Consider the following 57,671-nt stretch of genomic DNA (forward strand, 5'->3'; position numbering starts at 1 on the left):
AACCTGCGCCTGCCGGTCATCGGTTGCGAGACGGACATCATAGCGGGGATGCCGGGCAGTAAAGTCGTGCAGGCGCGGAATAAGCCAGCGCATGGCAAAGGTGCTGAGGCAGGCCACGTCGAGAATGTCGCTGTCTCCCCGCCCGATCACGCGCAGTGCATCCTCGATCTGATCGAAAGCCCCCGTCAGGGCAGCGCCGAAAACGCGGCCCTCTGCGGTAAGCTGAGGGCGGTTGCGCGCGCCCTCGAACAACGGCACGCCAACGAAATCCTCCAGATGGCTGACATGGCGGCTGACCGCCCCATGCGTCACACCCAGCTCGTCGGCGGCGCGCGAGATCTGGCCGTGGCGCGCGGCGGCCTCGAACGCCCGTAGCGCGGCGACAGGCAATGTCTTTCTGCTTCTCATGTGAGTATTGATCACGATGAACGGGCCAGAATGTCAATAAATAGACGGACGGATCGGTGATAGAGGGGGTCGAACCGACAGGAAGAGGTGAGCCATGCCATTCGTCAGAACAGCCGTCCCCAAAGGGACAGAGACATCGCGCAAACAACAGATCGTGCAGGGAATTCATGATGCACTGGTCGAGGGCATCGGCATGCCCAAGGACGAACTCTTCAATCTCGTGACCGAATATGGCGACGGGGAATTCTTCTACGACCGCGGCTTCAACGGCATCGCCCGCTCCGACGATCTGATCGTCGTGGAAATCACAATGCGCCGGGGGCGAAGCGATGCCATGAAGCGCGATCTCTATGCCGCCATAACGCGAAACCTCGAAGGGCGCGCGGCGGTGTCGCCCAGGGACGTCTTCATTTTCATGCACGAGAACGACTATTCGGACTGGAGCGTCGGCAACGGTGTCTTCGCGATGGCGATCGCCCAGCAGCGCGGGAGTGATAGCTGAGGGTGCCAATCCCGACATATCCTGCGGCGTGTCTTTCTGGAAAGACCCTGAGGAATGCGTGCCAATTACCTCCGGACAGGGCCAGTTGCCGCCTTGCCCGGACACCCTGAGCAACCGACACGGCCAGCCGGCTACGATCGGCGTTTGCCCATATTTCACCCAGACTGGCAACTAAACCGTGACAAATGAAATCGTGAGCAACATCTGCGCTGCCGCCTTGCACAGCGCTTGCCTGATGGCGACGACAGGCGGCATGCTCTGATCTCGTCTTGAGGATTGCAGCCAATGGATATCATCACACTTCTTTCCTTTACGGCAGCCTTCTTCGTCTTCGCGGCCAGTCCGGGGCCGGACAACATGACCATCATCGCGCGCACGATCTCGCACGGGGCCACGTCGGGTCTGGCCTATGGGGCCGGAACCGTGGTGGGGATCCTGGTATTTCTCGTGCTCGCCGCACTCGGTCTGTCTGTCGTCGCTGCTGAAATGGGAGCCCTGATGACCGTGCTGCGCTATGCTGGCGCGGCGTGGCTGATCTGGATGGGCATCAAGCTCTGGACCGCAGCGCCGGTTGCGCCAGAACTGCAGACGAGTCAGGCGCCGCGCGGGTTGTGGGGCGTATTTGCGACCGGCGTTCTCCTGAACCTCGGCAACCCGAAGATGCCGCTTTTCTATGTCGCGCTGCTGCCCAATGTCGTCGGCACATCGCTGACATGGTCACAGGTCGGAGAACTGGCGGGCGTCATTCTTGTCGTCGAGGTTCTGGTCATCGGCGGGCATGTTCTGCTCGCCAGCCGTGCAGGGCGGCTTTTGCGAACCCCGACCATCGTGCGCCGGGTCAATCGTGTGGCAGGCGGTATGATGGTCGGCGCCGGGGTGGCCGTTGTCGCAACCCGATGAGCCTTTTTCGAGCATAAGGCTCTCACCGGGAAAATACGAGCACCTTGACGCGAATCCGGGCGAAAAGTGCCTTCACGACCTTTGTCCTTGTCCCAACGCGCGGTATTTGCTGAGGCCTTGTCTGCTTGATGATCTCACGATCCCCCTCCGCCTGACCAGATGCGGTTCCTTTTCACGTTGCATTATGCCGGTCGCCTTCTGATCCCAAGAATCCGCTGTCCAAAGCCAGTGTATAGCGGCGATCTTCCATGCGAACGACCGGACACCCGCATCAGTTGCGCGGAGAGAAGGCGCAGTATTGCTGGAGCTGGTTCCGGCGCGTCGGTCAGCGGCGACGCGTGTTGAACCCGCAATTCTTGACAGTCTTGCGCAGAAACTGCGCCATGCTTGGCCAGGTGGCCCGGATCCCCACAGAGCCCTTGTCACGTTCTTTCTCGGAGACAGTTGATGTCGATCCGCAGAGCAAGGTCCCTTCGTCAGATGACACACCACTGCGCGCTCAAAGTCGTTCAGTAGGTCAGACCAGCTAAAGAAACAGGTTAGCCAATGCCTTGCTCCTCCTAACGGCCTGTCGGAGAGCCCACGGTGAGCGCATCATCAAGAACGTCAATAAGGGCGGCGAGGCATCTCAACTGTGCAAGACCAGAAAGCCAAACGCCCGCACTCAGCGCGCTAGTGTGCTGCCATGCCCACCGGTCCAAGATGTGTATGCTTTCTCCACATACTGTCGCCACGCCCGAAAGCCGTTACTTCCGGGCGCTGTTGAGCCCTAGCAGTAGGCAACTCTTGCTCTAGGATTTGCATTTTGGAACCGTTAGCGTGGCCAGAACCAAAGTCGTAAGGAACCTCAGCATTGTTTCGGATCACCGCGCGAACCGTCCTTGAGCTTGGATCGGAGCTGATAAGCTCTGACATTATCGCGTTTTACGAGTTGATCAAGAATGGCTTCGATGCCGGAACAAAGAACGGCGTGGAAGTCCGGTTCGACATCATTTTGACCAAAGCAATAGGTCAACGGCTGGCGAGAGAAGCCGGGAAAATCGACCAGGCGGCGGAGAACTCCGCGCAGCTATTGAAAGAACTGAAGGCCATAGTCGATGGCGAGATACTGGAAAGCGCGTCGAAAGAAGCACTCACAAGTTTCCGCGCACTGATCGACGCGGCAGCCACGCCGGCTGCACTGGTTGACGCGCTCACCGACGGGATGAGGCAATTCAATACTATCACGATCAAGGACACCGGCTCGGGTATGTCGGCTCTGGACCTAGAAGACAACTTCCTAGTCATCGGTACTGGGTCACGAAAAAAGGCAATCGACGCAGCTCTCGCATCGGGCACCGACAAGGCACCCTACCTGGGAGAGAAAGGCATCGGTCGCTTATCCGCCATGCGACTAGGAGAACAACTCCACGTCGAGACCGCAAAGATCTCGGACACGCATTTCAATCTTCTCGAAATCGACTGGAGAATATTCAACACGGTCGACGCCATGCTGGACGAGATAGATGTGAAGCCATCCCTCGGCGAACTCAAACCATTCCCAGATTGGTCTGGTACGACCATAGTCATAAGTGACCTTACTGAGAACTGGTTTAAGGATCGTGTTTTCGAAATGGGAGATCGCGAATTCTCCCGGCTCACGGACCCATTCGAGGACCCTGGTGTCAGACCGAGGATTGCCGTGTTCTGGAATGGTGATCGCGTCCCAGTTGCCAGCATGTCCAGAAGCTTGCTAGAGGCTGCGCACGCTCACGTGAGTGGAAAGTACTCGATCAATGAGGGTGAGCCCTCACTGAAGATTACAACCGACATCGCTGACCTCGGCTTTCCACATCCGAGAGAAGTTCGAACGATAGTTCTGGACCGCGCCGACCTTGAAGGCGCAATCATTGGCAAAGATGATCACATCGACGATCGAGCACTCATCGACGTAGGTCCGTTTGAGTTCGAAGCTCATTGGTTCAACCGCCGCCGGCTGCCCCTTAAGGATGCTGTCGGAGAGAAACTTGCTATACGAGACGAGCAGGAAAAGTGGTCTGGCAACCTCCTATTCCGCGATCTCTTCCGCGTGTTTCCCTACGGTGAGGAAGAGGATGACTGGCTCGAGCTTGATCGCCGAGCTCTTCGTCGATCTGGTTACCTTTTGAACCGCACCCAGTTCGTGGGTCGAACTCAGATCTCACGGATTACAAACCCGGCACTTTTAGATCAGACCAACAGAGAGGGGCTCAGGGTTACGCCAGAACAACGTGTTTTGCTGCTGATCATGCGGTTTGCCGTCCAGGATCAGCTCGGACAAGCCATTGGCGAAGTTGAGAAGCAGTATAAAGCCCAAAAGATAGACTTGGGGGATGCCCAAAAACAGGTCACACGAATGGAGGATCGAGCTAAGACAGCCCTCACACGCATTCGACGATTCAGCCCGCCCGATGCAGAGGAGGCGATTGCTGACATCCAGCAAACGTTGGCCGAATTTTCCCAATTCGCAGCGCAGGCCCGAGAGCGGATAGCCCAAGTCGAACAGGAAGGGCGGCAGATGGTGGAAATGGCTGGGATCGGGTTGATGGTCGAGGTAGTTGCCCACGAACTTGCACGCTCGACAGAGAGTGCCCTGCGCGCTCTAGAAAAATTGAAAGACGCGGATGTGCCAGATCGACTCAGGGGACAGATAGCAACCCTTCGCGCCGAGATGAAGAGCATCAACAAGCGAGTCCGCGTGCTTGATCCAATGAGTGTTTCCGGCCGTCAGAGAACGGAGTTGTTTAGTCTCAACCAGCTAGTCAACGATACAATCGCCGCCCATGCTTCTCAGTTCGAGCGGCATAGGATTACACCGATCATTCATCTCCCCGAGAAGACGGTCCGCATACGGGCAGTGAAGGGAATGATCGTTCAAATCCTTGAGAACCTGATCTCCAATTCAGTTTATTGGCTGGACATTCGCGGGAAGCGTGAAAATTTTAAGCCGGAGATACGGATCAGCGTTGGAAGTAGCCCACCGACATTGGTCTTCGAAGACAACGGTCGTGGTGTGGCAGTCGAAAACCAAGAAGCGGTCTTCAAGATGTTCTTTTCGTTGCGTGACTCCAAACGACGGCGAGGTCTCGGACTTTTCATCGCCCGAGATGCCGCAGAGCATCACGGAGGCACTCTCAACCTCGATGACTATCGCGACCCGCAGACGGGTCGACTGCACCGTTTCACTCTGGAACTTCCTGAAGGGCTCCAACAATGAGCCTTAGGACGCTGCTTGAGCAACGAAATCTCCGGCGCGTACTGATCGTCGATGATGCATGCGATCCGACGCCGACTGCTAGTGATATCGGCGTCGGCAATGAGCAATGGGCAATTTTTGGCGATGACTGGGCACCTCATCGCGAGGCGATTGAGGCCGCCTATGGCAGCTCCTTGGAAGGCAGACGTCTAGATGAGCTGAAAGAACAGGACGCTTTCGTCGATGCCTTGTGGTCTCTCCGGCGCGAATTGCGGGATCTGCTTGATCCCCTCTTTACAGCCTATCGGACGACCCAGCAGGCCGACATCCACTACGTGGAACTAGCCAAGGCTGAGTTAGAGGCCTTGGGGCTTGAGGTCATCCTAGCGGGGCGCAACTTCGCCGAAGCTTTTCGCAATGCCGACATCGTCTTGATCGATCTGTTTTTGGGTACGGCTCAGGACGCAAGCGCCGTTGCGACGTCAAAGAAAGGGCTACGCGATGCATTGGAGCAGCGTGGCATGCCTCATCCACTCGTTATCTTGATGTCGCGAAGTATTGAGCTGACTGACCGACGCGACGAGTTCCGCGACGAAGTTGGTCTCCTGGAGAGCGGGTTCCGCATTCTGAGAAAGGAAGAGCTGGAGACTGCTGGACGGCTCGAAATCCAGCTTCAGCGGATTGCGACCCATGTCGAAGATACGCATAGACTCGGCGCATTCATCGACGCGCTAGAGACCGGTCTCGCGCAAGCCGCCAAACGCACACTTGGTCAGTTCCGTCGCCTAAAGCTTTCAGACATCGGCCAGATCCAGCAACTGCTCCTCGAATTCGAAGGCGAACCCACAGGCAGCTACCTTGTCGACGTTTTCGATCGCGTACTAGCTCACGAGATTGAGAGCGAGACAGGCATCATCGATACTGCAACGACCTTGAATGCCTTCAAGGTTAATGATTATCCCGCGCCATTTGTCGCTGGTTCGGTTGAACTTCAGGACATGGTCTGTAAGACGTTGACCCAGAGTGCCGAACGGCTGCGGCTACCGGCCTCCGAAGGGCGGGTATCATTTGGAGATATCCTGCGACTGCAACCTCCAGTCGATGCTGCGACAGCTAGGCAGGAGCTTCTCGTCGATTTGGATGAGACCAAGGTGCTCGTCGTACTGACCCCAGCTTGTGATCTGGTTCGTAGCGGAGCGCCTCGCGTTCTGCTGCTTGTCGGTGAGCTTTGTGAATTCAGTATTGGGGACTGGAGCTACAAGAGCGATCTCCGGACATCTGCAATTGAAATTGACGGCCAACGACGTTGGATCCGCTGGGATGAAAAACACGTAGAAACTGTATCCTGGGCTCAACTTGACAGAGCTTTCGATAACGACACTCTAACGACAGTCGCGCGTCTTAGAGAAGCACATGCCCTCGAAATCCAGCAGAAAGTTTTGGCTGGCCTTGGGCGAGTGGGGATGGTCGCACGATTGCCGGCGACGTTCGAAGTCACCATTGTGGCCTACTATATCGACCTCGAAGGGCGCCCCGTGGAACTTCAAGTTGATGGCTTCACTGACGGCGCTGTCTGTTGGGTCGGACGTGATGGCCCGGGCAACCAAGCGCTGAGGCTTGCGCTCACGGAACGGGCCGTTGATGATCTGCAGGCGGCTCTTAGGAGCGTCGGGGACGAAAACGTCATGGAAGGTGCTCGTGGCGTCTATCGATTAGCAGCTAAGTCCGCTGAGTTTGCGGATCTCCTAATGAAAGGCATCCCGCTTAAAACCGCCGATCCAAATTGGAAACCCATACGCATTCGCGATGGTGACACCGTGAAGGATTTTGGAGTTATTGCGTGGAACAATGCAGATCCTAACCAAATATGGGATCGTAAGAAAATGCCAATTGGTCAGGCGGGTGTTCTCCTTCATCTAATGGACCGGGAAGATACTCAGGGGCTTCAAGAGGCTGTCTCGCACGGCCTTGTTGAGCCAGCTTCTAAATGAGGTGTAGCCGAAAAATATGGGATTTATCTCTCGAACGAGACGGCATCTCTTGCAGCAAAGTTGGGCTATTTGAGACAGGAGGCACAGCTTGCGAAGGCCTCTGGAATCAGATTAGCCGCAATCCGATGATGGAAGCTTCTGCAACTCGAAAGTGCTTAGATATAAGAAACTCAAGCCATGAAATCCTGCCGAGACGAGTTGATGAAATGAGCGAACAACAGGGCGAGAAACCTGTCTATCTTGATGGATTTGCCACACTTCCGCTCGCACCAGCGGCGCGAACGGCAATGCTCGCTGTATGGGATCAGCCTGGGAATGCTGGATCTCCCAATGGATCGGGTGAGCGAGCGGCGCAGATCGTCGCGGCTGGCCGCGCGGCAGTTGCCGACCTGATCGGCGCCACACCCGGCGAAATCACCTTCACGTCGGGCGCGACCGAGGCCAACAACCTTGCAATGATGGGCGTGGCCCGCGCAATCCGCCAAATCGAACCAAATAGACGCAAGATCTTGATCTCTGCAATTGAGCATAAGGCCGTGATTGAGCCAGCTCGCGAGCTTGAACGCGAGGGCTTCATCGTCGAAACTATTCCGGTCACATCGTCTGGTGTGATTGATCTTGATGCGCTGAAACGTATGTCAAAAGACGACTTGGCGCTTGCCTCTGCCATGCTAATTAACAATGAGCTAGGCACGATTCAGCCCATCGGCGAAGCATGCGAAATCGTCCATGCGGTCGGCGGACGTATGCATACTGATGCAGCTCAGGCCGTTGGTAAGGTGCACCTAGACGTTGCCGATCTTGATATCGATTACCTGAGTCTGTCTGGCCATAAGGCCTACGGACCAATGGGGATAGGTGCGCTCTATGTGGCTGCGGGCGCCCTAAAACCAAACGCCCAACTGTTTGGGGGCGGTCAGCAAAGCGGGTTGCGCCCCGGAACAGAGCCGGTCGCGCTGATTGCGGGCTTTGGTGCTGCGGCCTTGGTCGCGAAGAGCGCCTTGGCAGATGGATCTGCGCATGGCGCAGAGCTACTAACCGTCCTTCTCGACGAACTCCGCAAGAACCAAGTCAGGTTCCTGATCCCCAGCAGCCACGCTCCGCGAGTGCCCGGCGGGATCGCCCTGTTGCTCCCTGGCACTGACGGCGATGCTCTCTGCGCTCGCCTTGCGTCGAAGGTTTCGATTTCTACCGGGTCGGCTTGCACATCCGGCCAGATCAGAACTTCTCATGTTCTTGAATCTATTGGACTTTCAGAGCATGATGCACGTTCGGTCGTTCGAATTTTCTGCAACCGCTACAACACTGTTGATGAGGTTCGATTGGCTGCGCGCCTGATAGCAGATGCGGTTCGGAGAAGTTCCCTTGCTACTGGAGGACGTCACCAGTAGACTTGCGGCATGACGCAAGGTGGACTGAAATTTGATTCCAAGGTGCAGTTTGCAGGGCACGAAACGTTCCCTCTTCGGCTGCTATGGCTTAAGAAAGCCTACGATGCGATCGGCGACGAGGCGCACATAGGGGTATTCCAAGAGCAGGAAGCTATTACACGCTTCGGTGTTGGTCGCAATATGGCCGCCTCAATGCGGTATTGGGCGAATACATCTGGTTTTTTTGAAGAGGCTGAGCGGATAATTCGCCCGACACCAATCGGCCGCGCGATTTTGCGAGATGGGGGGCTCGATCCTTTTTTGGAGCAGATGTCGACTATCTGGCTGGTTCATTGGCACATTGCAAGTCTGCAAACGAGAGCCACAACGACCTTCTATGCCTTTAACGTCCTGAATGCGATCGATTTTGAACCCGCGACGTTACTCGATGAAATCTTCGGATTGGCTAAGGCACAAGGCTGGCGCGCGACCCGTGGGACACTGAAGCGCGATATCGAAGTGTTCCTGAGGAGCTATGTCCGCAAGGGTGCTATAGTGAGTGAAGATGCCGCAGAGCCGTTACTTGCTGAGCTCTCTATCATCCGCGAGGCCCGTTTGGGTGGATGGTACGAGTTTGTTCGCGGCCCAAAGCCAACACTTCACGATGCGATCTTTACATATGCCCTAGGCAGCTTCTGGGAACGTAGCGGGGGATCGACCACACTTACCGCCGAGCAGATCTGCTATGCCCCCGGTTCACCGGGTCGCGTCTTCAAGCTCGACGAAGACAGCGTTGTCACTCGTTTGATGAGGCTTGACGATGTGACAAATGGCGCCTGGCAGTGGGTTGATACTGCAGGCCTTCGGCAGATTCAGCGAACTGCAGATATAGACACAGCAAAGTTGATCCGCACGGCGTATCGGGTTACTCCCTCGAGGAGAGCTGCTCCATGACTATGCTCTCAATGAAAGTGGCGATAGACAGGCGTTTTGCACGCTCAGCACGCTTGGATGCCGACCTTAATGGAACACCGCCCCTCGTTGGCTATGTGCTGCAAGGAACAGCCGCAAAGGCACTAACCGTCCTTGCGGAGAGCCAGATTGAGAGCCAGCAGGGGGCGTTTACTTGGACCGGCCCCTATGGCGGGGGCAAATCCAGCGCTGCACTGCTGCTCGCAAATCTTGTTGCCGGGCATCGACAGAATATGAAAGTCGCCAAGCAGATCGCAGGCTCCGCGCTGAGCGATCTGTACGCGAAGGCGTTTCCGAAGCGTGGAGGTGAATGGCGAGTCGTCGCTGTGACCGGCGGCAGGGTCCGATTGCGCGATGCTATCGCCGATGCCAGTGCAAGAACCTTCGATTGGGATGCAGAGCAGCTAGCAAATGCAAGGACAACGGACAGCGCATTGATAGATGCACTGCTACCAAATGAGCCGCAACAGGTGAGCGGAACCCTAGTCATCCTGGATGAGCTCGGGAAGATGCTGGAACACGAGGCGCTAGAAGGTGGTGATGTCCAACTGCTCCAAGATCTGGCCGAACGGGCGTCCCGTAGTAACGGGCGCTTGGTTGTTATCGGCATCCTTCATCAATCCTTCGAGCAATATGCAGCCCGTGCTGCTCGTGACGCTCGACAAGAGTGGGCCAAGGTCCAAGGACGATATCAGGATATTGCATTCCTAAGTGGCGCCGATGAGACGGTTGCGCTTCTTGGGCGCGCAATCGCAAGTGATCCACCGCCATCCGCCTTAGAGCGGGCCCGGATCGTTGCGGAAGCCGTATCGAAACGGCGCCCCACCGAAGCAGGTATTCTGGCCGCTGCCTTGGCCGATACATGGCCCCTAAACCCTGTGACCGCTCTGCTCCTCGGTCCAGTGTCACGTGCGCGCTTCGCACAAAACGAGCGAAGCGTTTTTGGATTCCTGAGTTCAGCTGAACCCTCGGGCTTCCAACAGTTTCTTGCCGAAACCAAAGTGGGTAAGGGAACATACGATCCCTCAGTTCTTTGGGATTACCTAGCGTCCAATTTCGGGATGACATTGGCCAGTGGCCCCGATGGCAGTCGCTTCAGTCTCGCTTTCGAGGCGATCGAACGCGCAGGCGCTAAAGGCGGAGGCCTTCATGTCGCCCTCACCAAGTCGGCAGCGGTTATTGAGTTCTTCCGCAACGGATCTGGCGTTGCATTGGCTGATGACTTTATCGCTGCAGCACTTCCAACGGCGGGCAACCTCGAGCTAGCCGCCGCCATCAAGGACTTGCTGGACTGGGCTATCCTCATCCGTCAACCTCGTTTGGGTGGCTACGCTCTTTTCGCCGGAAGTGACTTTGATCTGGACGACGCCGTTGGGCGTGCAATTACCCCAATCGACAATCGACAGCTTGAAAGTATCCCTCACCGAGCAGGCTTCGGCTTTGCGACAGCCAAGCGCCACTACTTCGTAACTGGAACGCTACGCAACTTCGAAATTGTCCTTCAGGTTGCAGGCACGGGCGATACGGCCAAAGTGCTGTCTGAAACCCTGCTCTCCCGCAAGGAACACGGCAGCGGCGTTCTTGCACTCATGCTGGGTGATGGCACTCTAACATCCCACGAACTGGATGACTTGGCTAAAAGCACGGCCAAACTGCTCAACGGCAAGAATCGCGCCGTAGCCATTGGAGCCGCTGCCGACAGCCTTGCCTTGCGCACGATCGCGTCGGAGTTACTGGCTGTGGAGCGCGTGATCCGCGATCATCCACAGCTAGAGGGAGATCGTATTGCACGTCGTGAAGTTGCGGCGCGCCACTCTCTTTGTGTTGACGAATTACATCGCAGTCTCGAAGCAGCACTCGAGACTGCGCGCTGGATTCTGGCGCCCGCACCTGAGAAATCCTGGCAAGAACCTCTTGCAGTAGTTGCAAGTGCATTGGCTGATGCAGCATACCCGTCAGCTCCGATCCTCAAGAGCGAACTCCTCCAGCGGGACAAGCCGTCATCGAATGCCAACGCCGCATTGCGCGATCTCGCGTATGCGATGGTTAACCGACCCGCAGAGGAAAACCTCGGCATAACAGGATATCCTGCCGAGCTCGGCTTGTACCTCACAGTCCTAAAACCATTCGGTCTTCACCGTGTGAGAGCAGGTGGAGAATTCACTTTTGGTGACCCGGATCTAAGCGAAGCAGGGCAATCATTACAGGCTGCCTGGAGCCTTCTCGATGATGTTGGAGCAAATGGCTTAGACGCCGTTTTTAGCCAGTGGTCCCTACCACCCTTTGGAATCAAAGCCGGCGTAATGCCGCTTCTTGCCCTTGCTTATATGATGTCCAGACGCGAAAGCGTCGCGGTCTACATCGATGGTGTATATCAAACTGCGATCAATGAGGTGGTCGTAGATAAGCTGCTTCAGAGACCCTCTGAGTTCCGTTTGCGGCGCGTGGACAGGTCCGTTCGCGAAACCGCGTTTCTCAGCGGCTTGGGTGAGCGCCTCGGTGTTGCCTGGAGCGAGGGCTCGCTCCCGGTAGCAGCTGCACTGTTTCAACGATTTGAAGCGCTCCCCGCCTACTCCACACGCACTAACAATATTGACGCGATCGCACTGAAGATCCGTGCGATCGTAACAAAGGCCTCAGATCCTGAAGCACTTTTGTTCGACGATCTGCCTCAGGCGTTCGGAAACCGGCTGACAGCGGAGCTGATCTATGACGGTCTCCTTGCCTGTGAGGCCAGCTATCCAGACCTCCTTGAGGAGCTGCGTCAAGCTCTCGCCAAGGCCCTCGGCGTTGATGCCGGCACATTCGACGGGATTTCTGACCGCGTAACGACGATAAAAGGGCTTACCAGTGACTATGGGTTTGAGGCATTCGGCGATCGCGCCGCCGCCATCGAACGAGGCACCGGTGACCTAGAGAGCTTGGTAAGCGTGCTGCTGCACCGCCCAGCCAAAAGCTGGTCCGACAGGGATCGTGAACAAGCCCTTACAGAAATTGCGCGGTTCGGGAGGCGTTTCCGTGAGTTAGAGGCACTTGCGGTGGTCCGCGATAGACAGTCTCATACCGAAGCGCTCGCCTTGGTCGTTGGGCTGGATCCAAAGACACCGCCGCTCATGCGCAGCTTCGTCTTGAGCGATAGAGAAAAGAATGCCGCGGCCACTCTCGCAGAGAGAGTGGTTTCTGGCCTTCGGGCTGACAATAGATCTGGCCGGCTAAGGCTAGCGGCGCTTGCTCGCGCGGTCGCTATGCTCGCCGCCGAGGGCGATGATGAGGTGGACGCAACATGAGCACGGAGCGGCATATCCTTGGAATCTCTGGCGGGCGCGATAGCGCGGCGCTCGCAATCTATATGCGGCAATACAGACCCGAAGTGCAGCTCGAGTACTTTTTTACCGATACAGGGAAAGAGTTGCCTGAGGTCTATAGGTTCCTGGACAAATTGGAAGGTTTCTTGGGCCGTCCGATTGAGCGGTTGAACCCAGATCGTGATTTCGACTTCTGGCTCAAGGAGTATGGAAACTTCCTTCCCTCGCCGCGCACACGCTGGTGTACGCGTCAACTCAAACTTCGCCCCCTCGAGCATTGGTTGCGCAAAGACCTCGACGGCGGCATAGTCGTGCATTCTTATGTAGCGATCAGGGCAGACGAACCGAGCCGTGAGGGCTATCAAGCGACCCACCCCAATATGCGAGTGCACCTCCCGCTGCGGGACGCCGGCATAGATCGGCCCGGAGTTCTTGAAATTCTTAAGCACTCCGATGTTGGAGAACCTGATTACTATCAATGGCGGTCGCGCTCGGGTTGCACCTTCTGCTTTTTCCAGCAGAAGATCGAATGGGTCAGGCTCTTCGAAGAGCACCCAGATCGGTTCAAGGAAGCTGTCGATTACGAAAAGACAGCGCTAGACGAAGGGTCACCGTTTACGTGGAGCCAAGGGGAAAGCCTCACAGATCTGATCCAGCCCAAAAGGGTTGAACAGATTAAAAGCGACTACCAGAAGCGTCGTGAACGCCTGCTTCGGAATCGTAAAGTTAATCCTCTCTCTGCGAACACAGGAACAACGGTCGACGATATCTATGGTGTCGACGAGGGCTCAAGCAGTTGCGTGATCTGTCATAAATAGAGAATCGGCTAAGTGCGGCCGGCGCCAGGTTTGAGACGGACAACAAAACTCGCCGGAGCAATCTCATAACGATCACCGAGAAAGCTGGTCATCCATTCTCGGACTATTAACCACTGTTGCTCTGCGTCCAGGTCCCGGGCGACTGGCATCTGGTGGATGATGTCGGCGCCGTCAGCGTCCCGCAAATCATCAGCAGCCGCTGCAAGTATCCGTTGCACCGCCGGCATCCGCTCGAATGACGCGGCGACAGCTTGGCGGAAAGCCACCTCCTGTAGACCGGACGGGATACCGAGCGCATCGATGTCGCTGAGCGCCGCCTCCAGGACAGATGCGGCCAAGCGGTCACGTGTCTGCGGCATATAGGCTTGGAACAGGCGCGAAGGCGCTGCGAGCTGCGGCAGCCACAGCACGGCCGGGGCTGTTGTGGTGGCGTCTGAGACGAGGTTTAATTCGGGCACATGGAGTTCCTCTACGAGCCTGCGCATCCGGTCTCGCTCCTCGAGAGCCGCGGGCCGAGCTTCTGCAAGCTGTTCGAGAAATTGGCGGACAGCTTCGTCAGTCGACGCTAGCGTAGTAAGCAATTCGAGGTTTGGTTTGTCCGACCAGCCGAGTGCGGCACCGGTCAAATTTGCGGACCCTATAAGCGCAGCGTGATCCGCGACATAGATCTTGGCATGCAGGCGATCAAGAAGTTCAAGCCGCGCCCCATGCCTCGCAGCCACAACATCGAAAACTTCGAGATCGCTCACGCCAACCGCGATCTCAGCAGGAAGCCACCGCGTCACCACGCGGACCGTTACGTGCGAAGGTATCGTCTGCAGAAGGCGTCTCAGCACCCCCGCCTTGATAAAGGGAGCACAGATCAAGACGCCTCGCGTCGCGGCTGCGAGGTGTTCAACCAGTCGGTCTCCATCGCGACGCATCAGACGTCCTCGGCGCTAACGGGCTCAAGAAAGTCCCGCGCCAACTTTCCCCATGCCTCACGCACCCGCTCGTAGCGCGAGAGGTTGGGTGGATCTTCTCGTTCCATGCGTGCCCACGCCGCGAACATAACCCGGACGGCTCGACTGGCTTTTAGGAGCCTATCCTGCAGCTCGGTGCTCGAAAGGCTATCGAGGTCATCGTCCGCAGAGACGGTGTCGAAGATCATCTCGAACCCTGGATGGCGCCGGTTGAATACGACTTCCGTCGTGTGACCCCGAGCGACCACTGTAAAAAGTTCGCCTGAACTGCCCAGCGTCTTGTCGATAAACAGAATCTTAAGGTCACCCGACACTACGCGCGCGACGATCTCCTCCGCCGCCTGCTCGTCAATCCCATCTTCCTTGAGATCTTCAGAAATGTCCTCGACATCCTCAGGCGTTGGGGGTGTATCGCCGTCAGGGATTGGGTTGGTCTTGTCCCGCTCCTTCCACTTCTCGTTCGTATCCTCGGTCGGATCACCATCGCCGTGCCGCTTGCCGGGACGGCGGGAACCTTTCCCCTGCACCTTGATCGTCTCACGAAGCGCGCGAAGATTGCGTTTGATTGCCTCGGAGAGGTGTAGGAGAACCCCCTTAGGGTCGCCCTCTTCACGGAGACGCTCTATAACTTCGGGAAGTGTCTCTTCACCCTCCGCGAGTTCCCTCCAATCAAGGGCGGAAAGTTCGTTGAAGACAGTTGCTGCCTGCTTGTTATTGGTGACGCCAAAAATCTCATCCAGATCGGCAGGGAATTCAACCTCGCAACCCCACCATCGGTCGCGAGGATCGTATTGGATGGTCCAGGAGCGATCAAGCATCAGCTCCCGCCCTGCTCGCATGACAGATACGCCGATGTTTTCGGCGGCATCCTTGCCATACTTTGTATCGCCGCGGTTGGAGCTGCCAGCCAGTTCGAGCGTAGTCGGCTTGGCAACTGAATAGGACGTACGAACCTCGAATACCTCGCCGTTCACCTCGACGCTGATGGGTTCATCCCGCACATGCTCGAACATTGGCTCAGTATTGTAGGGAGCGGGCAGTGTAGGCGCCGGAAGGAGATACATCGGATCGTTGATGGTGACCGGGTTCTTCTCAAGAGCCAAGTCCTCGCCGCCTACGAGATTAATGCTCAGACTCTTGTCGTTGATGAAACGGCGATGGATCCGGCCGAGCAGCCAGCCAGTGTTGCGCAAGGTCGCTCTAGCGCCTTTCCAAGTCATGCGATCCGCGCCAAGCTTCGACCAAACGACGAGCGTTCCGCTGGTACCAAGCCCTTCTGCACGCCTACGCCATTCTTCGGGCACAGAGGAAGGTCGAGGTAGTGGCACATCTCTCAGCTTGCGCTGACGGATCTCATCGACGTCCAAATACGAATGCAACGCGTTATCCGGGCCATTTTGCCAGGTCCAGATATCTACTCGTGCAGCCTGAGAGATTGAGGCATTGGGAAGACCCATGCCGAATCGACCAATGCCGCTACGGTCATTGAGACGAGTGCCGTTGCCGAACTGCAGCGCCTTGCGGAGCACTATTCCGGTCATTCCGTCGCCGTCATCGAGAACTGCGATCTTGGCAAGTCGCTTTAGATGACGCTGATTGATTTGCTGCACCGTCTCGACACAGATGATCTCAACTGACTTGGCATTGGCCTGAACCGAGTTGTCGATCAGTTCGGCCAGTGCATAAGCGGTATTCTTGTAGCCGTTGTCACGCATCGCCTGGATGGCGAGGTCGGGCGGGATAAAGGAAGCATCTTCCTGATCCGTTTCGGTTTCAGTGTTCATTCCAAACATCTTCCCAGTTGAAGAAAGCTTCTGCGACGTCCCCGAATCCTGGATAGTTCGGATCATGGACCGTCAGAATCTCGCAGGTTGCGTTGCCCCCAGCCTTGATGCCTCGCGTTGCGCGGCCGACCATCTGACTAAACAGCACCAGGGACTTGGTTGGGCGAGCTATAATGGCCGCACTCGTTCTTGGTGCATCGAAGCCGGTGGTCAGCACACCGAAGTTGCAGACCACGATCGGCCTCGCTGCAGGCGATTTGAACGTCTTAAGGATTGCCGATCGGCGTGCAGCCGGCGTCCCGCCGGTCACGACGAGGCTTTCAATCTCATAGGCACTGAGAGCGGCTGCCAGATCCTCGGCATGACCCACCGAAGCCGCAAACAGAATGATCCGTTGATGCCCCCGGTTGATCAACTGCCGAACTCCCTCAATGACAGCGAGGTTGCGCCCCGTGTCCATCGCTAGCTTCTCGAGTATATCGTCCGAATAGTCGTCCAGCCGGGCAAGCCGTTTCAGCGCCTCAGGCGACGGCGATGTTTCCGGCTGGTATTCAATCCTCGAAAACTCGGGCCTCGCCAAATATCCTTCCGTAAGCAGGTATTCTACAGGATTATCATAGCCATCGACTTCAAGCACCACCTTGGATCCACCAAAGAATCTAGCTAGTTCCTTGTCCTCAGCGATGTCGTTCCAAGAGCGCCCTGGAGTCGCCGAAAGGCCGAGTACCGCGTCCGCTTGACCTGCGTCTGCGAGGCCTTCAATGACAGCGCGGTAGGTCGGCGCAATAGCCTGATGCGCTTCGTCCATCACTATGAGCCGAGTCCTCGCACTCAACCGTAGGAATCCTGTGCTATCGCGGGATCGCCAGGCATGCAGCTTTGCGAGACCGCCGACGACGACTCCGTCAGTCAAGTCGCCGGGCGCGTCGTTGTAGTCTCCCCAGAACCGATGCAGTACAAGGGGACGGTTGCCGAGAGCTGCCCAGGCGGTTTCGAACGTCTCGGCCGCCTGCTCAAGGAGCTCGCGACTGCTGGCCAGCCAAGCCACCACGCAAGGCTCCGATTCATTCAGAATGCGCGCAATATAATGCATCGCCGTTCGTGTTTTACCGGCACCCGTTGGCATGTGGATGAGTGTGCGTCCATAACCGGACCCGATCTTACCGTAAGTCCTTCGCACCACCGACCGCTGGTGGGCAAACAGCCCAAACTGGGTCCCAATGGATTGCCGCGGCAATTCTCTTGCCGCGTTAGCAAGCTCCTCCGGCTCAAGACCGAAAAAACCCGAGACGATGGGCCAAACGGCGGACGATGTCAGGTGGTCAGATAAATCCCTCTCAACGACCAAACCTTCTTTGGCCACACGGTGTTCGAGCTCGTCGATTTTCCCGGGATCAAGGTTACGAAGTAGTGTCTTCCTAAGATCTGGCGAAGAAAAGACCAGACGCGGCCTGTTCCGGATCATGCGCAACGCTGCCCTCTTGAGGGCGGTCCGGTCAGACTGTGTTCCGATCGGAAGCAGGGGCAGAACACGCGTTCCAACAACGATCTGGAGGTCCCGAATGGTAAGGCGATCAAGGACGGCATCAAGCATTTGCCCAGGACTACCGCCAGCATATCCACGCTTGATGTCAAAGCTCACTGGTATCTTGTCCTAGCTCTGTGCCCGATGGGAGGATTGGGTACTTAAGGGAAAGGAATTTGGTTCTAGCCGGAAATTAGGTTGTTCGGTGACAGCATATTGCTATCGCATCCTCGCGACCGCGTGAAGTCTCAGGATTGCTGGCTACGAATCTCTGCAACATCGGTCAAAGGACGACCTTGGCGAAGTCGCGCACGAAACATGCAACAGGTGCACCGTGGCCCCTTAGACGCTGATCGATGTTTCGAGCAGCAGGGCCTTCGGGAGCTAACGATCAGCTTCCCTCGCGGGGACACTTCGTTCATGTTGCTAAGGAAACACCACTATTTTTGCCGCACGTATAGATGAGGAACGTAGGGAAAGCATGGCCGAGCCAAGCCTGAAGGATAGCGTTGCGCGGATATCAAGGGATACCATCTCCGCCTTGACTGCCGTGGGATCCGCTGCGCGAGCCCAGCTCGCCGAACGCAGCACCTCTGGTGCGGACGCGTTTGCGAACATCAATACCTTTACGTCCGGCGGAGCGGTGAAGTCTCTCGGCGATATCGATGAAGCCCGCGCGCGCAGCCTTGTCTCACTTGCAAGGGAACCTGCCATCGCTCGTATCGTGGTCGAACTCGAAGACGGGGAGACAGCGACTTACTACATTTGCCGAAACACTGCGGAAAGCTTCGGCAACGCAGCGTTCAGACTAGCCGGCCGCAACACTCCCGCTGGCCGCTTGGCGTCGCTGAATGTCGGCGACGATTTTGAGCTCCAGCTGCCCAAAGGTGAAGTTACCGTCACCGTGCTTGAGAAAGGGATCCTTCATCCACAGTTTACTGACACGTTTTGGGATTCACAGAATTCGGTTCTATACACAGAATCTTACGGCCCGATCACCGTGCCGTCGATGCAAAAGCTGCTGATCGAACCAAGCCAGGCATCGCTAACCGAGGAAGACCTTCTCGCCCATATTTTGGCTGAAGCGCAGCAAACCGATGATATCATCGAAGGCATCAGGCGCACCGTCATCACCAAAATGGGGCTGCGAGACCAACCCATTCTTGACCGTTACCAGGACGAAATTTTCCGCCTTCCACTGCAAAAGCAGCTCCTGATTATTGGGCCGCCGGGGACAGGCAAGACAACCACGCTAATCCGAAGGCTTGGCCAAAAGCTGGATCAGGCCTATTTCGAAGACGACGAGCGGCGTCTCGCCTCCTCAGCTGAGGCCGAGAGCGGAATGCCACATAAAGATAGTTGGCTCATGTTCACGCCAACTGACCTACTGAAGCAATATCTGAAAGAGGCATTTGCGAGAGAGGGCATCGCGGCACCTGACCAGAAGATATCAACCTGGGACCGGTATCGTCTGGAGCTTGCCCGCAATCATTTCCGCATCCTGAAATCCAGTGCGGGCGGCGGTGCTTACGTGCAGCAACGTGACGCAAAGATTCTCCTTCCGGAGACGATAACCGGGCAGACTGACTGGTTTCTTGACTTCAACGAATGGCAGCTTGCGGAGTTCTGGTCCGAGCTCGCCGCCGCCGCCGAGACACTGAAAAAATCCAAGCGCGCGGATGTCGCTCGTATCGGCAATGAAGCTGAAGCCCTTCTCGGCCGTCTACGGCGGCTTACCACTGCCAGCGCTCTGCTGGAACTTGTCCGCTTCATTGGATCGGTCCAAGAGCCTCTGTCTAGCCTGCGAGCCGAGTCTGACGAACGCATCCGCCGTCACATCAATTTTCGGCTCAACCATGACCGCGGGCTGCTGACGGACTTCGCGCGCTTTCTCGATACGCTCACCCCAGAAGAGGACCTTGAGGAAGGCGACGGCGAAGACGATGAAGACGTTACACCGGCTCAGACGCCAGTCGCAAAGGCCTTGGCGGCATTTACCTCCAACATAAGGAGTCAGGCCATTGCTGCCGCCTCCGGCCGGACAGCCCCGCGAGGCGGCCGGGCAGCCCGCATCGCTACTTGGATCGGCGACAGAACCATGGAGCGCACCGAACTAAGACAGCTTGGCGACAGCCTTCAACTCCAAGCAGCACTGCGGCGTTTCACAAATCCCATCAGGCGGTATGTCAACGGCCTCCCAGCTCGCTACCGACGTTTCCGTCGGGCGCGCATCACGGAGGCACGGTGGTACGATACTGCTGTCATGTCTGCTGCGGATGCCCATCCGCTTGAGGTCGATCTAATGCTGGCAGGTACACTCGACGTCCTGGCAGAAATCGTGACGGAACCGGCACTCGGCCGATTGCCGGACAGCGGGGCGCTCGAACCTGTGCGCCAATATCGCACACTCGTCCGTAATCAGATCATGGTCGACGAAGCAACAGATTTCTCACCGCTCCAGCTTTGCAGCATGGCGGCTCTATCCAATCCGACCATTCGTTCGTTCTTTGCCTGTGGTGACTTCAACCAACGCATTACCCAATGGGGCAGCCGGTCGAACGAAGACATGAGCTGGGCGGTTCCCGGCATCGACGTGCGGCCTATCGAAGTGACTTACCGCCACAGCAGGCAGCTCAGCCACCTCGCTTCGGAAATCGTTCGCCTCTGCTCCGGCCAAACGGTTCATGTGACTCTGCCCAAAGACATCAAGAGCGACGGCGTCGATCCCGTGCTTGCCACGAACCTCGTAGGCCACGATGCCATCGCCGACTGGTTGGCAGAGCGATTAGTCGAAGTCGAAGGTCTCACATCGCCTCTGCCCTCGGTCGCCGTTCTGGTGAATAGCGAGCGAGAAGTCGGACCGCTTACCGAGGCGCTACGTAAGCGTGTCGAAGCACACAACATGAATGTCGTCCCGTGCTACGAAGGTCAATTTGCGGGACAAAACAATGATATCCGGGTCTTCGACGTCCAGCACATCAAAGGCTTAGAGTTTGAGGCCGTATTCTTTGTCGGCGTGGACGACCTAGCCGAGCAGTATCCCGATCTATTCGATAAGTATCTCTATGTCGGAACGACCCGCGCGGCCACATATCTTGGGTTAACCTGTCATGGCGCCACCTTGCCGGAAAAGATCGAGAAAACTATGCCACTTTTCAAAAAGGCGTTCGCTTTCTGAGCCCAGCAGTGTCAAGCACCGCAGCCATCTGATCAGGGTCTGGCGGTAATAGAGATCTAGTGTTGATCACAATTCCCACAAAGCGATTGCACATCGAAATGAAATTTACTCTAATGGAGGCCACCAGACCACTCGGGCGCGATCCAATTGCGCTAGAACATTGTTCGTCCGCGCAAGAGGGTTCTCCTCAGCATAGTATGCCCCTTGTCTCGCGCCCGGATGCGCACAACAAATACTGGAAGGAACAGCCGGAAGATTTCGGGTCGCTGCACGGAAGCTACTTTGTGCCTCCCCTCCGAAGAGTAGAAAAACTGGCGGCCTCCGTCGCAAAGCCAGTCGTTCAATCAGTCTCAGCGTCACTGGTCGCCATAAAGCTTGATGCGCCCTTTGGACTCGTCCGCGTAGACGCTCGCGCGCTCGCGCATCGTGATCACCACGGACATCCGTGAAGGTCCAAGCGGCATTCAGGAATAGCACTCCTTGTTCAGCTGCCAGTGTATCGAAATACCCCGCTATAGCTCTCTGATTGGGGAGGCGTTCCCTGACCTGCTGACGTATCAGATTCCAGCCAGCAGCATTCTGGTCTACTTGTAAATCTGGTTCTACGATGGCGACGGCCGATTGGAACAGTTTCCTAATACTATCCGCGAAGCCACGGGTATACGCAGCGCCATCCTCGAATGCCCGCCCAGTGGCCCGCTCATGCTCGGGATATGGGTCCTGCCCAATCACGACGACGCGGGTCCGGGCGGGTGAAATGCGGCTGAAAGCACGAAAAAGATGCCGTCCGCCTTCTTGAACCAAGGAAGGATAGGACGGGGAGAATTCGCCGTCTTGAACCCGGGCAAGCAAAGGTGATTCAATTTGTGGATCTACACCGGCAAATACTGGACGCCAGGCCCTCGGCACGGCCGCCGCCCATCCCTCGGCCAAGGGGACGCATATGCGCTTGTAAAGTCATTCCTATCTCCGTTCGTCTCTCCGCGGATCCACTGGGCGTAGTAAATGACTAGCGGAGTGATTATTTCGATTGCCTCGACCGCATCTTCCAGGACCTTCCCGACACGGAGAGACCACATCCTTAACTTCTCTATGTCATGGTATTTGCATACATAGCAGCAAGGTGTGGATGTTTAAATGCTGTAGGAGCGTCGAGTAGCGTGAGGGCGATTGCTCAACGCTGTCAGCCGGCTTCAATGCGATAGCCGCGTCGTTGCTTTACGGAGACCAGCTTCGTCAGAGCCGCCCGAGCCTCCTCCGCATGATCGAAGGTCTCAAGCATCACGCGCCCCGGCCCGCCGATGCGTCCCCAACGCCGCACCACCGAAACCCCGCCAAACAGGGTGGGCAGAATTTCAGCCGCATAAAAGCGGCGCATGTTGCGCTCAGGGTCGATCCGCTGAAGGTGAACGGGCTCATCCATGGTCGGAGCATCGCATTCTTCCCCTCATCCCGTCCAACGACAGTTTGGAATCCTGGCGACCGCTGCGATTCACAACCGTGATGAAACGCCCATGGTCGGCCGGCGGCTCACATGCCAGTATCAACGGATGCTCTGAGCATTCCCAGATCGGCCCTCCATGACGCTTCACTCTGATCCAGCCTTGCGAGACCTTCAGCGGGAGGTTCAGCGCCTGCTCGGTCAATGCATTTTGGCCCTTCAAGCCTATGAGCTGCAGGTGAAGGCCATTGTGGCGGCCTGCGAGATTTCCGGACCCGGTCCGGCATCAGGATCGGAAGTCCGTCGAAAGACGCTCGGAGAGTTGGTCAACCGGCTGCTGCATGACGTGTTCACAAGCGACGAGAACCTCGGATCACGCGCGGCTACTAGTGAACCCGCTGAGACCGGCCCGTCGTTCGATGTTCGAATGCAGTTGGGCTTCGCTACGGACGATATGGCGAAAGTGGAGGCAGGTCTGCGCGAACTCGTGTGCATGCGAAACGAACTCGTCCACCATTTTCTGCAACAACATGAACTGGGCACTCTTGCAGGCTGCCAACGAGCCGAGGCAGCACTGCTGGCAGCCTCGGTCCGGATCAGACAGCACCTCGATGAGCTACGTGAGTGGGCTAGCAATCTGGATCAGGTCAGAGCAAAAGCATCGGAACTCGTGAATTCCGACGCGTTTCGCGACCTGATCGTTCATGGAAAAGTGCCCTGGTCCAACACAGTGATTGTCGAGGCGCTTCACAAAGCTGCTGCTATACTGGCCGTAGCTGGCTGGACCTCGGTCTCAGAGGCGGAACGCTGGATTTCAAAAGAGTACCCCGACGAAGACCCCTCTGGCTATGGATGCTCCAGTTGGCGACAGGTCATTCACGAGTCTGGTCACTTTGAGCTGCAATATCGCCAAACAATGGAGAAGCGCGCAGCCTGGTATCGGGTCAGAAAATCAAGAACGCCGCTGCCCAATCTTCTGAAGGGATGGGGTGGATCTCCCTCAGGATAAATCTTGCGCGGTGTAACGCAGGCAGATCCGGCAGCCGTCATTCTTACGGCGCAATCATTGCCTTGTGCAGGCGTTCCATCATCTGCACCGCCTCTCCCAGTTCAGCCGGGGCGACGGCAGCCTCCAGCCTGATCTCCACCTCCATCACCGCAATGTTCGCCGCATCTGCTGTGCCGTGACCCAGCACCGTCAGGCGCGCCAGTTGACGCCGGCCGTGACGACTGTCCTGCCGCCGCTCGACCAAGCCCGCCACCTCCAGGCCCTTCAGCACGCCCTGCATGGACTGCGGCGTGATGAAGGCCCGCTCGGCCAAGTCCGCATTGGCCTGATCCGGCCGGGCATTCAGTTCTGCCAGCACAGCATATTGAGCTGGGCTCAGACCAAGGGGGCGGAGCGCCTCTTCCATACGGCGATGCAGGGCGTGCTGCGCCAGCTTCAGTCGGTATCCCAGCAGCGGAGCCATGTCTTTGGTCATTGCAATATAAGCCGCCTTATATTATATCAGCCTCCTGATATTATCTGACTCCTCAAAGGTTGCAAGACATGCCACAGCTCATCGGTCCCGACTTCATCGGCATCCAGGTCGCCGATCTCGATGCCGCCTGCGCATTTTACACCGATGTTGTCGGGCTGACCGTCGCGCCTTTCGCGCCTCCGGGTGCTGTCGTGTTTGACTGCAAGCCGATCCCCTTCGCGGTGCGGACCCCCGTGGTCGATCTCGATGCAGTCCCGATACTTGGCCATGGCATCGCGCTTTGGTTCGGCTGTGACGATGCCGACGCGCTGCATGAGCACTTGTCGGCAAAAGGCGTGACCATCGCCTTGCCGCCGAAGGATGGACCGTTCGGTCGCTACTTCGCCTTTCAGGACCCATTCGGCTACACGATCACCGCCCATGCTGTGCAGAAGGCGGGCTGATCATGACCTTCTGGATGGGCGTTGCCTCGGCCGAACACGCGCGCGCCGGGCGAGAGGCAGGCATCGCCCAACTGGGCCATGGCAAACACATGGCGATCAAGGGTCTGAAAAAAGGAGATTGGATCGTCTACTATTCGCCGCGCGAAGGCATGGGCACGGGCGAGACAGTGCAGTCATTCACAACGATTGGACGGGTGACATCAGAGGCCCCCTACCTGTTTCCGCAGGCGATGGACTTCAACCCTTACCGCGTCGATGTCAGCTATCTTCTGAACGTGAGATCCGCGCCAATCAGACCGCTTCTGAACAACCTGGAAATGACCCAGGATCTCGGCCCCGGCTGGGGCATCGTCATGCGCGGATCAAAGAGGCGCCTTTCGGAACAGGACATGAAGTGCATTGCCAATGCCATGGGGGTGCTATCCGAGTTCGATGCCCTGAGTCGCTGATGGATGGACGCCCGGAAATGCCGGGCACCTGCGTGGAAGACCGCTCGATCTATCTCCCATGAGCAGCCAGAATGCACCCCGCATGCTACAGTGGCCCATTTCACCGCTGGCCTGCACGGGAGAACGATTCAGAGTTGTGATGAACTCTATCGCCGTAAGGCTAACTAGCCAGCTCCACTGGCACAGCCACGGATAAGGCCGTGAGACCAAGCGCCAGAACGAGAAAACCCGCCGCAAACGCGACGGGCTTTCTGCAGATCTTACGACGATGAGGGAAGGCATACACCCGCGAACCTCAAAGCCTTGCTCGTTATAGATAGGTCACTATGGTCTTCGGGTCAACATCGCTATACCGCAACGATCCATGCCGACACGCTTTTCGAACCAGTTGATCCTTGACCTTGAGGCGGTGCTGTCGCCTCCCCGGTTTGCCACCTACCTGCGTGAAGCCGGTGGAGACCGTCAGAAAGCCATGGCCCTCTACTGCTGGAACACGGATGTGTCGGCGGCCTTCTACGTCATGTTGCAGTTCTGCGAGCTGTCGATCCGGAACGGAGCGGTTGAGGCGATCGAGACGGTTTTTGGCGCGAACTGGCATCTGAACCGAGGTTTTGTCTACACCCTCCCCGCTCCCGCAAGGGGCTATAGACCCCGAGAGGACCTGGCCGACTGCGCGGCGAAGCTTCCCACAGCCGGCAAGGTTGTCGCCGAACTGAAGTTCGCCTTTTGGCGCTTCATGTTCCTGAAGGGGCAGCAGCCTCGGATCTGGGATCATCATCTGGCCCGGACCTTCCCAGGCTACGACAAGGCGCTTACGCTTTCGCAGGCGCGCGCCAGGTTGTTCGATGACATCGACGAAGTGAGAAAGCTGAGAAACCGGATTGCTCACCACGAGCCGATCTTTGCTCGCAACCTAGCAGAGGACCACGCGCGCATTCGCCGGATCATCGAATGGCGACGCCCAGACGTAGCCGCCTGGTTAGACGGCACTCAGCAAGTTACGACTCTTCTCGCCGGCCGGCCCTAGCGGGCTACAAACATAAGGTCGGGAAGTAAGATCACTCGACCTCGCCCGCAATCGGCAGATCGAACGCGATGTCAGCCTGGGGCTTCAGCAGTCCCGCATCTTCCAGCGCTTCGAGGTCCGGCAGGTCGCGCAGGGTTTCCAGCCCGAACTGCAGCAAAAACCCCGGCGTGGTGACGTAAGTGTAGGGCGCACCGGGTTCAGGGCTGCGGGGACCTCGGGCGATCAGGGCCTGGCGGTGCAGCCGTGCGATCAGATCACGGCTCACCTCGCGGCCGGTCAGTCGCGAGATCGCACCACGGGTCACCGGTTGCATATAGGCGATGATGGTCAGTACAAGGGCTTCGTTCTGGGTCAGATCACGGGTGGTATCACCCTCGCCGCGCGCCGCGCGGATCGCAGTTGCGTGTTGCACCCTCGTGCGGAACTGCCAGCCGCCTGAGATACGTGCGATTTCATAGGGACGACCGGCCAGTTCCAACGAAATATCCTCGATCAGCAGATCGAGCGCACAGTCACGACCGACCACCCGCGCCAGCACCTCCCGGCCCACCGGCTCGGAGGCGGCGAACAGCACCGCCTCGACCCGCGCCATCCATTCCCGCCAACGCAGCGCCTGCGGCAGGTCGGCGAGTTCGGTGTCCAGCGGCTCGGCGAGCTTCGGGCTCATCGTCATAACCCGTAAAGCCGGAAGCTCGACCGTCCGGTCAGCTCACGCACCAGCCCGAGTGAGGTCAGCCGGTCAAACAGCCGCCGCGCCGCGCGGTCGCTGGCCTCGCCCCCCGCCTGGGCCGCCAGCACATCCTCAGTCAGGAGCGCGGTGATAGTAGAGACGGTATCCTTTCCCGGCCGCCGCAGATGTGTCGCGCGCAAGGCATCGGCGCGGCGGGCCAGATCGATGTGCAGATCAAGGGCAGCAACCGCCCCCCTGCCCCAGGCGCTCGCACAGGCCGCAAGCCATGCCTCACCCTCCAGCCGGAACGCTGCCCGCGGCAGATGCGACGCGAGCAGCGGCACCGGCCGATCCCAGCCAAGCGCCCGAGCCAAAAGCGCATCCGCCACCCAGAGGGCAAGGCCACGCTGAGCCGGACCAAGGGCAAGCACTTCCCGCGAGGCCTCCGCCGCAAGCCGTAAGGGCGGAGTGCGCCCGACAAACCGCGCGCCGAGGTCACGCAAGACCTCAGCGCTCGCGTCGGGCGGCAGATCGAAGAAGCCAGGCAAGCGCACAGGCCAGTCGACTGATCTCAGCGCCCGTGCCTCGCCCAAGGCGCGCCAGCCGATCAGCATCCGCCCGGCCGGGCCGGGATCGTCGCCGGGCCTACGCAGGGCGAAGGCATCTCGGAGCTGCGCTTCGCCTTCCCGGCGTCCTTCCAGTTGGGAAACTGCCGCTGCGCTCGAGAGCGCCAGGCGTTTGCGCCAGAGGATGCCGACCGGATCCTCAGACCGGGCAATCGGGTCCAGTACAGCAATGGCTGCCCCGACGAAAAACATCACTGTTTCAACATCATCGCGGCCCGCACCCTGCCGGATCCATCGCGGAAGAGCCGGAGGATTTGATGGAGGCAGGGGAGATCTTGCGGCAGGTGACATGGCAGAAGGCTAGCAGGCATCGGCGCTTTATGCTAGATCGAGTTCCAATATCCGCCGCGCTCGTCCTTTCTATATAATGTCCAATAATGTTGCATTATCGGTCGTTTTGTTCCTTTATAGAGAGATGCGCTCCAAGACCCCGAAAATGCCCCGAAATCCTGCCCAAGACGCCCCGATGAGGCTGCATAGAGCGCGGGCTTCTGTCTGGGATTCTGCGGCGGCATCGCGCTTCAGCGCGCGCACGTCGGCGCGTACCGGCCGTGGAGATCGCCATGACAGATGAGGCATCCGATCTGGAAGACGTGAAGCGGGACGCCCCCTCCCCTGCCCTCCTCGACCACCAGCCCCCTGCCCTGCGGGATCTGGCCGAACGGGCGCGCGGCTATGCCGAGGCGGCCAGTTCCGTCAACACCCGCAAGGCCTATGCCGCCGACTGGAAGCACTTTGGCGGCTGGTGCCGACGTGGGGGGCTGGATGCGCTGGCGCCGGACCCGCAAACTGTCGGCCTCTATATCACCGCCTGCGCCTCCGGCGCGACGTCGGTCGGCGGGCGTAAGAACGCGGTCTCGACCATCGAGCGACGGCTTTCGGCGCTGGTCTGGGCCTATGCCCAACGCGGTGTGGCCCTTGACCGGCGCGACCGGCACATCGCCACCGTTCTCGCAGGCATCCGCAACAGCCATGCCGCCCCGCCGCGCCAGAAGGAGGCCATCCTGCCCGAGGATATTCTGGCGATGCTGGAGACCTGCGACCGCGGCACCCTGCGGGGCCTGCGCGACCGGGCAATGTTGCTGATCGGCTTCGCCGGAGGCCTCCGCCGGTCCGAGATCACCGGGTTGGACGCGGGCCGTGATCAGACCGAGGACGGGCGCGGCTGGATCGAGGTTCTTCCCGGCGGCTTGCTCGTCACTCTGCGCGGCAAGACCGGCTGGCGCGAGGTGGAGATCGGACGCGGATCCTCGTCCGCCACCTGTCCGATCGACGCGCTGGAACTCTGGCTGAAGTTTGGCCGCATCAGCCAGGGACCGCTGTTCCGTCGTGTCACCGGCGGGGGAAAAGAACCGGGGCCGTTTCGCCTCAATGGCCGCGAGGTCGCAAGGCTGGTCAAGCGGGCCGCTCAGACCGCCGGACTGCGGGGCGATCTGCCCGAGAAGGACCGCCCTGCCCTTTTCTCCGGCCACAGCCTTCGCGCCGGTCTCGCCTCCTCGGCCGAGGTCGATGAGCGCCATGTGCAGAAGCAGCTCGGCCACGCCAGCGCCGAGATGACCCGCAGGTATCAGCGCAGGCGCGACAGGTTCCGGGTGAACCTAACCAAAGCTGCTGGGCTATAAAGAAGGTTCAAGGGGGCCTCCCCCCCGCGTTTGGCGGTGAACGAATCTGCTCGCCCGAGTCGCCAGCCGGGTTCCAAATTCTGTGGATATGTCAAAATTTCCAACTGTTCCCTATAGGTTGGGGCTAGACCGCCTGTGGAAAACCATCCTTAGGTGAAACATCAAGGGCGTCACTTAAGAGCCTGATATTGCACAATATCAGCGGCGTCCACGCTGTGTGTCTTAGCGGGACTTTTGCACTACGTCAGATTGTGGTGGAAAATAGCCAATTTTCTGTTGTAAAAGGCTATCAACAACAAAGAATGAGGGCAGTCGTGAGCGAGCAGGGTTCAGCCCGATTCAAAGCATATTCTGGGCGCCTCTCCAGGGCGCTGCAAGACCATTCGCGTGAAGCATTTCCGCCTGACGCTCAGAAGACGCTCCGGCGCTTCTCGATGCGCGAGGCGGCAGAGTTCATTCGGGTGAACCAGAATACATTCCGCCACTACATCACGACAATGGCAGAACGCATCCCGGTTGGCGAACTGGACAAGAGCAACCGTCGCTACTTCAGCGCCAGCGAATTCCACGAAATCCAACGGGTTCTTTTCGAAGAAGGCAAGATCCGCCCAGAACACTACCCGCGCCGCCGCGCGGGCGAAAAGTGTCAGGTCGTCACCTGTTTCAACCTGAAAGGCGGGGTCTCGAAGACATCGACGGCCACCCACCTTGCCGAGATCCTTGCACTGCGAGGGTATCGGGTTTTGGCCATAGATCTCGATGCGCAGTCATCGATGACGAACATGTTCGGGATCACACCCGAACTCGCGCCCGACATGCCGTCTGCCTACGACGTCATCCGCTACACTGACCCCCTCCCCTGCCGGGATGCGATCCGTAAGACTTACTTTCCGAACATCGACCTCCTGCCCGGCTCGATGGACGTGATCGAATTCGAATACGAAACCGCGCTGTCGTTCCGGACCCCGGACAGCTCCAAGCCGTTCCATGGCCGACTGGCAGATGCCATTGATCAGGTTCAGCAGGATTACGACGTCGTCATCTTCGACACTCCACCGCAAATGAGCTTCGCGGTCATCGCAGCCTTGTTCGCATCTACAGGCGTTCTGATTCCGCTGAACGCGTCGATGCTCGACGCCATGTCGCTGGCGAGCTTCCTTGGGCTGGCAAGCGAGCTCATGGGCGTTGTCGAGCAGCATGCGCCAGACCACAGCTTCGACTTTATCAAGTTCCTGATCACTCGCTATGAGGCGACGGACCAACCGCAGGTCCAGATGGCCGGATTCCTGAGAACCGTACTCGGCACCGCAGTGATGAGCACGGAGTTCGTTAAATCTACGGCGATCGGCGATGCGGCGAACACCAAGCAACCTGTGTTTGAGATCGAACCCCGGGATGTGAACAAAAAGACCTATGACCGGGTGATTGAAGCCATTGGTCGGATCGCAGACGAACTTGAAGCCGAGTTCATGAAGTCCTGGGGGCGCAGCTGATGGCCCGCAAAGGAATTTTTGGAAACTCGTTGAAGAACGCGCTCGAAGGAAAGTTCGATGAGCCGGAAGACGATACCCCCCTGCCCCGTCGTTCCAGTCCAAACATGGCGCGAGCGGAGGCATCTCTGAAAGAAGAAGATCGGCGCGCAACGCGGCTGGTCAGTCCCACACTCATCCATGCCTCGCGTTTCAGCGACCGGATTGACGCCTCCGAGGATCTCAGTGATCTGATCGAGTCCATCCGGCAGCATGGTCAGCAAGTGCCAATCCTGTTGCGTCGGCTCGACAATGGCGACCTGGAGGTCGTCTATGGCCGTCGCCGCGTGCTGGCTTGCAAGGCACTGGGCATCGATGTCCGCGCTTCAGTCATGGAGATGACTGAGGAAGAGGCATTAATTGCGCAGGGCGTCGAGAACAACCAGCGCCTTGATACCTCGTTCATCGAGAAGGCGCTCTTCATCACCCGAATTCTCGATGCAGGTTTCAAGGGCGTTGTTGTCCATCGTGCCACAGGAGTGAACGACACCCTCATCTACAAGATGAAGGCCATCGTCTCAGCCATTCCCGAAAACATCATCCGGGCTATTGGACCGGCGCATGGAGCCGGTCGCCGCCAATGGGAAGCCTTGGCGGCCTTCTGTCGTTCTGCCAAACCTGCGGAGCTTCGACGTGTAGAGCAGGCAATCGGTTCAGCACAGGCATCATCGAGCCCTGAACGCCTCGAGCTAGCGATTACGGCGACAGTAGCGAAAGCCAATAGCGGTCAAGAGCTCAGCAGTCTGGTGCCCGGCCGCATAATCGCAACAGCGTCCGCGAAGAAGATAACGCTGTCAGCGGTCAACGTGCAGGATCAGCCATTCCTCTCCTATCTCAGCGAACGCATCCCCGCATTGTTGCAAGAATGGGAAGAACGAAAGGCGAGAGATTGATGATTATCTTCTTAAATCAATGCATTGCGCCCCGGTTTCACGCCAAACCTGACCGCGGTCAGGTTATGAAAGCGTGCGCCAGAGTAGAGAGCGCATACTGAATCCTGACCGCGGTCAGGTTCTATAGAGCCCCTTCTCAACTGGGGCGAACACGAGGCAGTCAGAGCAAAAAGGAGCAGACTTCAGGCAAAAAGAAACCCCCCGAAAGCGGTGAGCTAACGAAGGGTCCCTGTAACATAAGCACTTACTAGGTACCCCAAAAAACGAATCAGCGCAACACCGATTTCGGTGAACGGACCTAGTTTGCCGTCTGAAATCGCATGAAACACATCACATCCACGGCCCTTGCGGCCGGGGCACAGGAGATCTGTGCCGAATCCGCGGAGCGCTCGCTCCCCGGCATGGGTTCGATCACCCTGCAGCCAGCATTCCGACCGATCTCTCGTCGTGACATCATGGCCGCGGTCAACACATGCAGCCGCGATCTCGGCATTCGGCAAGGTGCGGTGGTCGTTCTTGACGCTCTCCTGAGCTGCCTGCCCTGCCAGGGCGTGGATGGTCGCGAGACACCGGTCTCTCCGACCACCCTGCTCACGGTCTATGCCAGCAACGAAACCCTGTGCTTCCGCGCCAGGGGCCTCACCGACCGTCAACTGCGTCGGCATCTTGAGACGCTGGAGACCGCCGGGCTTATCCGCCGCCGTGACAGCGCAAATGGCAAGCGCTTCCCTGTGATGCAGCACGGCAAACCAATCGGCGCCTTCGGGCTGGACCTGTCCCCCCTCTTCGCGCAGTCCGACGAGCTACTCGCCCTTGCCCTGCGCCGACGCGAAGAAGCAGACGAGTTGCGCGGGCTGCGGGCACAGATCCTCAGACTTCGCGCGGCCTGCGCCGAACTCCAGCTAAGCGACGCTGTCGCCACCTTCATTGACGGGCTGCGAAACCTCGTGCGGCGTATCTCGCTGACCCTCATTGAGGCTCGGGAAGCTCTCTCGCAACTGACCGCGGTCCTCTCGTCACATGCAGCCCCACAAGCAGTAGTCCATTACGAAGTCGAAGAGGTTGAGCAGCGCCTGCCCTCCAATGCCGAAGCCGCTAACACTATATCCTGCGCGGAGACCACCATGGACCGCGCCCCAGACCGAGCGGTCCCCAAAACCTTTCAGGCTCTCACCGCAGAAACCTGCGGCCTGCCGCCAACCGAGCAAAAGCCCGCCTCTGACGGACGGAATGTCCGCCACATAGAGCAAGACTCAGATACAAAAAAAAGAAAGAGGAAAGATGCGACGCTTCCAAGTTGGGCTGCCCTGGCGGAGGTCAGCGCTTTCTATGCCGAGCCCACTAGCGCCCAAGAGGCCACACGCATCGCTTTCGAATTCGGGAAGATGCTGAGAATAAGCCAGGACATCCTCGCCAGCGCAGCGAGCAAGCTCGGGCTTTGGGAACTTCTCAGCCTTGAAAACCGCATGGCAAAGCAGATCGGAACCATCATCAACCCTGATGCCTATGTGAGATCCGTCCTACGAGTGTGATCCCTGACCGCGGTCGCATGGCCATGAAACACCCAGATAGACCGCTCGGGAGGAATCGGATAGGTTCGTTGATTGTTCTCATGCGGAAACGCTGCGAGGTGGAGTGATGTGCAACCTTTACGCCCAGACGAAAAGCCAGGACGCGATGCGTCAGGTCTTTCGTGACGTGCTGAAAGAGGATGAGGAACTGATCGATACCGCAGGCAACCTGGCACCTGCTCCCGGCATCTTTCCCGACTACGCTGCGCCAATCATTCACCGCAGTGAAGGGCGGGATTGGACACTGACTACGGCTCGATGGGGTATGCCGACGCCACCCGTTTATCTGGCCGGCAAACGCATGGACCCCGGCGTGACGAACATCCGCAATGTCAGCTCGCCCCATTGGCGCAGATGGCTCGGGATCGAACACCGCTGCCTCGTTCCCTTCACCAGCTTTTCCGAACTCGACGCCCGACCCGGCGCACCTCGCAACAACCCGGTCTGGTTTGCCCTTGGCCAGGATCGACCACTCGCCTTCTTCGCCGGCATTCGCACCGAATGGACCTCGGTCAGAAAGCTGAAGGAGGGCGAGGTGACAGCTGAACTCTTCGGATTTCTGACCTGCGAAGCCAACACAGAGGTCCTCCCGGTGCATCCCAAAGCCATGCCGGTGATCCTCACCCGGCCGGACGAATGGCGGTGCTGGCTGACTGCGGACATGAGCGAGGCCCTGAGGCTCCAACGGCCACTGGCGAATGGGCTTCTCGAAATAGTCGCGGAGGGCACACGTGCGGACCCTGTGTGACCGGGTACACGCCGGAAGTGATGATCCGCTTCATCTGCTGAAGGGCCGCGTACACGAAGTCGAAGGACGAGGCAAAAACGGCTTTGCCTTGTTTCAGGCTGCAAGATTGGCGGGACCGGTCTTCTGGATCGTGTTGGCGCATGATCGTGATCGGCCAATGCCAGCAGCCTTGCCGTATAGCGTAGCCGAGCGATTGCATTTCATCGAAGCACGCAACGAGACCGATCTGCTCTGGTCTGTCGAAGAAGCGCTGAGGGCGCGGCCGGTGTCTCTGGTCATCGCGGCTCCGGAAAAGCCCATCTCGCTGACCGCGGCCAGGCGCCTCCAGCTGGCGGCCGAGGCCGGGGGCACCACTGGCCTGATGCTGATTCAGGAGGGCAGGGGGAGCAATGCCGCCGAGACCCGCTGGAAATGTGATCCGCTGCCGTCACCTCTGGACTCGACTCGTCATCGCTGGATCCTTAATAAGAACAAAAGAGGAACAACCGGAATCTATGATGTGAGCTGGAATGGCACGACGGCTGCTGTGCATCTGGTTCCCCAGGCTGGCGAGCGACATCAGCCTGAGGGCCCGCCCCGTTGAGGGGCCTTTCGCGTTGACGCTCCGGGCGTCGAACGCGGAACATCTGCATTGTCTGAACACCATCGCAAGCGCCGCCGGGCTTCATCGCGGCATGCCGCTGGCCGATGCGCGTGCCGTCTGTCCAGTGCTCTCCACGCGGCCAGCTGATCTGATCCGGGAGGGCAGGGCGCTCGAAGGTCTGCGCAGATGGGCGAGCCGTTACGGACCACATGCCGCGAAAGACGGATCGGATGGCTTGATCGTTGACGTCTCGGGCGTGCCGCATCTGTTCGGCGGTGAGCCAGAGCTTCTGGCCGATCTTGAGGCGCGGCTTGAGAGGGCAGGGGTCTCCTCGAAAAGTGCCATAGCCGAAACCCGCAGTGGAGCCTGGGCTCTTGCCCGCCGTGGCGGCGGCGTGATCCCGGAAGGCGGGTTGCTCTCTCGGCTTGGCCCGATGCCGGTCAGCGCGCTGCGGATTGAGGCTCCGGTCGCCGAAGGTCTGACCCGCCTTGGGCTGCACAAGATCGTCGACCTGACCACCGTCGCTCGGGCGCCACTGGCGCGCCGGTTTGGCGCCGACCTCCTGCGCCGTCTGGATCAGGCGCTCGGGACGCAAGCCGAGCCGGTGGCGGCAGAAGCGGATGCGCCGCATTTCGGAGTGCGGATGACGCTGCCCGAACCGATCGGGCTCACGGCGGATGTCATGGGCGTACTCGACCGGCTGCTCGTGCGGCTTTGCGACAAGCTGGCATCGGCCCAGATGGGGGCGCGGGCTGTCCGGCTGGAACTGCAGCGCGTGGATCGCTCTGCCGCTGTCGTCGATGTGGGTCTCGCTCGCGCAATGCGCGACCCGGTCCGGATCTCGGCCTTGTTCTTCAAGGGAGTGGATGAGGTCGATTCCGGATTCGGGATCGACGGTCTGCGCCTGACCGCTGCAGTGACCGAGCCTCTTGCACCTGAGCAAATCGGCAACGTGCAAGCGCGGGCCGAGGATGAACTTTCCGACCTGATCTCCCGGATCGGCAACCGGCTCGGCTTCGATGCGGTGCAGCGTTTCCTGCCGGCAAGCAGCCGCATTCCAGAGCGCAGCTTCCTGACCGTTCCGGCCGCCTATGCGGCACCGGGGCCGTTTCCGCCAAAGCGCCGTCCCCGCCGTCCCATCACCCTCTTCCCGGCGGAAGCCCTGGCCCAGGTCTCTGGCAGCCCACCCGCCCGGTTCAGCTGGCGGCGGATGGGCTTCACCACCCTGCGTGCACATGGCCCGGAACGGATCACCCCGGAATGGTGGTTCGATGATCCGGCGTGGCGCAGTGGTGTCCGCGACTATTGGCGGATCGAGACCAATGAAGGGCCGCGGCTCTGGCTCTTCCGCACGCCACAGTCGGGATCTCGGGACTGGTATGCGCAGGGGGTGTTCCTGTGACCGCCTATGCCGAGCTTTGCGTCACCTCGAACTTCACCTTCCTGCGCGGTGCCTCGCATCCCGAGGAACTGGTGAAGCGTGCGGCCGAGCTGGGCCTCACCGCCATCGCCATCACCGATCGTAACTCGGTTGCCGGGGTGGTACGGGCGTTTTCGGCGCTGAAGGAACTCGCGCGCATCGCGGAGGAAGCGGGGCAGGGGACTTCTCTGCCCCGGCTGATCCCCGGCGCTCGCCTCTTGCTGACCGACAGCAAGGTGGAATGGATCGCGCTGCCCACCGATCTGGCAGCCTGGTCACGGCTGACGCGGCTCTTGTCGCTCGGCAAGCGGCGCGCCGAAAAGGGCAGCTGCCATATCGGCCTCGCCGATCTCGAGGAGTGGGGCAGGGGGATGGTGCTGATCGCTCTGCCGCCAGATCCGCTGGAAGCGACGGGCTTCGAGCGGGATCTGCGCCGGATCGCTGCCCGCTTTGCCGGCCAGTGCTTCCTTGGCGCGGCCCCCCGCTATGACGGGCAGGATCAGGAGCGGCTGGACCGGCTGGCGGAGATTTCTCAGGCGACCGGCATGCCCAAGGTTGCGGTCGGCGATGTGCTGATGCACCGCTCCAGCCGGCGGCCCCTCGCCGATGTGCTGACCTGCATCCGCGAGGGTTGCACCATAGACAATATCGGTGACCGGCGGCTTGCGAATGGTGAGCATCGTCTCAAATCCGGCGAAGAACTGGCTCGCATCTTTCACCGCTATCCGGCCGCGCTGCGCCGCACGGTCGAGATCGCCGACCGCTGTGCTTTCCGCATGGATCAGCTGCGCTACCAATATCCTGATGAGGCCCGAGACGGGGAAGCTGCTCAGTCCCGCCTTGAGCGGCTGGCGCGTGAGGGGCTGCACTGGCGCTATCCGGGCGGGCCGCCGCCGAAGATCGTCTCCCGTGTCGAGAAGGAGCTGCGCCTGATCGCCGAGGTGGAATATGCGCCCTATTTCCTGACCGTCTATGACATCGTCAGCTTTGCGCGCTCGAAAGGGATCCTCTGTCAGGGCCGGGGATCGGCGGCGAACTCCGTCGTCTGCTACCTGCTCGGTATCACCGAGGTGCCGCCCGAGAGCATCACGCTGATTTTTGAGCGCTTCATCTCGAAAGAACGCGGTGAGCCGCCAGATATCGATGTTGATTTCGAGCACGAGCGCCGCGAAGAGGTGATCCAGTGGATCTACGAGCGCTACACCCGCGAGCGCGCTGGCCTGACCGCTGTAGTGATCCACTTCCGCTCCCGTGCCGCGATCCGCGAAGTCGGCAAGGTCATGGGGTTGAGCCAGGATGTGATCGCCCGGCTTGCAGGGCAGATCTGGGGCTGGTCCTCCTCGGCCCCCGGCGAGGACCGCTTGCGCGAGGCGGGCCTCAGCCCCGAGGACAACCGTGTGGCCCTGGCCGTGAAGCTGATTGGCGAGATCATCGGCTTCCCCCGGCACCTGTCGCAGCATGTCGGCGGTTTCGTCATCACCCAAGGCAGACTGGACGAGCTCTGCCCCATCGAGAACGCCACGATGGAGGACCGCACCGTCATTGAATGGGACAAGGACGATATCGACGCGCTTGGCCTCTTGAAGGTGGATATCCTCGCGCTCGGGATGCTGACTGCGATCCGCAAGGCCTTTGGTCTGATCGAGGATCACCGGGCCGAGCATCTGACGCTTGCGAACATCCCGCCCGAAGACGGCCGGGTCTATGATATGCTTTGCAAGGCGGATGCGATCGGTGTGTTTCAGGTTGAAAGCCGGGCGCAGCTGAACTTCCTGCCCCGGATGAAGCCTCGGAAATTCTATGACCTGGTCTGCGAGGTCGCCATAGTCCGGCCCGGGCCGATCCAGGGCGGCATGGTTCATCCCTTCATCAATCGCCGGCAGGGCAGGGGGAAGGTCGAGGATCTGGGCCCCGCCATGATGGAAGTGCTGGGCCGCACCTATGGCGTGCCGCTCTTCCAGGAACAGGCGATGCAGATCGCCGTGGTCGCGGCAGGGTTCACGCCCGCCGAGGCCGACCGGCTGCGCCGCTCGCTCGCCACCTTCAAACGGATGGGCACCATTGGTGGCTTCCGGGACCGCTTTGTCGGTGGCATGCTGGAACGCGGCTATGATGCGGAGTTCGCGGCGCGCTGCTTTGCCCAGATCGAGGGCTTCGGCAGCTATGGCTTTCCCGAAAGCCACGCCGCCAGCTTCGCGCGGCTGGTCTATGTCTCGGCCTGGCTGAAACGCCATCATCAGGCGATCTTTACCTGCGCGCTGCTGAATGCCCAGCCGATGGGATTCTACGCACCTGCGCAACTGGTGCGCGATGCCCGCGATCACGGTGTCGAGGTTCGGCCGGTTTCGGTCAATGACTCGATCTGGGATTGCACGATCGAACCCCGGGCCGATGGCTCGCACGCGTTGCGGCTCGGCTTTCGGCAGGTGAAGGGAATGCGCGAGGAAGATGCCATCTGGATCAAGGCCGCGCGCGGCAACGGCTATCCCGATGTCGAAAGTGTCTGGCGCCGCGCAGGGCTCAGGCCCGATGCGCTGGATCGGCTGGCCGAGGCGGATGGCTTTGCCAGCCTTGGCCTCTCGCGGCGCGATGCGCTCTGGCAGGCCAAAGCTCTGAAAGCACCAAAACCGCTGCCGCTGTTCGGGCTGGATGGGGAAGGCGAGCACGAGCCACTGGTCGATCTGCCCCGGATGACGCTCGGTCAGGAGGTCATCGAGGACTATCTGGCGCTGCGCCTGTCGCTCCGGGCTCATCCCCTTGAGATCCTGCGCCCGAACCTGCCGGAGAGCATGCCTGCGGGGGCAGTATTGCAGGCGAAGGGCCGGATCCACCTCACGGGCCTGGTCATCACCCGGCAGCGCCCGGGTACCGCCTCGGGCGTGGTCTTCCTCACGCTCGAGGACGAGACTGGCACCGCGAATGTCGTGGTGTGGAAGAAGGTCTATGAGGCGTTCCGCGCCGCCGTGGTCGCCGGACGGCTCTTGCGGGTGACGGGCCGGATCGAGCGCGACGGGCAGGTGACCCATCTGATCGCCGAATGCATCGAGGATCTGTCAGCGCGGCTTTCCACCATCGGGCACCAGTTGCGGATCGGGGCCGAGACCGAGAGGGCAGGGGAGTCCGTCAGGCCCATCCGCACAGCCGGTAGGGCGCGGCACCCCAGAGAGCAGGCGAAGAAGCTCTTCCCGAGCCGGGATTTTCATTAACTCAAGCCGTTCTGGGGCGCAACGCGCAGCGCATTGCAGGGTGGCCGCACCTGGAGCATGCTAGATCTCAGCTCTTTGCGGTCAGGTTGTCCCGATGGAGCGCGCCGCTCGCATTCCCGCAACTGGTCATTCGTAGCCATCGCGGCAAGGTTCCCAGTATCACAGTGTCTTTTCCCGCAACCTCTCGCGGATGAGATCAATGAAAGCCCGCAGCCCCTGCGGCGCATGGCGGTTGCCGGGGTATTAGACGCAAATCCCCGGGGAAGGGCGAGCGCCAGTCGGCCAGTAACGGCACCAGGGTTCCGGCTGCGATGTCGGTGCGGGCAGACAGTTCGGGCACATAGGCGATACCCTGACCTAAACGGGCCGCCTCGATCATCAGCGCGGTCTGGTTCAGCGTCAGACGGCCGGTAACGGCAACGGTTAACGTCTGGCTTTGCCACGTTGAGCTCCCAGCTATAGGCCGAACCACCAGGAAAGCGGTAGCCGATGCAGCGGTGTTTCGACTGGTCGGCTAGCATCTATGGGGCAGGGTGAGGCACCAGATAGTCCGGCGCAGCGACCGGCAGAAACCGGACCGGACCCGCCTAAGGGCACCGCGATCATGTCCTGTGTCACCGATTCAGCATGGCGCGGCGCTATCGGTCCTGTCGCTCGAGATGACCGGTACTGACTCGATCCGGAATGCGGTCCCACGGGCCTTTGCCGGGGTGGACCGGATCGACACGATCGTCGGTAACGCCGGATATGCGCTGGTATGCGCGGCAGAGGAACTGGGCTGACCATCGGGGATCCCGCTTTCCTTGATTGCCAGCGGCGTGGAATAAGTACCTCTGACAAGGAGAAAAAATCTATCTATGGCAAGACACCCGAAACATCATGCGACCCGGCATTCCGTTCGCGCACGGCGCATGCGATGACGGCTTATGTCTATGTTCTGGGCTGCGATGGCGCCGACGGCTATCGCACCTATGTAGGCTGGACGCTGGATGTCGGGAGGTGGTTGGGAGAGCATAATTCGGGGGGCACGCCCGGCGCTAAATCTACGCGCGGGCGGATCTGGAGTGTGATCTACGCCGAGCGGCTGGCGACGAGAAGCGAAGCGATGAGTCGGGAGTGGTATCTGAAACGCGACCGTTCCCTGCGGCGCCAACTGGCGCAGGCGGCGCAGGGATTTAGCAGTTGACATATTATCGTCCTCTGCCAGCAGGCGGACAGCTAAGCCGCATCACCGAACGGGCTTCCTGCTCGCCGCGGCAAAAATGGCCGCGTTGAACCGCCGATGCGGGACAACTTCACGATTCTCGAATAAGCTATCCAAGCATATGAAATTGCTGACGAGGCCGAAATGACGATCACCAATCACGATGAGCTGGACGGGATGAAAGATATCGGCCGGATCGTCGCCAACACCATGCTGGCCATGGCCAAGGCGGCAGAGCCCGGCATGACGACCCGCGAGCTGGACGAGATCGGCCGCGCGCTTCTGGACCGCGAGGGTGCGGTATCCGCGCCGCAATCCACCTACGATTTCCCGGGGGTGACCTGTATCAGCGTCAATGAAGAGATTGCCCATGGCATTCCCGGTGACCGGGTGATGGCGGCGGGCGATCTGGTCAACATCGATGTGTCGGCCTCGAAGAATGGCTACTTCGCGGATACCGGCGCCAGCTATAGCGTGCCGCCCGTCCGCCCCTCGCTGGACCGGCTTTGCCGTGATGGGAAGCGCGCCATGCAGATCGGCATCGCGCAGGTCGGCACGGACAGGCCGCTGGCGGGCATCGGCAATGCCATCGGGCGCTTTGCCGCGCAGCGCGGCTATACGCTGATCCGCAACCTCGCGAGCCATGGCGTGGGGCGGTCCCTGCACGAATACCCGGAGGAAATCGCGACCTGGCCGACACGCAGCGAGAGGCGCCGCATCAACAAGGGCCTTGTCCTGACCGTAGAGCCTTTCTTGTCTACCGGCGGGCTTTGGGCGACTGAGGGTGATGACGGCTGGACGCTTTACAGCGAACCAGCAGCGCCGGTCGTGCAATTTGAGCACACGGTCATCGCGACGGATCGCGGGGCCATTGTGGTGACCTTGCCGGGGTGACGGCTGCTGCTCATTCGCTTTGGCGCGGCAGTGTCATCCGGCGGTCAGCATGCCACAGCCTGAGAGCTGTGGCGGCTCAGGTCGGTTCGGTGTAGCAATCATTCATTGACGGTGCGCGTGCCGCTTTGCCGAGCTTGGCCTGAAATCGTTGGTACAGCAATCATACCAGCCAGACGGCGATTGGGCAGAGTTGTCCCAACGCGGGTTCCCGCCAGGTTCCGATCCTTGCGGGCGTGATAACAGTTCCGCGCGTACTCAAAATCCGCCAGAACGCCCATCGCTTCGCCTTTGGCTTTCCAGCCTTTGCTGCTGTGCTGGCAATTATCTGGCTGATGCTGACAAAGCCGTCGTTCTGAGGATGCGAGGCCCTGACCGCTGTTTGCGGTAGGGAACGGCTGTCTCACGGCGACCGGACCAGTCAGAACCTCCCATATCGGCGATATGTTCTGCACATACACTGCACAATCGTCCTGCAACTTCTGCATGCAGCGGTGTCCATCCTGTGCCCGCCTAACAAGGGGATGGATTGAATGCTGAGACATTTTGAGGTTCGCGGAGTTCCGCGACGCATTGCGCTGGATGGCTGGTGGTTGAACACAGCGAGTGAGTCAGTCGGGGCCAGAACTGGCGAAAGCGATGGCGCAGGCGGTGGAGGGTCGCCAATTGCGAGTGCAGGGCGTGGCCGCTGTCTGCAGGTTCTGTTGGTCGTTTTTGTGGCGGATTTTCTGTTCTGGAACCAGAGAATCGGCATCTCTCTGGCGGTTCTGTCCTGGGTCTGGTGCTGATTGCGGGCTGGGACAGGTCATCTGCTGCGTAACGCGGCAAAGCATGGTGCCGATACCGTGACGCTGCGGGTGGCGGACGCGAGCGAGGGCTGCACTCTCATCGTTCACGACAACGGTTCCGGAGTATCACCCGGAAACGCGACTCGGGTGTTCGATCCCTTCTTCACGACCCGCCGTCAGACCGGGGGAACCGGAATGGGTTTGACGGTGGTGCGCGGTATTCTGAAGGCTCATCACGCAGATGTTGCGCTGGTGGAGAGCGCTGAGGGGGCGATGTTCCGATTGGCCTTCGCGTCGGGCAGAGGTCGACACAAGTGGGGCCATGTTCAGGTCGTGTCATCCTGAGCAACACGGGGGGGAGCGCGTGTCAAAACCAGTCGGCATGCTACGCTTCCTCGGTAGCGGTAGATCAGCATGAGGCGGGACTCAGATCCTAATCCGCGTCGAGATGCTTAAGGCCCTCGGCGAGTTTTTCGAGGATGGGCAGGCCTCTTCCGAGATCAAGATGGCGGGCGGCGCGAGTGATTCAGACATTGGGTGGCTCCTTTCAGGGGCCCGGAGCAAGGCAGCAGGGGCCTGGCTTTGGCGATTTTGAATGATGAGAGAAAGCAGGAAGGATCGTTATCGCCCGGGGGGCGGCAGGCCATGGGCCGTTCAGAGCGCCCGGCGTAGAGATCGTTCTTTGCTCATAAGCAGAAGCTGGTGCCTGCGCCGCTGAAAGTCAAGAATAGCACGCTGCAGCAGATCAGACGTTGCTTTTGCCAAGAGTGAGGATCATCTGGACAGAATTCCGGGCGGAGCTCTAATCTACGCAGGGGTAGTGTCGTTTTTTCGGTGATCCATGGCTGAGCGTTTGTTTGCCGGAAACGACGAACTCTTCGGAGCCGCTGACGCTGTCAGCGATATCCGGGCGGCCATTCTCGCGGTCGACTGGGAAAGGACAGCAGCTGGCCCGGTATCGGAATGGCCGTCTGCTTTGCGCTCGACCGTCAGAACGATGCTCTACGCCGCTTCGCCCATGGCGGTGTTGATCGGTCGCGAAGGCATTGTCGTCTGCAACGAGGCCGCACGGGAGATATTCGGAGACGCATGGCAGAAGGCGCAGGGCAAGCCGGTCTTCGAGTCGCTGCCGGTTGCCCGGAAGTTCTACCGTGAGAAGATCGACGATGCGTTCCGGGGCAGAAGCCACCGACTGCAGGACCAGCCGATCCGGCTGATCCGGGACGGCGAGGCCACCACCTGCTGGTTCAACCTCGGCCTCTCGCCGATCATCGGCGATGGTGGTGAGATCTTTGGCACATTGTTGGCTGCCAGCGAGACAACCAGTCATATTCGCACGCGGCGCGCCCTTACCCTCGCGCAGGAGCGCGTCGAGGTCGCGCTCGAAGCCGGTGGCATTGTCGGGACGTGGGATTTCGACGTCCGGTCCCGAAAGATGGTCATAGATGGCGCTCTGGCAGCGCAATATGCCATCCCTTCGGACGAGGCGCGGTCAGGGATCCTGATCGAGACCCTGTTCGAGAACCTGCATGACGAGGATCGCGGCCGGGTTCTGGCGGCAGTCGATGAGGCCGTGCTTCGCCGCGAAAAGTTCCACAGCCGGTTTCGCACCATCACCTCAGACGGGGCGCTGCACTGGTATGTCGCGTCGGGTCGGCCGATCCTTGATGAGGAGAGCGGAATCGCGGGCTTTGCAGGGATCGTCATCGATACCACAGACCAGTCCGAGGTGGCGGCGGCTCTGGTGGACAGCAATCTCAGGTTCGATACGCTGGTCGAGGCAGTTCCCCAGATCATCTGGAGCACCGACCGCCACGGCAATCATGATTTCTTCAACAGGCGCTGGACCGAGTTCACCGGGATCGCGCATGAAGACATCACCCCGCTGCTCTGGACTGAGCTGGTGCATCCCGAGGATCATGACCGCGTCCATAACGCGTGGTCAGAGTGCCTGACGACCGGCGCGACCTACGACATCGACTATCGGTTCAGGCATCATCGTGACGGATATCGCTGGTTGAGGGTTATCGCCCTTCCGATGCGGGATGCGCAGGGAACTATCACACGTTGGTACGGCACCTCCACCGATATCGAAGATGCAAAGCTGCTGGAGGCCGAGCGCGAGCTGGTCAATCGTGAGCTGGATCACCGGATCGGCAATCTCTTTGCGCTGGTGAACGGGTTGATCAGCCTTTCGGTGCGGGATCAGCCGGAGGCGAAGCCTTTTGCGCAGGAAATCAGGGAGCGCCTTGGTTCGCTGCACAAGGCACACCGGCTGATAAAGGCGGCGGGAAATGATCAGCCTGTTCCATTGCAGAGGGTGATGGAGGAAGTCCTCGCCCCTTACAATCGGAGCGGCAAGGATTGGGGGGTGATTACGGGGGACAGGGTTCGGATCCGCAAGGAGTCGGTTTCGGCCTTCGCGCTTGTCTTCCATGAGCTTGCGACGAACTCAGCGAAATATGGTGCAATCTCCGCGCCCGACGGGCAGCTCTTCATTGCTCTGCATCGGGATGCCGAGGGGGTGACAGTCGAGTGGCGCGAGGAAGGCTTTGTCGCTGACAGGGACAGCCGAGAGCGAGGCTTTGGCTCAAAACTGATGACTGCCGTTGTGGAAGGTCAGTTTCGCGGCACATTCGAGCGTGATTTTGGGCCGGAGGGAATGCGCCTCACGCTGCGCTTGCCGACGGAGCTGTTTCAGGAAAGGGACGACGATCCGGCCTGACCCGAGCCGCTGACCTCAGCAAGGGTCGTACCCTTTGCTTCCTCGGTCCAGACCCTGAATTTCGTCAGCTGATGCGGGCCGAAGGAATGGATCAGCGGGATGTCGGTCGCATCACGGCCGCGCGCGATCACGACCCGCCCGATGCGCGGCGTATTGTGGCGGGCATCAAGGGTAAACCAGCGGCCCTCCAGCCAGACCTCGCACCAGGCATTGAAATCCATTGGTGCCGAGTTGGGGGCCACGCCGATATCGCCGAGATAACCATTGGCATACCGTGCGGGGATATTCATGCAGCGGCAGAGCGTGATCGCGAGATGGGCAAAATCGCGACAGACGCCAACCCGCTCCTGCCAAGCCTCTGATGCGGTCCGGGTCGCGCGCGCATGCTCATAGCCGAAGGTGAGGTGACGGTTTACATAATCGAAAATCGCCCGCACCCTGTTCCAGCCCGGTGCCACATTGCCAAAAAGCTCCCAGGCCTGCGCCATCATGAGATCGGTTTCGCAGTAGCGGCTGGCAAGGAGATAGCCGAGAGCTTCATCCGGCAAACCGCTGACCGGACATTCCCGTGCAGTGTCTTCCCAGGGGTCTGGCTCTCCACTGACTTCGACCAGGCTGTCACGTGAAAGGCGTGTTGCACCCGAGGGCGCTGTCAGGCGCAGGCAGAGATTGCCGTAGAGGTCGGTATATGTCCGGTGCTGAACGGCCGGAGTGAGCTGCAGCCCGCTGGTTCTTACGATGCTGCCTGTGAGGTCCGGATGCGGGTCCAGCAGGGCGATCACCTCCGTCGGCTGATCGCAGGTGATCTCAATGTCGTAGCCCAACCGTACAAGCACATTCGCACCTCTTAGCTGACGCCGAGAGAACGCGCGGATGGCGGAAGAGGTTCCGGGCACCGCGGAATCCCGCCGTCCGGCAAGGTCTCGCCGATGGCAGAAGACCTTTCGGAACCTGCCCCGCGGGGCGGACGTTTTTCCAGCACGAGTGTTTTGGTGTAAAAGGAGAGAATGCCATGGACCATACCAGACATATCCGCCTGAATGACACTGAGCTGACCGAGGCCGTGCTGAACGGCGCGACCATCTATGGCCCCGGAGACGAGAAAATCGGCCATGTTTCCGAAGTGCATGGTCAGGGGGCCAGCGCGCAGGTGGTTGTCGATGTCGGCGGCTTCCTCGGCATTGGCGCAAAGCCGGTCGCTGTTCCCGCGCGTGATCTCGACTTCATGCGTGATGAAAGCAATGCCGTCCATGCCGTGACCCGCTGGACCAAGGATGAGCTGAAGGCCTTGCCGGAACATCACAACTAATCAAGGCTTTGTTCTCGCCTGCCCGGCCAGAGCGAGCGGCTTTATTTTGGGAGGAACTCGATGAAAACGCTTCACGACGCTTTCGAACATACGCTGCAGGACATCTACTGGGCCGAGAATGCTCTGGTTAAGGCTTTGCCCAAGGTGTCGAAGTCGGTGAACAATGCTGAGCTGAAGCTCGCGTTCGACGATCACCTGAAAGAGACGAAAGGGCATATCGCTACTCTGGACAAGGTGTTCAAATCCATTGGCCAGAAGGCCTCCGGTGAGAAATGCGATGCGATGGCCGGGCTCTTGAAAGAGGCGGATGGTCTGATCGAAGAGGCCGAGGGGCATGCGCTTGATGTGGCGCTGATCGGTGCGGCACAGGCGGTGGAGCATTACGAGATCGCCCGCTATGGAACCTTGCGGGAATGGGCGAGGGTTCTCGGCCATGATGAAGCCCACACCCTGCTCAGCTCGATCCTCGACGAAGAGAAGGCAGCGAATGCCAAACTTACCGCGCTCGCGGTCATGGCTGTGAACGAGGCAGGAAAACGTCGTGAGGGAAAGGCCGCAAGCACCAGGGGCTGACGTATGATGACAGCAGGCTTGCCGAATGATCGGCGAGCCTGCTCCGTTTCTCCTGTCAGGACAAGGCCATCCGCCGACGGCGTCGCCTTGGTCGCACCGCTTGCTCGACATCCCGTTGCAGATCTCGTGCCATGGTGGTGCCGATATCAGCGGAAGCGGTGATGCCCTGTACGAACGGGCGATCATGCATCAGCCACGGGATCGATCCAAACCAGACACGACCGGCGAAATCCGGGCAATCCTGCAACGCATAGGCTTCGTCTACCTCCGGGATGGCCTGTCCGGCATCAAGCAGAGCATCCCGCAGGCCGGGGAAGGGAAGATCTTTCGAAGCAAGCGGCTTTTGTCCGCGCGCGTCAATGAACGTATCGAATGTATATGTCGCGCCCTTTGTCTGGATCCGCGTCTTCGGCCCCATGCGTTTCATGTCGTAATCTTCACCCAGTGCGAGGATCTTCAATACCTTCGCCTCACGAAGGGCCAGTAGCCTGCGGATCGATTCCGACGGTACAGCGGCATAGTTGTCCACGAACACCTTTTTCAAACCGGCCTCGAAGCGTTCGCGATCCGTATCGGACAGTTCAGGGAACAGGTCTTCAACCTGCTCGTGCATCCGCAGGATTGCGTAGCGCCAGGGAACGGTGATTTGAGAGGCTTTGTTGCGTTCGGCCTCCTCAAGGTTCTCACGCGCCCATCGGAACGGATCGCTGGCCTCCCTGTCGGCGAAATACGCGGTCGCGAAACTGTCGGCATCAAGATCGTGCAGCGCAATCCGGGCTGCCCAGGCTGGGTCCGCTGATGCGATTTCGGCCGCGAACAGCGCAAAGATGCCGTCCAGTGTGACGCCTTTCGTACGCAGATCATCCAGCGCGGCATCGGTCATCGCGCTTAATGGCTCATAGGGGATGGGGCAGTAGAAGTCCGCCTCTGGCAGGATTCCGGTCCAGGACATCAGGGCAATTGTCAGCCCTTCACTCTGCGGCGTGAAGGTCAGCTCGCCACTGCGGCGGCTGAACCGGCCATGTTGGTTTGCCACCGCCATGGCTGCATCAATGGAGCTAAGCGAAGTTCCCATGATGCCTACCCTCCCCACCGGGATTTTGGCTTCGATCAATCCCGACCAGGGGCTGGGGAACCACGTCTTCGTTGCTTCGTCCTCGTCAGGAAAGTCATGGCCGGTTGCAAGGATCACCCGGTCGAAGCTGACGGCGACCGGCCCATCGGACGTATCGAGGACGATGCCGTCCTCCACTGCTCGAAGGTCGGTGACCTCCGTGCTCTCGCGGATTTCGACTTCATGGCCCGCATTCCGCGCGCGGCGAACCAGTTCCATCAGTTGATCGCGGAAGTATTCACCGAGAAGCAGGCGAGGGGTAAACTGGCGCGCATCGAGATCCTCTGGATCCAGCCCATAGTCGCGCAGCCTGGTGGCGGGTTGTTCCTGAAGCCAGTCGAGATAGGTCGTCACGACTTCGGGGATTTCAATGCTCGCGATATTGGCCAGCATGGATTTGCTGGCAGTCTCGGGCGAATAGGGCATTCCAATACCCGCCTTTACTCCCCGCTCGAACAGCCAGACCGAGAGGGGTTGTTGGTGCTCGATCAGCTTGCGAAAGCTGTAAATGCCGGTTGGACCGGTGCCGATGATTGCGATGCTGTGGGGCATTCGGTCCGGTGTCCTTCCTTTAGCGTTGCGGAATATGTCTCGGGTGTGGGCAAAATCTGTTGTTGTGCAGGGAATCGTGTTGGTGGATGTGGGGCGAAGGCAGAAGATCTGCTCTCGCCCGAGGCAGAGAACTCGCGCCTCAGCGAGGCGACACTTCGCGGTTCCTCACCCTACGATTGGCTTGGAAGCGGGCCACCGGCCGACTGATCGGGCGAAGAGGATCGATTGGAAATTCTCCAAAGAATAGCAGGGGTCTGCATAGGAGGGAAAGGCGATCCGCTCCGCCAGCGGATCATGCCAGATCCCTGAGGCTCGCTTCCCGCGCCCAATACCGGCGTTTGGCCGTCTCGGGCAGGTCTTCCCACGGGCCGACACCCTCGCCATCCTCGATCCCGGCGCGAGACAGGATCACGCCGGATCCCTTGCAATGGCCGATGGCTTTCAGATGTGCGAAAGCATCCATCACAAAGCCGATGGCGGCACTGTCGCGGGCGAGCTGGTCGGCCTGATCGGGCATCAGGATCATCGCGATGGCATCGAACAGCACCGAGGGTGAACCGGCAAGCTGACCGCCGGGCGTGATCGTGCCGCCTTTCAGCTTCAGCGGCCCGACTTTCGGTGCGATGATAAAGACACTGCCGCCTTCCGCCTTGATGGTGTCAGTCAGTTTGTCGATCCCGGCCTTGTCGGACCCTTCGGCGATCAGCAACCCGATCTTGCGACCCTTCAGTGTTTCTTTCCAGTTCTTCTGGACCGACAGCGCATCCGAGGGGGCCAGATCGAGTGGTTCCCGGAATGGCGTGACGGGTTCGGGCAAATCAACGCCCAGACCTTTCGCCACCCGGGCGCCCAGATCCCCATCGATCACCCGCAGATGCGACAGCACTCGGGCGCGAACATGATCCAGCCCAACCTTGGACAGTTCGAACACGAAGGCCGAGGCAATATGCGCCTGCTCGTTCTCGGTCATTGAGCGCCAGTACATGCGCGGCTGGCTGTAGTGGTCTCCGAAGCTTTCGGCGCGGATACGCAGTTTTTCACCCGCTATGTCCTGCGGGGCCGTTGAGAACCCCTCGGCGCTGGCGCGCGGACCGGGGTCTTCGCCCGCCTGGTCAAGGCTGTTTGGCTCGTAATTCGCCCGGCCTTTCGGCACCTGCGTCTGCATCAGCCCGTCGCGCATCATATTGGCATAGGGGCATTTCGGCGCATTCACCGGGATTTGGTGAAAATTTGTCGTGCCGAGCCGCGATTTTTGAGTGTCGAGATAGGAAAACAGGCGTCCCTGCAACAAGGGATCGTCCGAGAAGTCGATGCCGGGCACGATGTTCGAGGGCAGGAAGGCCGCCTGCTCATTTTCGGCGAAGTGGTTGTCAGGGTTGCGGTTCAGCACCATGCGACCGACGACGCGCAGAGGCACCACCTCTTCGGGGACGATCTTGGTCGGGTCGAGCACGTCATAGGGAAGGCTGTCCGCCAGTTTCTGGTCGAACACCTGCACCGCGAAATCCCATTCCGGGTAATCTCCCGCCGCAATCGCCTCGTGAAGATCGCGGCGATGGTAATCGTTGTCGGCGCCCTGCAGTTTCGCGCTTTCGTCCCAGATCAGCGATTGCGTACCGAGCGCAGGGCGCCAGTGGAACTTGACGAAGCTCGTCTCGCCCTTGCCATTTACGAATTTGAAGGTGTGTACGCCGAACCCTTCCATCATCCGAAGGCTGCGCGGGATGGCCCGATCGGACATTGCCCAGATCACCGTGTGCAGGCTTTCCGGCATCAGCGAGACGAAATCCCAGAAGGTGTCATGCGCAGAGGCTGCCTGCGGATAGCCGCGATCCGCCTCCATCTTCACCGAGTGGATCAGGTCGGGGAACTTGATCGCGTCCTGGATGAAGAAGACCGGGATATTGTTGCCGACCAGATCCCAGTTGCCCTGATCGGTGTAGAACTTAACCGCAAAGCCCCGCACGTCGCGCGGTGTATCGACCGAGCCCGCACCACCTGCCACGGTGGAGAACCGTACAAACACGGGTGTATCCTTGCCCTTCTCGCTCAGAAGGCTGGCGCGGGTCAGGTCCGGGATCGGATCGGTGCAGGTGAATACCCCATGCGCTGCGGATCCACGGGCGTGGACGATGCGCTCGGGGATGCGCTCATGGTCGAAATGGAAGATCTTTTCGCGCAGCAAGAAATCTTCCAGCAGCGTCGGGCCCCGGTCGCCTGCGCGCAGCGAGTTCTGATTGTCGGAAACGGGAATGCCGTGGTTCGTGGTGAGAACCGCGCCGCCGCGCTGCTGCGTCTCGCCAGCATTGCCTGTGATGGTGTCAAAGGGTTTGCCTGCCATTGTCCTGCCTTTCAAAGGTGGGATCGGCGCGTTCGTGGCCTTTTCGTCCGGCCGCGCGTCGAAGATCGGTCTTCGCGAAGTGGTATCCGGAAAACAGTGCGGGGCGCATGCAAGCAATGTCGCCGCCGAAAAATCGGAAAGGGGAAGCGCCCCCTTTCCGGCCGACTAATCAGCGGCGGCGATCAGCGGCGCAGAGACCGCCAAGAACAAAGCCCGCCGCGAGACCCAGCAGTCCCACGGTCGACAGCACGGTTGCTGTGGTGCCGGGATTGTCGCGCATCGCGCTCGCTGCAACATTGGCCTGGTCCCGGACCTGTGCCACTGCGTGTCGGGCGCGTGCTCTGCCGCCCTCGATAACCTCGTCGGCATCTTCCGCCGCTCCGGATACGCGCGCGGAGAATGCCTTGCTGATCCTCGACATTTCTTTCTTCAGTTCGGCAATCTGCTTTTCAAGATCGGCACGGACGTCATCGGCAGCATCGGCCATTACTCTGCTCCTTCACTATTCACGCCATGAAACTGTGGAGAGAGAACGATCAAGTGACGAAGCGGTTCCCACGGATGACGTCGGGTCGGTCCGGAGAGGCAGGAAACCGCAGACCCGCGCGGCAGCAGCTATATCCTCAGTCAGCTCCGCCCGGCGGCGCATCTTTGTCCCGGTATCGGTCTGGCGCAGAATACCGGATGGGTGCCACGAGATCAGCACCTGCCCGCCGTGAAGCCCCGTCTCGGTCTGCCCGCGACGGGGGCCGAGCGGTGCGTCATTTCCGGTCAGCGCGAAGGCCGCGGAAGCCCCGAGTGCCAGAACCATCCGCGGCCGGATAAAGGATAGTTCCAGCCCCAGCCACCAGCGACAATGCAGGATTTCCTGCCGGTCGGGGTTCTGGTGCAGTCGCTGTTTACCTCGCGGTGCGAACTTGAAATGCTTCACCGCATTGGTCAGCCAGACCTGCCCGGCGTCGACCTGCGCCTCTGCCATGAGTACGCGCAGAAGCTGTCCGGCGGGGCCGACGAATGGTCGGCCTTCCAGATCTTCGCGGTCGCCGGGTTGCTCTCCGACGATCATCAGACGTGCCGACGCGAGCCCTTCGCCCCAGACGGTCTGTGTTGCCGCCTCGCAGAGGCCACAGCGTCTGCATTGCAAGGCGGCCTCGCGCGCTTCACCCATTGTTTCCGGCCGTTCGGGCGCGGTTGGCATCGCGGCGCGGTAGCGGGTGGACACGGCGGCTGCTCCAGGGCGGGGCAGGGGGTGGCCGCCGCTTCACGCATACGTTCTACCCGCGCCTCGGCATCTCGCAGCATATCCGGGATCAGGCGCGTCTCCGGCAGGTTCTTCCAGTATTTCTTCGGCATTTCCGAGCGCATCGCATCCAGCTTCACCCGTGACGGGTTAAAGATATTGGCGAAATAGGTGGCCCAGAGACTTTCTGAGGCATCTTCGGGCAGATCGGGCCGGGCGCCGCCGTTGTGAAAGGTCAACCGGCCGGCTTCGAACCGTGCGGTCAGGCCTGGCGTCGCAATCATCCAGTCCATATCCGCGAAGCGTTTGACGAAAAAAGAACTGCCGGGCTCCAGCGTGTCATGCTCTGGCTCAAACCAGGCAGCGAAGCGGCGCCGGCCCTCAGAGGGTAGTTCGCGGAAGCGCACGAAAGCATGCATCTTGTGGATGTCGCGCCCCACCGATTTCGCCATCAGGTTCAGGCGACGGCCCAGCGGATCGGCCTGCGACAGCGGATCACCCTGCCGCCGGTCAAGCTGCCAGAGTGCCCGATAGAGAAGCGCTGTCCGTTCGGGCGCAGAATGCCAGATCACTGATCCGGCGAGTTTCAGAAAACCTCCGGGCACACGCGTCTGATGGGGTCCGGGCGTATCGGGCAGGGGGGCTGCGGCGAATAATCCACCCCCACCGGTCCAACTGATTTCGTCGGGCGGAATCCGGTGGCTGATCGCAATACGGGCAGCTTCGCGCCAGGCATCAAAGGTGCCGCGCCCGGGCAGTGTGACAGTATAGCTCACAACAGGCTCAGTTGCTCTGGCGGCGGTGCAAACCGGGCGCGCAGATCTGCGCTGTCCGTCAGGCCGCCGGGGGACCAGCCGGGCAGGGTGATGAAGGGGCGGGCCTTTTTCATCAGCGCTCCCATTCGCACGAGGTCCTCGTAGCGCATGGATCGCGTCCGGCGTTCGGTGACGATGCGGTCCACGGTGCGGGTGCCGAACCCCGGTACGCGTAGCAGCATGTCGCGTCCGGCACGGTTCACCTCGACGGGAAAAAGGCCGCGATGCTGCAGTGCCCACGCAAGTTTGGGATCGATCTCCAGATCGAGATGGCCCGCATTTGTGCCCGTCGCGATTTCCTCGGCGCTGAAGCCGTAGAAGCGCAAGAGCCAGTCGGCCTGATATAGTCTGTGTTCACGCAGCAAGGGTGGCTGAACCAGCGGCAGCACCGATGAGGCGTCAGGGATGGGGGAGAAGGCCGAGTAATAGACGCGCCGGAGCTTGTAGCCAGCGTAAAGCCGGGTCGAGCTTTTCAGGATCGTCACGTCATCGGTGCCGTCCGCGCCGATGATCATCTGCGTACTCTGCCCGGCGGGCGCGAAACGGGCAGGGCGTTTCCCGGTGTGGCTTCGCTCCTTTGCCGCCTCGCCTTCCAGACGCACCTGCGCCATGGCGGCGCGGATCGTCTCTGGCCGTTTCTCGGGAGCGAGCTGGCGGACACTGGCATCCTGCGGCAGCTCGACGTTGATCGAGAGACGGTCGGCGTGGAGCCGGCTTCACGGATCAGGTCGGGTGAGGCATCCGGGATAGTCTTGAGATGGATATAACCTCTGAACCCGTGGTTCTGGTGCAGGGTCCTGACGATGCGAACCATATCCGCCATGGTCTGATCGGGCGACCGGATGATGCCGGAGGACAGGAACAAGCCCTCAATGTAGTTCCTGCGGTAGAATTCCAAAGTCAGCGTTACAACTTCGTCGACCGAGAAGCGCGCACGTTCGATGTTGGATGACACCCGATTGATGCAATAGGCGCAGTCGAAGATGCAGAAATTGGTCATCAGGATCTTCAGCAGGCTGATGCAGCGCCCGTCCGGCGTATAGGCGTGGCAGATGCCGCTGCCGCCGGAGGAGCCGATGCCGCCTTTACGGGAGTCGCGCTTCTCGCCCCCGCTTGACGCACAGGAGGCGTCATACTTTGCCGCATCCGAAAGGATCGCGAGTTTGTGCTGAAGCGTCGTTCTTGCCATGCAGGGGGAATATATGTTCATGAAATGTTCGTCAATTTCCATGCCAGCAGGCAAGCGGAAATCGGGACGGCAGACCCGGGTCAGCGGCCGACGCTGCTCCGGGGCCAACCGATCAGCGTCGGTAGCCCAAGCCCACTCAGATCCGTAAGCGTTCGGGCTGACCGCTACCCATTCCTGCGAGAGGGAAACAGATCATCGACCTCGTTGGTCTTGTCGTCGGGGATGCGGGCGAGCGTGTCGGCGAGCCAATCGTAGGGATCGACGGCGGCGATCCTGGCGGGCTCGATCAGGGTGACCGGCAGTAAGGGCGCGCGCGGTGGCGGCCACACCGCAAGATTGCTTTGACACATTCTTCGTTATGAGGTGGCCTCGTCTTTTCCTGCCAGATGGTGTTCCAGCTGCCGCAACAGTGCGATCAGCCTGCCAAAGCCATCCGAGCCGAGGGCCGAAAAGATTTCTACATTCCCGGTTTCGAGAATGCGTCCGACTTCGGGCATCAGATCGCGGCCCTTCTGCGAAAGCGCGAAAAGCGCCCTGCGACGATCGGCGCTGTCCGTCGTGCGAATAAGCAGCCCCTCTTTCACCATCCGGTCGAGCATCTGGGCCATGGCTGGCTGACCGATGCGGCCCATCTCGGCAAGCTCTTTCTGCGACAGATGCCCGGCAGCCTTCAGCGCCCCAAGCACGGGCATATACGCGACGTTGATGCCGAGCGGCGCCAGCCGTCGATCAAAGTCACGCGTGATCAGCCGCGCAACCTGGTTCAACAGGCGGCCTGGATTTCGATGCGAAGCGGCCTCATGCGTGAGTGAGGGCATTTACATTGGCTCCGATGTATTATATATCGGCCCCAATGTATCTCTGTGGGGGCTTCGGGGCAATGTCCAGATCACTTCAGATCGCAATCGTCGGGGGCGGGCCAGGCGGGTTGACGGCGGCGATCATCCTGCACAGGCAGGGCCATCAGGTGCGGGTTTACGAGGCGGACCCCTCGGCCGATCACCGCAAGCAAGGTGGTACGCTCGATCTGCATGCGGACTCGGGCCAGTTGGCGCTTCACCGCGCCGGGCTGCTGGACAGTTTCCGGGCGATCGCACGCCATGAAGACCAGAACAGCACGGATATAGACCCGGTCACCGGTCAGGTGGAACAGACGCCGCCGCACCCGGAAGAGGACATGGACCGGCCCGAGATCGACCGAGGCCTTTTGCGACAGCTGCTGCTCGGGGCGCTTCCGCCTGGCTGCTTTATCTGGGGCGCGCGTCTCGATCATGTCGAGATCGGCACGCAGGGCCGCCACACCATGGTATTTCAAAGCGGCGCGCGCGTTGAGGCCGATGTCGTGATCGGCGCTGACGGCGCATGGTCGCGTGTGCGCAAAGCTCTCACGCCTGTGGCTCCGTTCTACACCGGGGTCACGTTCCTTGAAGGCTGGATCGAGACCCCGACCCCCGCACAGACCGACCTTGTCGGTCATGGCTCGCTGTTTTCCTTCGGCGGGCCTGAGGCGGTTTTTGCCCAAAGGAACGGCGAAGGCCGGATCTGCGTCTATGCTGCCGTGCAAAGGCCGCAGGAATGGCTGAAAACACAGCTGGCACAGATGCCTGCGCCCGAGCTGGTGAGGCATATCTATCAGGGGTGGGCCGCGAACCTTCGCAGCCTTCTCGACGGCTGCGCGGCTTTCATCGAGCGGCCGATCTACAGCCTGCCGGCGGACTTCGGCTGGCAGGCGCATCCCGGCATTACGCTGATCGGAGATGCCGCGCATCTGATGCCCCCGCTGGGGGTGGGCGTGAACCTTGCCATGCTTGATGCCACAGACCTTGCTGTCGCCATTGGCGATGGGTCGGACTGGCAAGAGGCGCTGCGGCAATGCGAAATCTGCATCAGGGATCGCGCGCAATCCCATATGCGCGAAATCATCCCGGGCTTCACCGAATGGTTCGCGGGACCATCGCCCGTCCGCCAGCGCGCCTGAGCTTTCGAAAAATCAAACAATCAACGTCATCGGGCGAAGGATAGCTGTCCGGCGGTGGCGTCCCCGAAATTTCCCGCCGCGACGGTGACATTCACCGCCAGTTCGATGAGTGAATCACTGCTGCCGCTGAAGCTTCCTGCGACGGGGACGATCTGGTGAACGTCACGCGCGACGCCTACCGGGATCAGGTTTTTCGGCCCCACGCTCCGGTTGGTGGGATCGAAGGTAATCCATCCAGCGCCAGGTACAAAAATCTCAACCCAGGCATGGGTTGATCCTGGTCCGGCGGAGCCGACCAGATTGTCCTGGGGATCAAACAGATAACCGGATACGATGCGGACTCCAAATCCCAGGGTCCGTGCCGCTTCGGCCAATAAAACCGCGAAATCCCTGCACGATCCCCAGCCACGGCGCAGAGTTTCAAGTGGGGACTGGGTGCCCTCACTTTCCCGACTCTGGTAGGAAATCTGGTTGGAGACGCCATCACTGACATCCTTGAGAAGGGACAATGTGTCGGTCGGGCGGCTGAAGATGAAACCCTCGACCCATCGGGCAAGCTCGCCCGCGCTATCCTGATATTGCGGTACGGCAAGAGCTCCGAGATCGGTCAGGTCATCATTCGGATAGAGGAACGGCCAGCTGACGGCCGAGGCCGCGATCGAGAACACCGGCCAGTTCGGCGCTGTCAGTTCGATCCGCGCACGGCTTTCGATCACCAGGTGCTCGGTTGGCGCACCGAAGCTGGCCGTGGCGACGGTATTGCCAAAGACGTCATGCGCCCAGGTGACCACGGCTTCGGGTGTCACAGAAATACTGTGGGACAGCAGGCCCAGGTCTCGCGATTCACGCGGGCGCAGCATCAGCCGATGGGGACCGAGAGACACCGGGTGCCGGTAACGGTAGGTGGTTATATGGGCCGTTTCGAGAAGGGTCAAATGACATCCTGCGCTGGTCAGGGAGGAAGGGGCTTCGGAGGGGCGCCTCAGGTTCTGCGGGGGGAGCCGTGGCTTATGGGGGCTGCATTTCGCCAGGCATGCGACGATTTGCAGTGCCGGCAGATGCGCTCGCCGAAGCCTTCGCTCCAGAATACCGTCCCGCAACGCATACAGGTTCGTTGGGTCGGGACATCCGCGACGGCGGGCCGCTGAAAGGCATCTTCTGGAACGGGTTTGTTCATGGAATTTTCGGTTCATCTTCGATCAGCCGGGCCAGATCACCAAGCGCGCGCTGAATCAGTTTCTGTTTCCGGGCGTCCTGGGATTCCGCGGTTTCAGAGTAGCGGCGGATCAGGTATTGCGCTTTGATGGCCGCTTCGTGCCAGGTCACCGCCGGTTCGGCCAGGAGCTGTGCCTCGAGCTCTTCCTGCCGACGGCGCAACGCCTCCTGATCCGCTTCGAATTCCTTCAGGGAATGACGCCGGAAATCGGTCGCCATCTGACCTTCGGTCGTGCGCCGGGCATCGAGGTTCACCGGATCATCTGTCATGGCGGTCCTCCCTTGAAAATGTCCCGCTGCGATCAGGACTGGTGCAATATCCTTGCCGAATAAACGCCGTGCCCGACGATCCGATCCTTGGTGATCCCCTGATTTGGATCAGTCGTCGCGGATCTCGTCCCACACGATGATCTATCGTGTTTCACCGATGCTAAATCGTGAGAGACGGCATCCCCTCGTTCTCGGCAGCCTGAATGGCATTGACTTCCCGGACACTGCTCAATGGCATTCGGGGCGCGCGGATCTGGTCGGGTCCGACAGGTTCAGATATGTTTGAACCTTCATATATGCGCCGAAGGTGCCCCTCAGAAATTCCGTCAGCCTGCATCACGAGCCGTGTCATCGGATCGGCGAGCATATCTTCCAGGAACAGCTCGGTAAGCTCTTTCCCCGACATTTTGTCCTTTGCATGAGCGCGATCCAGGTCCGTCAACGAAAGCGTCAGACTCCGCGCCAGTCCAGGATGTGACTCACGCGGGTGTAACCGCACCAGAACAGAAGCTCTCCAGTTTTCCGGGTCCAGGTGACTCGCAGGCACCGAGAGTTCTGTTTCCAGATCGTACTCTCCGGCCGGGAGCGTTTCATCAAAGCCCGGGACAGTGAAGGGTCTCAGAAAAACTGCGGTCGTCTTGCGGATCAGGCCCTCCATTCACGCACTCCTTTGCTGTGCCGATGGTCGGATGTGAGCCTTCAGAACACAGTCGTATGCTCGCGGAGGCACTCCCCGTTTTTCCGGATTTGCGATAGGCTTGACGATTGGCGCCGTCTGCCCCGATGCTTGCTTGCGCAATCTAAAAGCTTGACGAGATGGACTGCC

The 57,671-nt window shown here is 59.8% G+C and carries 49 protein-coding genes and 2 pseudogenes (1 of these 51 only partly in view); 29 read left to right on the forward strand and 22 right to left on the reverse strand.

The genetic code is table 11. From position 1 onward, the window contains the following. Positions 1–408, reverse strand: the start of a protein-coding gene (locus D2T30_RS05180) for a LysR substrate-binding domain-containing protein (protein WP_128208005.1). 474 nt of this gene lie to the left of the window's left edge; the window shows 408 of its 882 coding nt (coding positions 1–408); the start codon lies at positions 406–408; its stop codon lies off the left edge, out of view. Positions 409–502: 94 nt separating this feature from the next. On the opposite strand from D2T30_RS05180, the gene D2T30_RS05185 reads away from it, so the two are divergent. The 8 genes from D2T30_RS05185 (at position 503) to D2T30_RS05220 (ending at position 13,480) form a co-directional block, all read left to right on the forward strand. Continuing rightward, on the forward strand, positions 503–910 hold the full coding sequence (locus D2T30_RS05185; protein WP_128208006.1) for a tautomerase family protein: 408 nt from the start codon (positions 503–505) through the stop codon (positions 908–910). 285 nt (positions 911–1,195) lie between these two features. After that, a complete protein-coding gene (locus D2T30_RS05190; RefSeq protein ID WP_128208007.1) occupies positions 1,196–1,810 on the forward strand; it encodes a LysE family translocator in 615 nt (204 codons plus the stop codon). Positions 1,811–2,663: 853 nt separating this feature from the next. Further along, the gene (locus D2T30_RS05195) at positions 2,664–5,045 is read left to right on the forward strand and encodes a sensor histidine kinase (RefSeq protein ID WP_128208008.1); all 2,382 of its coding nucleotides are present in this window, start codon (positions 2,664–2,666) and stop codon (positions 5,043–5,045) included. Further along, positions 5,042–7,015, forward strand: coding sequence for a hypothetical protein (locus D2T30_RS05200; protein WP_128208009.1), 1,974 nt, complete (start codon positions 5,042–5,044; stop codon positions 7,013–7,015). The genes D2T30_RS05195 and D2T30_RS05200 overlap by 4 nt, the downstream gene beginning before the upstream one ends. 206 nt (positions 7,016–7,221) lie before the next feature. Next, on the forward strand, positions 7,222–8,406 hold the full coding sequence (locus D2T30_RS05205) for a cysteine desulfurase family protein (RefSeq protein ID WP_164884215.1): 1,185 nt from the start codon (positions 7,222–7,224) through the stop codon (positions 8,404–8,406). A gap of 9 nt (positions 8,407–8,415) precedes the next feature. After that, positions 8,416–9,339, forward strand: a complete 924-nt coding sequence (locus D2T30_RS05210) for a DUF4007 family protein (protein WP_164884216.1) — start codon at positions 8,416–8,418, stop codon at positions 9,337–9,339. After that, positions 9,336–12,644 (forward strand): ATP-binding protein, encoded by a 3,309-nt coding sequence (locus D2T30_RS05215; protein WP_128208011.1) that lies wholly within the window; start codon positions 9,336–9,338, stop codon positions 12,642–12,644. The genes D2T30_RS05210 and D2T30_RS05215 overlap by 4 nt, the downstream gene beginning before the upstream one ends. Then, positions 12,641–13,480: a phosphoadenosine phosphosulfate reductase family protein gene (locus D2T30_RS05220; protein WP_128208012.1), complete on the forward strand. Its 840-nt coding sequence runs from the start codon at positions 12,641–12,643 to the stop codon at positions 13,478–13,480. The genes D2T30_RS05215 and D2T30_RS05220 overlap by 4 nt, the downstream gene beginning before the upstream one ends. Positions 13,481–13,488: 8 nt before the next feature. On the opposite strand, the gene D2T30_RS05225 is transcribed toward D2T30_RS05220, so the two are convergent. Genes D2T30_RS05225 through D2T30_RS05235 form a run of 3 tightly spaced genes read right to left on the reverse strand, consistent with a single transcriptional unit; the run spans position 13,489 to position 17,868 of the window. Continuing rightward, positions 13,489–14,403, reverse strand: a complete 915-nt coding sequence (locus D2T30_RS05225; RefSeq protein WP_128208013.1) for a phospholipase D family protein — start codon at positions 14,401–14,403, stop codon at positions 13,489–13,491. After that, the gene (locus D2T30_RS05230; RefSeq protein ID WP_164884217.1) at positions 14,403–16,226 is read right to left on the reverse strand and encodes an ATP-binding protein; all 1,824 of its coding nucleotides are present in this window, start codon (positions 16,224–16,226) and stop codon (positions 14,403–14,405) included. Before D2T30_RS05230 ends, D2T30_RS05225 begins: the two co-directional genes overlap by 1 nt. After that, on the reverse strand, positions 16,216–17,868 hold the full coding sequence (locus tag D2T30_RS05235; RefSeq protein WP_128208015.1) for a DEAD/DEAH box helicase: 1,653 nt from the start codon (positions 17,866–17,868) through the stop codon (positions 16,216–16,218). The genes D2T30_RS05230 and D2T30_RS05235 overlap by 11 nt, the downstream gene beginning before the upstream one ends. 364 nt (positions 17,869–18,232) lie before the next feature. Between D2T30_RS05235 and D2T30_RS05240 the strand changes: the two genes are divergently transcribed. Then, complete coding sequence (locus D2T30_RS05240) at positions 18,233–20,929, forward strand: ATP-binding domain-containing protein (protein ID WP_128208016.1); 2,697 nt, start codon at positions 18,233–18,235, stop codon at positions 20,927–20,929. 105 nt (positions 20,930–21,034) lie between these two features. On the opposite strand, the gene D2T30_RS24060 is transcribed toward D2T30_RS05240, so the two are convergent. Both D2T30_RS24060 and D2T30_RS05250 read right to left on the reverse strand, forming a co-directional pair. After that, positions 21,035–21,838, reverse strand: a complete 804-nt coding sequence (locus D2T30_RS24060; RefSeq protein ID WP_380728049.1) for a uracil-DNA glycosylase family protein — start codon at positions 21,836–21,838, stop codon at positions 21,035–21,037. 274 nt (positions 21,839–22,112) lie between these two features. Further along, positions 22,113–22,352 (reverse strand): WGR domain-containing protein, encoded by a 240-nt coding sequence (locus D2T30_RS05250; protein WP_128208017.1) that lies wholly within the window; start codon positions 22,350–22,352, stop codon positions 22,113–22,115. Between the two features lie 157 nt (positions 22,353–22,509). Between D2T30_RS05250 and D2T30_RS05255 the strand changes: the two genes are divergently transcribed. Further along, positions 22,510–23,379, forward strand: a complete 870-nt coding sequence (locus D2T30_RS05255) for an OST-HTH/LOTUS domain-containing protein (protein ID WP_128208018.1) — start codon at positions 22,510–22,512, stop codon at positions 23,377–23,379. Positions 23,380–23,422: 43 nt separating this feature from the next. Here D2T30_RS05255 and D2T30_RS05260 read toward each other — a convergent pair whose 3' ends face one another. Beyond that, on the reverse strand, positions 23,423–23,854 hold the full coding sequence (locus D2T30_RS05260) for a MarR family winged helix-turn-helix transcriptional regulator (RefSeq protein ID WP_128208019.1): 432 nt from the start codon (positions 23,852–23,854) through the stop codon (positions 23,423–23,425). Positions 23,855–23,922: 68 nt separating this feature from the next. Between D2T30_RS05260 and D2T30_RS05265 the strand changes: the two genes are divergently transcribed. The 3 genes from D2T30_RS05265 (at position 23,923) to D2T30_RS05275 (ending at position 25,773) form a co-directional block, all read left to right on the forward strand. Continuing rightward, positions 23,923–24,297 carry a VOC family protein gene (locus D2T30_RS05265; protein ID WP_128208020.1) on the forward strand — a complete coding sequence of 125 codons (375 nt, stop codon included), beginning with the start codon at positions 23,923–23,925 and terminating at the stop codon, positions 24,295–24,297. A gap of 2 nt (positions 24,298–24,299) precedes the next feature. Then, complete coding sequence (locus D2T30_RS05270; RefSeq protein WP_128208021.1) at positions 24,300–24,746, forward strand: EVE domain-containing protein; 447 nt, start codon at positions 24,300–24,302, stop codon at positions 24,744–24,746. A gap of 364 nt (positions 24,747–25,110) precedes the next feature. Continuing rightward, entirely contained in the window at positions 25,111–25,773 is a 663-nt protein-coding gene (locus D2T30_RS05275; protein ID WP_128208022.1) for a hypothetical protein, read from the forward strand. A gap of 31 nt (positions 25,774–25,804) precedes the next feature. Here the strand turns inward: D2T30_RS05275 and scpB are convergent, their stop codons facing one another. After that, positions 25,805–26,440, reverse strand: coding sequence for an SMC-Scp complex subunit ScpB (scpB, locus tag D2T30_RS05280; RefSeq protein ID WP_241651202.1), 636 nt, complete (start codon positions 26,438–26,440; stop codon positions 25,805–25,807). Between the two features lie 2 nt (positions 26,441–26,442). Next, positions 26,443–27,360, reverse strand: coding sequence for a DUF1403 family protein (locus D2T30_RS05285; protein ID WP_128208024.1), 918 nt, complete (start codon positions 27,358–27,360; stop codon positions 26,443–26,445). Between the two features lie 272 nt (positions 27,361–27,632). On the opposite strand from D2T30_RS05285, the gene D2T30_RS05290 reads away from it, so the two are divergent. From D2T30_RS05290 to D2T30_RS05325, 8 genes are all read left to right on the forward strand, one after another. Next, positions 27,633–28,691: a tyrosine-type recombinase/integrase gene (locus tag D2T30_RS05290; protein WP_128208025.1), complete on the forward strand. Its 1,059-nt coding sequence runs from the start codon at positions 27,633–27,635 to the stop codon at positions 28,689–28,691. Positions 28,692–29,005: 314 nt separating this feature from the next. After that, on the forward strand, positions 29,006–30,184 hold the full coding sequence (gene repA, locus D2T30_RS05295; protein WP_164884219.1) for a plasmid partitioning protein RepA: 1,179 nt from the start codon (positions 29,006–29,008) through the stop codon (positions 30,182–30,184). Next, positions 30,184–31,113 (forward strand): plasmid partitioning protein RepB, encoded by a 930-nt coding sequence (repB, locus tag D2T30_RS05300; RefSeq protein ID WP_128208027.1) that lies wholly within the window; start codon positions 30,184–30,186, stop codon positions 31,111–31,113. Before repA ends, repB begins: the two co-directional genes overlap by 1 nt. Before the next feature lie 320 nt (positions 31,114–31,433). Beyond that, on the forward strand, positions 31,434–32,645 hold the full coding sequence (locus tag D2T30_RS05305) for a helix-turn-helix domain-containing protein (protein WP_128208028.1): 1,212 nt from the start codon (positions 31,434–31,436) through the stop codon (positions 32,643–32,645). A 106-nt stretch (positions 32,646–32,751) separates the two neighbouring features. After that, positions 32,752–33,432: an SOS response-associated peptidase gene (locus D2T30_RS05310; RefSeq protein WP_128208029.1), complete on the forward strand. Its 681-nt coding sequence runs from the start codon at positions 32,752–32,754 to the stop codon at positions 33,430–33,432. Next, positions 33,416–34,015, forward strand: a complete 600-nt coding sequence (locus tag D2T30_RS05315) for an ImuA family protein (protein ID WP_241651203.1) — start codon at positions 33,416–33,418, stop codon at positions 34,013–34,015. Before D2T30_RS05310 ends, D2T30_RS05315 begins: the two co-directional genes overlap by 17 nt. Beyond that, the gene (locus tag D2T30_RS05320; RefSeq protein WP_128208030.1) at positions 33,942–35,417 is read left to right on the forward strand and encodes a Y-family DNA polymerase; all 1,476 of its coding nucleotides are present in this window, start codon (positions 33,942–33,944) and stop codon (positions 35,415–35,417) included. Before D2T30_RS05315 ends, D2T30_RS05320 begins: the two co-directional genes overlap by 74 nt. After that, positions 35,414–38,641, forward strand: a complete 3,228-nt coding sequence (locus tag D2T30_RS05325) for an error-prone DNA polymerase (protein ID WP_128208031.1) — start codon at positions 35,414–35,416, stop codon at positions 38,639–38,641. Before D2T30_RS05320 ends, D2T30_RS05325 begins: the two co-directional genes overlap by 4 nt. Before the next feature lie 196 nt (positions 38,642–38,837). On the opposite strand, the gene D2T30_RS24065 is transcribed toward D2T30_RS05325, so the two are convergent. Further along, positions 38,838–39,113 carry a LysR substrate-binding domain-containing protein gene (locus D2T30_RS24065; RefSeq protein WP_164884220.1) on the reverse strand — a complete coding sequence of 92 codons (276 nt, stop codon included), beginning with the start codon at positions 39,111–39,113 and terminating at the stop codon, positions 38,838–38,840. 187 nt (positions 39,114–39,300) lie between these two features. Here D2T30_RS24065 and D2T30_RS23905 point away from each other — a divergent pair, with 187 nt between their 5' ends. The 3 genes from D2T30_RS23905 (at position 39,301) to map (ending at position 40,739) form a co-directional block, all read left to right on the forward strand. Further along, positions 39,301–39,423 (forward strand): hypothetical protein, encoded by a 123-nt coding sequence (locus tag D2T30_RS23905; RefSeq protein WP_277749549.1) that lies wholly within the window; start codon positions 39,301–39,303, stop codon positions 39,421–39,423. 134 nt (positions 39,424–39,557) lie between these two features. Next, complete coding sequence (locus D2T30_RS05335) at positions 39,558–39,827, forward strand: GIY-YIG nuclease family protein (protein ID WP_128208033.1); 270 nt, start codon at positions 39,558–39,560, stop codon at positions 39,825–39,827. A 162-nt stretch (positions 39,828–39,989) separates the two neighbouring features. Beyond that, the gene (gene map / locus D2T30_RS05340; RefSeq protein WP_128208034.1) at positions 39,990–40,739 is read left to right on the forward strand and encodes a type I methionyl aminopeptidase; all 750 of its coding nucleotides are present in this window, start codon (positions 39,990–39,992) and stop codon (positions 40,737–40,739) included. A 98-nt stretch (positions 40,740–40,837) separates the two neighbouring features. Here map and D2T30_RS23330 read toward each other — a convergent pair whose 3' ends face one another. Further along, entirely contained in the window at positions 40,838–41,224 is a 387-nt protein-coding gene (locus tag D2T30_RS23330; protein WP_206612866.1) for a hypothetical protein, read from the reverse strand. A 300-nt stretch (positions 41,225–41,524) separates the two neighbouring features. On the opposite strand from D2T30_RS23330, the gene D2T30_RS24070 reads away from it, so the two are divergent. Both D2T30_RS24070 and D2T30_RS05355 read left to right on the forward strand, forming a co-directional pair. Beyond that, positions 41,525–41,869 carry a sensor histidine kinase gene (locus tag D2T30_RS24070; protein WP_128208035.1) on the forward strand — a complete coding sequence of 115 codons (345 nt, stop codon included), beginning with the start codon at positions 41,525–41,527 and terminating at the stop codon, positions 41,867–41,869. 496 nt (positions 41,870–42,365) lie between these two features. Next, positions 42,366–44,249 (forward strand): sensor histidine kinase, encoded by a 1,884-nt coding sequence (locus tag D2T30_RS05355; RefSeq protein WP_128208036.1) that lies wholly within the window; start codon positions 42,366–42,368, stop codon positions 44,247–44,249. Here D2T30_RS05355 and D2T30_RS05360 read toward each other — a convergent pair. Continuing rightward, the gene (locus D2T30_RS05360) at positions 44,222–45,073 is read right to left on the reverse strand and encodes a transglutaminase-like domain-containing protein (protein ID WP_338325433.1); all 852 of its coding nucleotides are present in this window, start codon (positions 45,071–45,073) and stop codon (positions 44,222–44,224) included. The genes D2T30_RS05355 and D2T30_RS05360 overlap by 28 nt on opposite strands. A gap of 188 nt (positions 45,074–45,261) precedes the next feature. Between D2T30_RS05360 and D2T30_RS05365 the strand changes: the two genes are divergently transcribed. Beyond that, positions 45,262–45,558, forward strand: coding sequence for a PRC-barrel domain-containing protein (locus tag D2T30_RS05365; RefSeq protein WP_128208038.1), 297 nt, complete (start codon positions 45,262–45,264; stop codon positions 45,556–45,558). Between the two features lie 60 nt (positions 45,559–45,618). Beyond that, a complete protein-coding gene (locus D2T30_RS05370; protein ID WP_128208039.1) occupies positions 45,619–46,131 on the forward strand; it encodes a YciE/YciF ferroxidase family protein in 513 nt (170 codons plus the stop codon). Positions 46,132–46,186: 55 nt separating this feature from the next. Here the strand turns inward: D2T30_RS05370 and D2T30_RS05375 are convergent, their stop codons facing one another. The 7 genes and pseudogenes from D2T30_RS05375 to D2T30_RS05405 form a co-directional block, all read right to left on the reverse strand. Continuing rightward, positions 46,187–47,797 carry an FAD-NAD(P)-binding protein gene (locus tag D2T30_RS05375; RefSeq protein WP_128208040.1) on the reverse strand — a complete coding sequence of 537 codons (1,611 nt, stop codon included), beginning with the start codon at positions 47,795–47,797 and terminating at the stop codon, positions 46,187–46,189. A 292-nt stretch (positions 47,798–48,089) separates the two neighbouring features. After that, on the reverse strand, positions 48,090–50,138 hold the full coding sequence (locus D2T30_RS05380; RefSeq protein ID WP_128208041.1) for a catalase: 2,049 nt from the start codon (positions 50,136–50,138) through the stop codon (positions 48,090–48,092). Between the two features lie 169 nt (positions 50,139–50,307). Further along, entirely contained in the window at positions 50,308–50,625 is a 318-nt protein-coding gene (locus tag D2T30_RS05385) for a hypothetical protein (protein ID WP_128208042.1), read from the reverse strand. Between the two features lie 15 nt (positions 50,626–50,640). Then, positions 50,641–52,154 (reverse strand): annotated as a pseudogene (locus D2T30_RS24075) (UdgX family uracil-DNA binding protein). Continuing rightward, positions 52,151–53,382 (reverse strand): annotated as a pseudogene (locus D2T30_RS05395) (putative DNA modification/repair radical SAM protein). Before D2T30_RS05395 ends, D2T30_RS24075 begins: the two co-directional pseudogenes overlap by 4 nt. A gap of 164 nt (positions 53,383–53,546) precedes the next feature. Continuing rightward, positions 53,547–53,711 (reverse strand): transposase domain-containing protein, encoded by a 165-nt coding sequence (locus D2T30_RS05400; protein ID WP_164884222.1) that lies wholly within the window; start codon positions 53,709–53,711, stop codon positions 53,547–53,549. A gap of 27 nt (positions 53,712–53,738) precedes the next feature. Continuing rightward, positions 53,739–54,200, reverse strand: a complete 462-nt coding sequence (locus D2T30_RS05405; RefSeq protein ID WP_128208044.1) for a MarR family winged helix-turn-helix transcriptional regulator — start codon at positions 54,198–54,200, stop codon at positions 53,739–53,741. Between the two features lie 62 nt (positions 54,201–54,262). Between D2T30_RS05405 and D2T30_RS05410 the strand changes: the two genes are divergently transcribed. Beyond that, positions 54,263–55,360, forward strand: a complete 1,098-nt coding sequence (locus D2T30_RS05410) for an FAD-dependent oxidoreductase (protein ID WP_128208045.1) — start codon at positions 54,263–54,265, stop codon at positions 55,358–55,360. Positions 55,361–55,386: 26 nt separating this feature from the next. Here the strand turns inward: D2T30_RS05410 and D2T30_RS05415 are convergent, their stop codons facing one another. The 3 genes from D2T30_RS05415 to D2T30_RS05425 all read right to left on the reverse strand — a co-directional run bounded on the left by D2T30_RS05415 (position 55,387) and on the right by D2T30_RS05425 (position 57,503). Next, a complete protein-coding gene (locus D2T30_RS05415) occupies positions 55,387–56,295 on the reverse strand; it encodes a transglutaminase family protein (protein WP_241651206.1) in 909 nt (302 codons plus the stop codon). 238 nt (positions 56,296–56,533) lie between these two features. Beyond that, positions 56,534–56,845 (reverse strand): hypothetical protein, encoded by a 312-nt coding sequence (locus tag D2T30_RS05420; RefSeq protein WP_128208047.1) that lies wholly within the window; start codon positions 56,843–56,845, stop codon positions 56,534–56,536. A gap of 160 nt (positions 56,846–57,005) precedes the next feature. Beyond that, a complete protein-coding gene (locus D2T30_RS05425; RefSeq protein ID WP_128208048.1) occupies positions 57,006–57,503 on the reverse strand; it encodes a hypothetical protein in 498 nt (165 codons plus the stop codon). Positions 57,504–57,671: the final 168 nt, after the last annotated feature.

The organism is Paenirhodobacter populi, from assembly GCF_004022215.1.
GTDB lineage: Bacteria > Pseudomonadota > Alphaproteobacteria > Rhodobacterales > Rhodobacteraceae > Rhodobacter > Rhodobacter populi.

Excerpts from the sequence above, each read along its gene's own strand:
- D2T30_RS05185 (WP_128208006.1), top strand. The coding sequence starts at position 503 with ATGCCATTCGTCAGAACAGCCGTCCCCAAAGGGACAGAGACATCGCGC.
- D2T30_RS05190 (WP_128208007.1), top strand. The coding sequence starts at position 1,196 with ATGGATATCATCACACTTCTTTCCTTTACGGCAGCCTTCTTCGTCTTC.
- D2T30_RS05200 (WP_128208009.1), top strand. The coding sequence starts at position 5,042 with ATGAGCCTTAGGACGCTGCTTGAGCAACGAAATCTCCGGCGCGTACTG.
- D2T30_RS05205 (WP_164884215.1), top strand. The coding sequence starts at position 7,222 with ATGAGCGAACAACAGGGCGAGAAACCTGTCTATCTTGATGGATTTGCC.
- D2T30_RS05210 (WP_164884216.1), top strand. The coding sequence starts at position 8,416 with ATGACGCAAGGTGGACTGAAATTTGATTCCAAGGTGCAGTTTGCAGGG.
- D2T30_RS05215 (WP_128208011.1), top strand. The coding sequence starts at position 9,336 with ATGACTATGCTCTCAATGAAAGTGGCGATAGACAGGCGTTTTGCACGC.
- D2T30_RS05220 (WP_128208012.1), top strand. The coding sequence starts at position 12,641 with ATGAGCACGGAGCGGCATATCCTTGGAATCTCTGGCGGGCGCGATAGC.
- D2T30_RS05225 (WP_128208013.1), bottom strand. The coding sequence starts at position 14,403 with ATGCGTCGCGATGGAGACCGACTGGTTGAACACCTCGCAGCCGCGACG.
- D2T30_RS05230 (WP_164884217.1), bottom strand. The coding sequence starts at position 16,226 with ATGAACACTGAAACCGAAACGGATCAGGAAGATGCTTCCTTTATCCCG.
- D2T30_RS05240 (WP_128208016.1), top strand. The coding sequence starts at position 18,233 with ATGGCCGAGCCAAGCCTGAAGGATAGCGTTGCGCGGATATCAAGGGAT.
- D2T30_RS05250 (WP_128208017.1), bottom strand. The coding sequence starts at position 22,352 with ATGGATGAGCCCGTTCACCTTCAGCGGATCGACCCTGAGCGCAACATG.
- D2T30_RS05255 (WP_128208018.1), top strand. The coding sequence starts at position 22,510 with ATGACGCTTCACTCTGATCCAGCCTTGCGAGACCTTCAGCGGGAGGTT.
- D2T30_RS05260 (WP_128208019.1), bottom strand. The coding sequence starts at position 23,854 with ATGACCAAAGACATGGCTCCGCTGCTGGGATACCGACTGAAGCTGGCG.
- D2T30_RS05265 (WP_128208020.1), top strand. The coding sequence starts at position 23,923 with ATGCCACAGCTCATCGGTCCCGACTTCATCGGCATCCAGGTCGCCGAT.
- D2T30_RS05270 (WP_128208021.1), top strand. The coding sequence starts at position 24,300 with ATGACCTTCTGGATGGGCGTTGCCTCGGCCGAACACGCGCGCGCCGGG.
- D2T30_RS05275 (WP_128208022.1), top strand. The coding sequence starts at position 25,111 with ATGCCGACACGCTTTTCGAACCAGTTGATCCTTGACCTTGAGGCGGTG.
- scpB (WP_241651202.1), bottom strand. The coding sequence starts at position 26,440 with ATGAGCCCGAAGCTCGCCGAGCCGCTGGACACCGAACTCGCCGACCTG.
- D2T30_RS05285 (WP_128208024.1), bottom strand. The coding sequence starts at position 27,360 with ATGTCACCTGCCGCAAGATCTCCCCTGCCTCCATCAAATCCTCCGGCT.
- D2T30_RS05290 (WP_128208025.1), top strand. The coding sequence starts at position 27,633 with ATGACAGATGAGGCATCCGATCTGGAAGACGTGAAGCGGGACGCCCCC.
- repB (WP_128208027.1), top strand. The coding sequence starts at position 30,184 with ATGGCCCGCAAAGGAATTTTTGGAAACTCGTTGAAGAACGCGCTCGAA.
- D2T30_RS05305 (WP_128208028.1), top strand. The coding sequence starts at position 31,434 with ATGAAACACATCACATCCACGGCCCTTGCGGCCGGGGCACAGGAGATC.
- D2T30_RS05310 (WP_128208029.1), top strand. The coding sequence starts at position 32,752 with ATGTGCAACCTTTACGCCCAGACGAAAAGCCAGGACGCGATGCGTCAG.
- D2T30_RS05320 (WP_128208030.1), top strand. The coding sequence starts at position 33,942 with ATGGCACGACGGCTGCTGTGCATCTGGTTCCCCAGGCTGGCGAGCGAC.
- D2T30_RS23905 (WP_277749549.1), top strand. The coding sequence starts at position 39,301 with ATGACCGGTACTGACTCGATCCGGAATGCGGTCCCACGGGCCTTTGCC.
- D2T30_RS05335 (WP_128208033.1), top strand. The coding sequence starts at position 39,558 with ATGACGGCTTATGTCTATGTTCTGGGCTGCGATGGCGCCGACGGCTAT.
- map (WP_128208034.1), top strand. The coding sequence starts at position 39,990 with ATGACGATCACCAATCACGATGAGCTGGACGGGATGAAAGATATCGGC.
- D2T30_RS23330 (WP_206612866.1), bottom strand. The coding sequence starts at position 41,224 with ATGCAGAAGTTGCAGGACGATTGTGCAGTGTATGTGCAGAACATATCG.
- D2T30_RS05355 (WP_128208036.1), top strand. The coding sequence starts at position 42,366 with ATGGCTGAGCGTTTGTTTGCCGGAAACGACGAACTCTTCGGAGCCGCT.
- D2T30_RS05365 (WP_128208038.1), top strand. The coding sequence starts at position 45,262 with ATGGACCATACCAGACATATCCGCCTGAATGACACTGAGCTGACCGAG.
- D2T30_RS05370 (WP_128208039.1), top strand. The coding sequence starts at position 45,619 with ATGAAAACGCTTCACGACGCTTTCGAACATACGCTGCAGGACATCTAC.
- D2T30_RS05375 (WP_128208040.1), bottom strand. The coding sequence starts at position 47,797 with ATGCCCCACAGCATCGCAATCATCGGCACCGGTCCAACCGGCATTTAC.
- D2T30_RS05380 (WP_128208041.1), bottom strand. The coding sequence starts at position 50,138 with ATGGCAGGCAAACCCTTTGACACCATCACAGGCAATGCTGGCGAGACG.
- D2T30_RS05385 (WP_128208042.1), bottom strand. The coding sequence starts at position 50,625 with ATGGCCGATGCTGCCGATGACGTCCGTGCCGATCTTGAAAAGCAGATT.
- D2T30_RS05405 (WP_128208044.1), bottom strand. The coding sequence starts at position 54,200 with ATGCCCTCACTCACGCATGAGGCCGCTTCGCATCGAAATCCAGGCCGC.
- D2T30_RS05410 (WP_128208045.1), top strand. The coding sequence starts at position 54,263 with ATGTCCAGATCACTTCAGATCGCAATCGTCGGGGGCGGGCCAGGCGGG.
- D2T30_RS05420 (WP_128208047.1), bottom strand. The coding sequence starts at position 56,845 with ATGACAGATGATCCGGTGAACCTCGATGCCCGGCGCACGACCGAAGGT.
- D2T30_RS05425 (WP_128208048.1), bottom strand. The coding sequence starts at position 57,503 with ATGGAGGGCCTGATCCGCAAGACGACCGCAGTTTTTCTGAGACCCTTC.